Source organism: Salipiger sp. ABN3_019 (assembly GCF_056158605.1).
In genome coordinates this window covers 2,732,930-2,786,745 of the sequence record NZ_JBSWTP010000009.1, presented here as the reverse complement: position 1 = coordinate 2,786,745, position 53,816 = coordinate 2,732,930, and the positions used below count along the sequence as shown (strand labels likewise).

Sequence of the window (53,816 nt, the reverse complement as noted above, 5' to 3'; positions counted from 1 at the left end):
TGGTCGGTGATGTCGGTGATCTCGGCATCAAAACGCAATCGCTCGGCACCGCCAAAGATGTTGCGGTGCAGCCAATAGCTGGTCAGCGACAGACCTTCGAGCGAGCTGATCTCGGCACCAAAGCCAATCCGGCGCGGCTTGGAGTCGACCACGTCGAGCGTGTAATCAAGCGTGCCGTCGGGGTTCGGCGTGTCTTTCTCGCGCAGGGTGACCGTGGCGAAGGCACCGGTGCGGGTCAGCCGGTCGACCACGTCCTCAACTTCCTCGGGGTCGTAAATCTCGCCCGTCGGCATGCCTGCGATGCGGCGCTGCGCGGCGGTGCGCACCTTGCTGGTGCCATCGGTGTCGATCCGTCCGAAGCGCAGGCGCGGGCCGGTGGTCACGCCCATATCCACATCGACGCGGCGCGCGGCGTGGTTGGCGGTGACATCTTCGCGGGTCAGCTCGGCCTTGGGGTAGCCGACGTTGCGCCAGCCATCCACCGCCGCCTGCGCGGCGCTGGTGATCGTGGTGGCCTTGGCGCGCTCGCCGGGTTTGAAATCGCTGGGCAGATCGGTCTCGGGCGCCAGCGGCGTGACATCGGTGTGGCCAAACTGGAAACGCGGGCCGGGGCGCACCAGCACATCGACACGGTTCACGCTCTGCGGTGTGGACAGCAGCGGAATCTCCGACGCCTCGCGCCCGTCGATGCGGATCGATACTTCGGGGGCGTAATAGCCCGCGCCATAGAGCGTCTCGACAATGATCCCATAGTCCGACAGCGCCGCCGCCATCACGTCGGGCCCCTCGGTCTTGTCTTCGGATTTGGTGGTGACCAGCGCCGAATAATTGGTGATCTGAGTCTGAATGTCCTCGCTCAGACCGGGAAATGCAAAGCTGAGCGTCTCGAAGGCAGAGGCCGGCTGGGCGGCGGCGCTCAGGGCGAGGCTCAGGGCAATGGAATGATGCCGAAGGCGCAATGAACTGTCCTTTCGCGAAACTGTTCCCGCACCTTAACGCAGCGGAATTGACGCGGCTAGGCGCTGCGCGAAGAAGCACGGCCTGCCGGTTGATTTCGCGCGGTTTCGTGGGGATCGGGTCACGCCCGCGAAACTGTGAAGGCGTGCGTGGCATCGGGGGCTTGCTCTGCGGTGATGCGCTGTGCGGGCGTCTTGCCGGGCCGGGCGGCGGCCTTTATCCCGGAAGGCAGGAAGCGGCTGCGCAGGGTGCAGGCCGCAGAGGTGACGGTAAGGATTTGCGATGCGCATTTACGTGACGGGCTGTGCCGGCATTCTGGGCTATGAGATCCTGTGCCGCATGCATGCCGAGGGGCATGAGGTCACCGGTATTTCGCGCAGCGCGCTGCCCGAGGGCGCACCGGCGCTGCCGCATGTGCAGGTGAGCGACGCGCTGCATCCGGGCTGGCTGGCTCCGGGGGACGAGGGGGCGACGATCGTGCATTGCGCAGGACTGTCGGACGCACGGCGCAGGTTCGACAGTATCGGCGCGCTGAACCGAGAGGTGACGGAGCCGCAGACCGATTTCGTCGAGGCGCTGCTGGCGCGGGGCTGGCGCGGGCATCTGGTGTATCTGTCGACCGCCGCCGTCTATGGCGACACCGAAGAGCTTCCCATTGCCGAGACGCGCGAGCCGCAGCCCAAGGGGTATTACGCGCTGCACAAGCTGTCGGTAGAAAATGCGCTGCTGTTTCTTGCCGCGCAGCATGGCTTTCGCCTGACCCTGCTGCGCCTTGGCAACCCTTATGGCACGGCGATGCCCGGCCGCGAGCGGGGGGTGATGCGGCTCTTGCTGGATGCGCTGGCCACCGGCGCGGAGTTCACCGTCTACGGCAGCGGCGAGACCTCGCGCGATTATCTGCATATGGATGATTTCACCCGTGCGGTGTCGCAGGTGGTGACCCGCGATCTGCCTGAACAGATCACCCGCCTGAACCTTGGGGCCGGGGAGGGGACAACGCTCAACGGTCTGATCGCGCGCATGGAGGCGGCCACCGGGCGCAGCCTCAATCTCGTCAGCAAACCGTCGGACCTAGAGGTGAAGTCGAGCGTTCTCGACATCACGCGCGTGCGGCAGCTGCTCGGCTGGAGCCCGCAGGTCTCGCTCGACGACGGTCTGGCGCGCATGGTGTCGGACTACGGTCTGTGAGGCGAATGCGGCGGGACCTGCGCGAGTGAACGTCGCATGGCCCGGAACGCAAAAAACGCCGCCCCGAAGGACGGCGTTTTATAGTCTTGGAAGGCGGGATCAGCTGAAGATTCAGCTGAAGATCCGCGCGCCCTGTTCGTCGATCATCTGTTGCGCCTTGCGAAGCGAGGCGGCGACCGCCTCGTCGCGGTCGCGGATGACATCGGCGCGGATCAACTGATGCACCTTCACCTCGCCGTTCACCTCACCCTCGATCCGGGCGGCGATGCGGAACTGCCCGTCGGTCGGCTGCGGCTCGGGGAAGATCACGAAGCCCTTGTATTCCACCGCTTCGGTCTGAGGCTGCGCGGCAGCGCCGGTGTCGGAACCGCCGCCGCCAAAGAGACGTGACCAGAAGGACATGGCTCTCTCCTTGCGCTTACTGGTCGAGGAACGAGCGCAGCTTGCGCGACCGGCTCGGGTGCTTGAGCTTGCGCAGCGCCTTCGCCTCGATCTGACGGATCCGCTCGCGCGTCACCGAGAACTGCTGGCCGACCTCTTCGAGCGTGTGGTCGGTGTTCATGCCAATGCCGAAGCGCATCCGCAGAACCCGTTCCTCACGCGGGGTGAGCGAAGAGAGCACGCGGGTGGTGGTCTCTTTGAGGTTCTCTTGGATCGCGCTGTCGAGCGGCAGGATCGCGTTCTTGTCCTCGATGAAATCGCCGAGCTGCGAATCTTCCTCGTCGCCGATGGGCGTTTCGAGCGAGATCGGCTCCTTGGCGATCTTCATCACCTTGCGGACCTTCTCGAGCGGCATCTGCAGCTTTTCCGCCAGCTCTTCCGGGGTCGGCTCGCGGCCGATCTCGTGCAGCATCTGACGGCCGGTGCGGACCAGCTTGTTGATCGTCTCGATCATGTGCACCGGGATACGGATGGTGCGCGCCTGATCGGCGATCGAGCGGGTGATCGCCTGACGGATCCACCAGGTCGCATAGGTCGAGAACTTATAGCCGCGACGATACTCGAACTTGTCCACGGCCTTCATCAGGCCGATGTTGCCTTCCTGAATAAGGTCGAGGAACTGCAGCCCGCGGTTGGTGTATTTCTTGGCGATCGAGATCACGAGGCGAAGGTTGGCTTCGACCATTTCCTTCTTGGCCTGACGCGCCTCTTTCTCACCCTTCTGCACCTGCTGGACGATGCGGCGGAATTCGCTGATGTCGAGGCCCACATACTGGCCGACCTGCGCCATATCGGCGCGCAGCTCGTCGGCCTTGTCCGAGAAACGCTCGATGAACATCTGCCAGCCGCGACCGTCTTTCTCGGCCATGCGGTCCATCCAGTTCGGCTCAAGCTCGCGACCACGATACTCGGCGACGAACTCGCGGCGGTTGATGCGGGCCTGATCGGCCAGCTTCACCATCGCGCTGTCGATCGACATGATGCGCTTGTTGATGCCGTAGAGCTGGTCGATCAGCGCCTCGATGCGGTTGTTGTGCAGGTGCAGGCCGTTGACCATCACAACGATCTCGGAGCGCAGCTTCTGGTACTGCGCTTCGTCGGCTTCCGAGAAGGTGCCGTCCTCGTTCAGCGTGGCGCTGATCCGGGCGTCCTGCATTTCCGACAGGGCTTCGTAGTCGGCGGCGATGAGATCGAGGGTTTCGAGCACGCGCGGCTTCAGCGCGGTCTCCATCGCGGCCAGCGACATGTTGGCCTGATCGTCCTCGTCCTCGTCGTCATCCTTGCGGATCGGGTTGCCGTCGGCGTCGAGCTCGGGCTCGTTGCTCTTGGGCTTCTGCGCGGCCTCGCCACCGGCGCCGGCGTCCACCACCGGCTCGTTCAGCTCGCCGTCTTCGTCGAGCTGATTGCCGAAGGTCGCCTCGAGGTCGATCACATCGCGCAGCAAAATCTCTTCGCTGAGAAGTTCCTCGCGCCAGATGGTGATCGCCTGAAAGGTCAGGGGGCTTTCGCACAGGCCCGCGATCATCGTGTTGCGGCCAGCCTCGATCCGCTTGGCGATGGCAATCTCGCCCTCGCGCGACAGCAGTTCGACCGAGCCCATCTCGCGCAGGTACATGCGCACCGGGTCATCGGTACGGTCGAGCTTTTCCGAGCCGCCCGACGACAGCGCGACGTCACGACCTTTGGAGGCGTCGACCAGATCGGTCGAGCCTTTGTTCTTGTCCGCGTCTTCCTCGGCTTCCTCGTCCTCTTCGGTGACTTGGATGCCCATTTCGGAGAGCATCGACATCACGTCTTCGATCTGGTCGGAACTGACCTGATCCGGCGGCAGAACCTGGTTCAGCTGGTCATAGGTGATAAAGCCACGCTCGCGCGCCTCGGCGATCATCTTCTTGACCGCGGCCTGGCTCATGTCGAGGCTATGTGCGTCGTCCTGAGTTTCCGGCTTGGCGTCGTCGTTGTCTTTGGCTGCCATGAAGTGCTCCGTCAAAGGGAGGGGCCGGTTCTGGCCGGCACTCGCGCAAGTGAAGTGATTCGTTTCTGCAAATCATGGGGGGAATCAAATGATTCGGCCACCCGTGTACCCGTTTTTCCTCCAGTTTCCCTAAATGGTCATCTAGTTCTGACCCTTGGAAAAGCGAATTTGTTGCAGCAGCGCGTCGAAAGCGCTGCGTTCTTCTTTGTCCATCCGGGCCCCATTGGCCCCGGTTTCGAATTCCACATCGTCTTCAGAACGGTTCATAACCGCCTGATTGCGCGCCTGTGCCGCCTGTCCCAGCCTCCAGGTCAGGGCTTCATCCGCGAGGCTCTCCATATCCTCCAGCGCCTCTGCGAGTTCGGCCACGAGTCCCGCCTGCGCGGCGATCTTGGCGAATTCCTCGGCCACCGTGAGGCGGGCGAGTTCAACGTCACCGATCTGTCGCAAGCAGGGTACCACTGCCACATGGCGTGCCCCGAGGAGGGAATCAAGGGCCTCGGGTCCGATTCTCTGCGCCGCGTCTTCCTGAAGCATTTCCGGGTCGGTCGTTCCTGCGCTCAGGAACAGGTCGCGCAGCGCGGCGTGATCGGGATCGCTGCAGGGCAGGGTCTCGAGCGGGCCTTCGAACTCAGGCAGTAGCGCCGGGTAGCGCAGCAGCACGGCGAGAATGACGGTCTCGCGCAGCCGGGTCTCGGCAGCCTCGCCAGCCGAGACCAGCAGAGAGGATTTCGCCGCGGCGCTGGGGGCGATGGTGACCGCCTGACCCCATTTCTGGGTGCGCTGACCGCTGCGGAACGGGCTACGCTGGCCGGATTTCCCGCCCCAGTTGCCGCCTCCGTTTCCGCCATCGCCGCTGCGCTTGCTGCGGAAGAGCTGCCAGCGGAGTTCCTTGATCTCATTGCCGTAGTGATGGCGCAGGTCGGGGTGCTGGATGCGCTTGATCGCCGCGCGCAGCGTCGCGTCGAGCGCCGCTTTGCGCTCGGGGCTGTCAAAGACCTTGTCCTCGGTCTCGCGCCGCCAGAGCAGTTGCACCATGGGCTGCGCCTGATCGAGCACCGCCTTCACCGCCTGCGGCCCTTTGGCGCGCAGCAGGTCGTCCGGGTCCTGACCTTCGGGCATGATGGCGAACCGCAATCCCTTGCCGGGCATCAGCAGCGGCAGCGCGGTGTCGATCACCCGATAGGCGGCGCGCAGGCCGGCCTTGTCGCCGTCGAGCGCGATCACCGGCTCGTCGGCGATGCGCCAGAGCAGCGCGATCTGATGCTCGGTGACGGCGGTGCCGAGCGGCGCCACCGCCGCCTCGAACCCGGCCTCGCTGAGCGCGATCACATCCATATAGCCTTCGGCGACGATCAGCGGCTGGCCCTTGCCCGCCGCCTCGCGCGCGGGCGCGTGGTTGTAAAGGTTGCGGCCCTTGTCGAAGAGCTCGGTCTCGGGCGAGTTGAGATATTTGGCGTTGTCGCGCGGGTCCATGGCGCGCCCGCCGAAGGCAATGGCACGGCCGCGGCCATCGCGGATCGGGAACATGATGCGGTTGCGGAACACGTCATAGGGCGCGCGGCCCTTCTGCGAGGGCTTGGCCAGCCCCGCCGCCATGATCAGATCCTCGGCGACGCCCTGTCCGCGCAGATGGTCCCAAAGGTGCTGCCAGCCCTCGGGCGCGAACCCAAGCTCGAAACGGTCCTGAACCGGTTGCGTCAGCCCGCGCCGGTCGAGATAGGCGCGCGCCTCGGAGGCGGCGCCGGTGCGCAGCTGCATCCTGAAGAACCGCACCGCCTGTTCCATCACCTCGGCAAGCTGGCTGCGGCGGTCGGCCTTCTGCGCGGCCTGCGGGTCGCGCGCGGGCATCTGCATGCCTGCCTCACGGGCGAGGATCTCGACCGCTTCCATAAAGTCGACGTTCTCGCTTTCGCGCACGAAGGAGATCGCATCGCCCTTCGCGTGACAGCCGAAGCAGTAGTAGAACCCCTTGCGGTCATCGACGTGGAAAGAGGCAGACTTTTCCTGATGGAACGGGCAGGGCGCCCACATGTCGCCCTTGGCCTGATTGGACTTGCGGGTGTCCCACATGACTTTGCGACCGACGACCTGGCTCAGGCTCGTTCGGGTGCGCAATTCGTCAAGGAAGCCGGGTGGTAAACTCATGCTCGGAGTATCAATGCAGAGGGAGGCCGAGTCCATGCGGCTCGGCACGCGCGTTTGTGTTTGTGTCAGATAGCCGATGCCCGCGCCGACCGGAAGGGCGACGCGGGCGGGTGCGGGTCACGTCATGCGCGCCTCAGCGCGGCGTCATTGCGAGAGACACTGCTGTTCCCAGCTGCGGCCCACATCGAGGGTGAGCTGGTTTTCGGGCAGCGAGTAAATCCATTGCGCCAGCATCTCGCCCGAGTCGCGATCCAGCGCCCGGCGCAATTCGCGCTCGGTCCGCTTTTGCGGGATACCGTCCTTACGCGCCTGCACTGCTTCCATGACCATCTTGGCCGAGGTTTCGCAGCGTGCCGCCTTGTCACTTTGCGCGGAGGCCGGGGTGGCGGCGGCGAGCACCAGCCCGAAAAATACTACAAGATTCCGCATGGTCTGCATCTCCTGTGTCAGCCAAGGCGCTTATGTAATCCTTTGCGGGGAAAGTGTCACCCATGAGGCGGGCTGCGATCACGGCTTGGAGAGCGCAGTGGCCTTGCCGTTGCGCCAGCGCCGGGAAATCGCGTTGCGCTTGCTGGCTCAAAGTGAAATCATGACGTCACTTTTAGCGGGTATCAGCCATGGCGAAGACCAAGGAAATCAAGCCCAAGGACGAGAAGAAGAACACGTCCCTGCGGCTTAGCAGCAAGACACTCAAGGCGCTCAAGATGCGCGCCATCGAAGAGGATCGCAGTGTGCAGAAGATCGTCGAGACGCTGATCGAGGATTATCTGCGTAAAGCCGGAAAGAAATCCAAATGACTCAAGGCGAGGGTGCCTTTTACCTCCTCCCCGACATGGCCGCAGAGGGGGCATCGCTGGTCGATGCCGCCGATCTGGGCGGTCTTAACCCCCAGCTGAACTGGCAGGAGGCGAGCAGCGCCTTCCTGATCCGCGATACCTTCGATCAGGAATTGCGCCTGAGTGGCCGTGTGCTGATCGAAGTGGCGGAGCAGTTTGAACTGCTTGAGCCCGATGGGCGGGTGCTTGGCCAGTCTTCGGCGGGGGCGGGGCGCTTTGTCGCCGAGTTCTCCGAGGGTTCGGTGAAGCATGCCCTGTCCGACCTTTCGCCACTGCGCTGCCTGCTGCCGGTCGGCGCGGGCGAAATGCGCCGGGGCGAGCTGGCGCTGCTCGATGACGAAGAAAAGACGCAGGCGCGGGCGCTTTTGTGGGTGCTCGAAGCGACGGAGGGCGCGCGCGTGACGATTGCCCGCCTGCAGGGGCTGCGCGGCTACGACAAGGCGCTGACCCGGCTGCAGAAGCTGGTCGAAGGGTTGGGCGGCGCGGCGCTGGAGGATGGCGCGCTTTATGATCTGCTGTTCCCCGGCCAGTCGGCCTATGTGGCCAAGCCCGAGGTGCCGATGGACGGGCAGGAAGAGGCCTTTGACGCCGCCAGCGATATCATCGCCGCTTATCTTCCCGTGGCGCGCGCCAATGAGGCCGGGGTGATCGCCGATGACGACACCGAGTTCCTGCATGACTACCGCATCGCGCTGCGCAAAATCCGCTCGGTGCTGAGCCTGTTCAAGGGCGTTTATGCGGACGAGCAGACCGCCGAGCTGAAAGCGCGCTTTTCGGCGTTGATGGAACCGACCGGGCGGCTGCGCGATCTCGATGTCTATCTGCTCGAGAAGGATGCCTATTATACAATGCTGCCGGCGAACCTGCACGAAGGGCTCGACCGGATGTTCGCCTTGTTCGCCGAGGAACGCACCGCCGCGCAGGCGGGGCTGGCGAAACATCTGCGTAGCACCGGTTACCGCAAGGAGATCACCGCGCTTGGCAAGATGTTCGACAAGCGCAAGGCCTTGCAGCGCGGCGATCGCGCGGATCTTCCGGCCTATGATTTCGCCTGCAAGCTGATCTGGAAACGCTACCGCAAGATCTGCACCATCGCCGAGGCGATTGACGATGCAACGCCGGACCACGAGGTGCATGAGCTGCGCATCCACTGCAAGAAACTGCGCTATCTCATGGAGTTCTTCGGCCCGCTGTTTCCCGCAGGGCGGTTCAAAAAGCTGATCAAGCCGCTGAAGCGCCTGCAGGACAACCTTGGTCTTTTCAACGATTACTCGGTGCAGCAGGGCAGCCTTATCGACTTCCTGAGGCGGCTCGAAGACAGCGGCGAGAGCGGCAATCTGCAGGTGGCGCAAAGCGTTGGCGCGCTGATCCTCGTGCTGCACGAGCGGCAGCTGGCAGAGCGCGCCAAGGTCGTCGGCAGCTTCGCGACGTTCAACAGCGCCGAGACTCAAATGACGTTCCGCGAGCTGTTTCACGGAGGAAAGAAATGAAGATCATCGCCTGCTATTCCAACAAAGGCGGCGTCGGGAAAACCGCGACCTCGGTGAACCTTGCCTATGCGCTGGCGCAGGGCGGCCGCCGGGTGCTGCTGTGCGATCTCGACCCGCAGGGCGCGTCGAGCTTCTACTTTCGCGTGAAACCCTCAAAGAAGCTGACCGAGGCGAAGTTCTTTGAGGACGTGCAGCGCTTCACCAAGGCGATCCGGGGCAGCGATTTCGACAATCTCGACATCCTGCCCGCCAATATGACCTTCCGCGACTTCGACGTGTTCCTCGCCCGTATGCGCAATTCGCGCTCGCGGCTGAAGAAGGCGTTGAAGGCGGTGAAGGGCGATTACGACGTGATCCTGCTGGATTGCCCGCCGAACATCTCGACCCTTTCCGAAAATGTCTTTCGCGCGTCCGATGCGATCGTCGTGCCGGTCATTCCCACGACCCTGTCGCAGCGCACGTTCGAGCAGTTGCAGGAGTTCTTCCGCGACCATGACCTGAGCCCCAAAAAGCTGCACGGGTTCTTTTCGATGGTGCAGGGGGTGAAGTCGCTGCATGGCGAGACCATGGACGAGATGCGCGCCGAGCACGGCAAGCGTCTGATGAAGTCGAGCATTCCTTTCACCTCGGATGTCGAGCGCATGGGGGTGCATCGTGCGCCAGTGATGGCGACCGCGCCGTCGAGCGCCGCCAGCGCGGCCTATACGGCGCTGCATGACGAATTGAGCAAGAGGGTCCTGAAATGACCGACGCAACCGAAGCCGTGGAGATCGAGCGCAAGTTTCTTGTGGCGCAACTGCCGGTGCTGGAGGAACTGAAGGCAAAGCCGGTCCGGCAGGGCTATGTCACCCAGGCGGGCAACTCGGTGGAACTGCGCCTGCGCGAGAAGGGCGGGGCTTTCTTTCTGACGCTGAAGTCCGAAGGCGGGCTGGTGCGCATGGAGCGTGAGATCGAGATCGACGCCGCGCAGTTCGAGGCGCTCTGGCCCGCGACCGAGGGGCGACGGCTCGAAAAGACACGCTATGTGGGCGCGCTGCCCGATGGCACGGGGTTCGAGCTCGATGTCTTCACCGGGACGCTGGCGCCGCTGGTGCTGGTGGAGGTCGAGTTCGACAGCGCAGAGGCGGCACGGGCCTTCACTCCGCCCGACTGGTTCGGAGCGGATGTCACCGAAGACCGCCGCTACCGCAACCGCGCGCTGGCCGATGATGGCGTGCCGGGGCGTCCCGAGCGGCGCGGCTGAGGCGCTACAAATTCCTCATTGGGGGAACGTCACACACAGGCGGCGCGGGTCTTCGCGTCGCCTTTTTCGTTGTGCGCGCCCGCGTGCTGTGGCGCTCTTGCGCCAAACCGGCACGGCTCTGCGGTGGGCGGCTGGGGTCCGGTCCCGGCGGCTGCTACCCATGTCTATAAGGAAACGGCAGCACAGGCAGGGGCAGCAAGATGATCCTCGCGGATTCCATCGGCTTTGCGGCGACGCATACGATCAGCGAAATTCTCTCGGGCATTCCCAATGCGGAGGTGCGCCACGGCACCCGCAATTTTGCCAAGGGCGGTGCCGTGGGCGGGGAGGACACGCCGGTCGATCAGTTCGTCGCCGAGATGAAGCAGAGCGCCGCCGCGGGCAAGCGGGTCTATGCCGTACATTGCCTTTATAGTGCGCCGCAGGGGCGGGAGGTCTGTCTGGCCAATGGCGTCAAGCATCGCATCATCGTCCGCGAGCCCGTGCGCCACGTGCGCAGCTGCTTTGCCTGGTGGGTGAAGAAGACGCTTGGCGGCGATCAGGTGGGCTATCGCAAGATGGTTACCCTCGACGAGCATCTGCTCTCGAAACTGCCAATTCCACGGACCTTTCCCAATGCCGCCTATGCGGCCGCCCTGTCGCATGTGATGCAATTTAATATCGAGGCGCTCGAGGCGGGCTGCGAGATTCTGCAGATGGAACGGCTGGTTTCCGATGAGGACTACTTCCGCGAATCCTTCGATGTGCCCGATGACGTGACCCTCAGCCATTTCAGCGGCGCCGAGGTGCATCGCGCGTCACATAAGGACAAGCTGGAGGGGCTTGGCGTCGGTGAGGCGAATGAAGACGCTCTGCGTCAGGTGGTTCGTTGGACCGTGGCGGGCAAGACCACGAGCTTTGCGGAAATGACTGCGCGGCTGGGTTACAGCTAAGCGCTGATCCCGGCGCAGGGGGCAACTCTCTTGCGCCGCGATGCTGAACAATCGGGCGGACCGCGCGCGGTCAAGGGCTTGAGCGAAAGAGCACTCTTCCGGGCGCCTCTATGGAGCGCGCGGCATGTCTTTAACGCAAGGATAGCAAAGCGCGACCCGCCGTCGACGGCGCGGCACACGCGGCGCGCCCTAAAAATAAATTGTCTATTTTCAGGGAGGTAAGTGGTGCTGCTGGAGAGAATTGAACTCTCGACCTCTCCCTTACCAAGGGAGTGCTCTACCTCTGAGCTACAGCAGCGCCGGTGTGCCTTTCGAGGCGTCCGCGCTAGGTTGCGTCGGTGTGCCTCGTGGCGTGGCGCGGTGTCTAAGGGCAAACGCCGGGGGGTGCAAGCGCAATCTGGACGGTTTTTTGCCTCTCCGGTAAAGAAAGTTCATGAAGCCCAAAACGAGCCCCCAAAAATCCCCGGCACAGGACCGCGATGCCCGCCTCAAGGCGGCGCTGAAGGCAAATCTGGGCCGGCGCAAGGCACAGGCGAAGGCGCGCGACGCCTCGAAAGACGACAAAAAGCCCGAAGACGGGCCGAGCAGTGAAAAGGACAGCTAATGGATTCGATCGTCGTCACGGGCAATGGCCCGCTATCGGGACAGATTCCCATCGCCGGCGCGAAGAATGCCTGCCTCACCCTTATGCCCGCGACGCTTTTGTCGGATCAGCCGCTGACGCTGACCAATGCGCCGCGGCTGTCCGATATCCGCACGATGACGCTGCTGCTGCAGTCGCTGGGTGCAGAAGTGCAGGCGCTGAACGACGGGCAGGTGCTGGCCATGTCGAGCCACGCGCTGACCTCGACCCGCGCCGACTATGACATCGTGCGCAAGATGCGCGCGTCGATTCTCGTGCTCGGCCCGCTGCTGGCGCAATTCGGCCATGCCGAGGTGTCGCTGCCCGGCGGCTGCGCCATCGGCGCGCGTCCCGTGGACCTGCACCTCAAGGCGCTGGAAGCGATGGGCGCGGAGCTTGATCTGCGCGAGGGCTATGTGCACGCCAAGGCGCCTTCGGGTGGCCTCAAGGGCGGCATCGTGGAGTTTCCCTTTGCCTCGGTCGGGGCCACTGAAAACGCACTGATGGCCGCCACGCTCGCAAAGGGCACGACGGTGATCCGCAATGCGGCGCGCGAGCCCGAGATCGTCGATCTGGCGCAATGTCTGCGCAAGATGGGCGCGCAGATCGAGGGTGAGGGCAGCAGCACCATCGAGATTCAGGGCGTCGAGACGCTGGGCGGGGCGACGCACCGCGTGGTGACCGACCGGATCGAATTGGGCACCTATATGCTGGCCCCGGCGATCTGCGGCGGCGAGGTCGAATGCCTCGGCGGTACGATCGAACTGGTCAAAAGCTTCTGCGAAAAGCTCGACGAGGCGGGAATCGCGGTCGAGGAAACGCCGACCGGGCTCAAGGTCGCGCGCAAGAATGGTCGGGTGAAGGCGGTGGATGTGACCACCGAGCCGTTCCCCGGCTTCCCCACTGACCTGCAGGCACAGATGATGGCGCTGCTTTGCACCGCCGATGGCGAAAGCGTGCTGGAAGAAAAGATTTTCGAGAATAGGTTCATGCACGCGCCCGAGCTTCTGCGCATGGGCGCGAATATCGACGTGTCGGGCGGCACCGCCCGCGTGCGCGGTGTCGAGAAACTGAAGGGCGCCCCGGTGATGGCCACCGACCTGCGCGCCTCGGTGTCGCTGATTCTTGCCGGTCTTGCGGCAGAGGGCGACACGGTGGTCAGCCGGGTCTACCATCTCGACCGTGGCTATGAGCACGTGGTGCGCAAACTGCGCGGCGTGGGCGCCAAGATCGAACGGGTGAAGGGCGAGTGACCGAGGACGCAAAATTCGAAGACGCGGGCGGCCAGCCCCTCAACCTCGGGGCAATGGACCCCGAGGATCTGCAGGTGCTGTCGGCGCTGGCGCAGGATGCGGTGCTGACCGTCGCGGATGTCGCATGGGAGAAGCGCCACCACCGGCTGGCGCTTTTGGTGAATCGCCTGCGCCGCGAGGATGGCGTGCATCAGGACCCGCCCGAGCGGGTCCGTGCGCTGCTGGTGGTCGAGAACGTGCTGAAGGTGGCGGCACAGGGGGTAAGCCGCGACGATAAGGACACGGTGCTCTCGCTGCTGTCTGTCGGTTTCGAGCCCGGCGAGGATGGCGCGGGATATGTCGAACTGACCTTCGCCGGTGACGGTGCGCTCCGCTGCGAGGTTGAGGCGCTGGAACTGCGCCTCAAGGATGTGACCCGGCCCTACCGCGCCATTTCGGGGCAGATGCCGGATCACAAGGACTGATCAGCGGCTCACTGCTGCATTGATTCCAGGTGCTGCGCGAGGGCGAGAATGCGTCCTCGCGTCACGATCTCGCTGGCATAGGCGCCGATCTCGATCGACAGGGCCTCTTTGAAACGCTGCCCCCAGACCGGCATCGGATAGCCGTGGCCACGAATGCCGCTGCGCCCGTCGATGATCTGGATGACCTCAAGCATCGGGAATTCGCCGTCGTTGTTCGCAGAGATCTGCGTCAGGTCCGGCAGACCGACCGTCATCAGTTCCGCCAGCGGCCCGTCACCGACGCCGCTCTCGCCATGGCAGGCGGCGCAGGCGTTCATATATTCGGTCTCTCCGGCGCTTTGCGCCAAGGCGCTGCCACTCATGCACAGCCCAGCCATGCCAAGCGCCAATCCGAGCGCGGTAATTTTGTTCTTAAACATCTTTGCTCCTCCAAAATACATCGGCTCTCCCGTGCCGATTTCCCCATATTAGGCGATTCGCATGTGTCACTCGCTGATCCACGTCATCGAGGAGAGGGGCGAATCCCCTCTGCCAACACTTGAGCCGCGCCCGGCTTGTCTCTAAGCACGGGCGCGACAAGGAGATCGCCCATGCCCGTCTTTCTCGACACCACCGAGCCGGATTTCGAGCTGCAGTTCGCCCAGCTGCTCAGCGCCAAGCGCGAGGACAGCCCCGATGTGGACGATACCGTCGGCGGCATCATCGCCGATGTGCGGGCGCGCGGCGACGCGGCGGTGCTCGAACTGACCGCGAAATTCGACCGGCTGGAATTGGCTGCTTCGGGGCTGCGCTTCACCGCCGAAGAGATCGACAGCTATTGCGCGCAGGTGCCGCAGGCCGAACGCGACGCGCTCGAGACCGCCGCCGAACGCATCCGCGCCTATCACGTGCGGCAGATGCCCGAGGATCAGCAGTGGACCGATCCCGATGGCGCAACGCTTGGCTGGCGCTGGACGGCGGTCGCCGCAGCGGGGCTCTACGTGCCCGGCGGGCTGGCGAGCTATCCGTCGTCGGTGCTGATGAACGCCATTCCCGCCAAGGTGGCAGGGGTCGAGCGGCTCTGCATCACCGTGCCCACGCCCGACGGTGTGGTGAACCCGTTGGTGCTGCTGGCGGCAAAGATCGCCGGGGTCGACGAGATCTACCGCATGGGCGGCGCGCAGGCGATCGCCGCGCTGGCCTATGGCACCGAGAGCATTGCGCCGGTCGACAAGATCACCGGGCCGGGCAACGCCTTTGTCGCCGCCGCCAAGCGCCGGGTGTTTGGCAAGGTCGGCATCGACATGATCGCGGGCCCCTCGGAAATCCTCGTCATTGCCGACGCCGAAAATGATCCCGAGTTCATCGCCCTCGATCTGCTGAGTCAGGCCGAGCACGACGAAAGCGCGCAGTCGATCCTGATCACCCCGGATGCCGCCTTTGGCCGCGCCGTGACCGAAGAGGTGGAGCGGCAGCTTCAGGTGCTCGAACGGCGCGGCATCGCCGGGGCCAGCTGGCGCGATTTCGGCGCGGTGATCGTCTGCCGCGATCTTTCCGAGGCCGCCGCGCTGTCGAACCGCGTGGCGCCCGAGCACCTTGAACTTTGCGTCGCCGACCCCGAGGCGCTGTCGCAGCAGATCCGCCACGCTGGCGCGATCTTCCTTGGTCAATGGACACCAGAGGCCATCGGCGATTACGTCGGCGGCCCGAACCACGTGCTGCCCACCGCCCGCTCGGCGCGCTTCTCTTCGGGCCTGTCGGTGCTCGACTTCCTCAAGCGCACGACGCTGGCCAAGATGTCGCCCGAGGCGCTGCGCGCCATCGGTCCGGCTGCAGAGGTGCTCGCCAACTCCGAGAGCCTGCAGGCGCACGGCCTGTCGGTGACGGCGCGCCTGCGCAAACTCAACGGCTGAGCTTGATCGCAGGCGCATCACTGCGCCTGCGATCACCGCGCCTCCGGCGCAGGACATTGCTCCGCCGCCGGCGCAGGTCTTTGCTACGCCTCTGGCGTACGACTTTGCTACGCCTCCGGCGTAAGGCGCATTGCCCCATCCCCGCGCATTGGCTACAGATTCCGGAGCCGAAGCCGAGGACGCGCCCATGAGCCATATCGCCCGTATCGAGCTGGACGACGCCAACCTGCCGCCTCCGACCCCGGAGATCGAGCAGGAGCGCCGCGTTGCCATGTTCGATCTCATGGAGGAAAACAGCTTCACGCTGCCCCCGCGCGAGGGCCGCGAGGTGCCGCATGGCCCCTATGCGCTTGGGCTGTCGATCCGTGAGAAACGGCTGGTCTTCGACATCTCGACCGAGGGCGGCGATCCGGCGGCGGAGTTCCATCTCTCGCTGGCGCCCTTCCGGCAGGTGGTGAAGGATTACTTCCAGATCTGCAAAAGCTATTTCGACGCGGTGAAATCCGCCGCCCCGAGCCAGATCGAGACCATCGACATGGCCCGGCGCGGCATCCACAATGAAGGCGCGCGCATCCTGCAGGAGCGGCTCGAAGGCAAGGCCGAGGTCGACACCGACACGGCGCGCCGCCTCTTCACCCTTATCTGCGTGCTGCATTTCGGGGGCTGACCTGGTGCCGAAACTGCCGCAATCGGTTCTGTTTTGTTGCGACCACAACGCCGTGCGCTCGCCCATGGCCGAGGGGATCATGAAAAAGCTCTACGGGCAGGGCACCTATGTGCAGTCCGTCGGCGTGGTGAATGATCTCGAGATCGACGGTTTCGCCATCTCTGTCTGCCAGGAGATCGGCGTCGAACTGTCCAAGCACCGCTCGCGCAGCTTCGAAGAGCTCGAAGAGATGGGCGAGACGCTCTCGGGCTTCGATCTGATCGTCGCCATGTCGCCCGCCTCGCAGCGCGCCGCGCTGGAGCTCACCCGCTTCTTTCATCTGACGGTGGAATACTGGCCGATCATGGATCCCACGGGGCTCGGCGAGACCCGCGAGACCAAGCTCAACGCCTACCGCCAGACCCGCGACCAGATCTACGACAAGCTCAAGACCCGATGGGGAGAAAAATGACCGCCACCGAAACCATTCAGGCCTATTTCGACGCGTTCAACGGCGGCGACACCGAGGCGATGCTCGAGCTGCTGTCCGCGGATATCGCGCATCACGTGAACGAAGGGCAGATCCGCTCGGGCAAGACCAAATTCGCCGAGTTCAGCGCCCATATGTCCCACTGCTACCGCGAGCAGCTGACCGACATGGTGATCTTCGAGGCCGAGGGTGGCACCCGCGCCGCCGCCGAGTTCATCGTGAATGGCACCTATCTCAACACCGACGCGGGCCTGCCCGAGGCCAAGGGCCAGAGCTACCGCCTGCCCGCCGGGTCGTTCTTCTCGCTCGAAGGCGGCAAGATCACCCGCGTGGTCACCTATTACAACCTTGCCGACTGGATCCGGCAGGTTTCGTGACCGAGGTCCGGGTCCTTACTGGCGCGGCGCTCGACGCCGCGCTCGACGATGTCGCCCGGTTGCGCATCACCGTCTTCCGCGACTTTCCCTATCTCTACGATGGCGATCTCGACTACGAGCGGCGCTACCTCGAGAGCTACCGGCAGAGCGAAGGCGCGGTGCTGGTCGGTGCCTTCGAGGGCACGCAACTGGTCGGCGCCGCCACCGGCACGCCGATGGAGGATCACGCCAGCGATTTCGCCGCGCCCTTCGCCGCCACCGGGCTGGCGCTGAGCGATATCTTCTACTGCGCCGAGTTGGTGCTGCTGCGCAGCGCCCGCGGGCAGGGTATCGGCCATCGCTTCTTTGATCTGCGCGAGGCTCATGCCCGCAGCCTCGGCCGCAAATGGTCCACCTTCTGCGCCGTCGAACGCCCGCTCGATCACCCGCTGCGCCCGCCGCATTATGCGCCGCTCGACCCGTTCTGGAAAAAGCGCGGCTACGCGCCGGTTGAAGGCGTTGCCGCCCGGTTCACCTGGAAAGACCTGGATCAGCCCGAGGAAACCGACCACAGCCTGCAATTCTGGCTGCGTGCGCTCGATCCCTAGATCCTTCGTCTAGACCCAAATATCCCGGGGGAGTCGCGCTTTGCGCGACGGGGGCAGCGCCCGCTCCCGGCTCAACCTTTCCAAGCCGACAACAAAGCACGGAAGCCCCCAATGAAGATCGCCACCGCCGCCTACCCGATGGATTTCCTCGCCAGCTGGGATGCCTATGCCACCAAGATCGAGGCTTGGGTGGCCGAGGCGGCCGGGCAGGGCGCCGAGCTTCTGGTGTTTCCCGAATACGGCGCGATGGAGATCGCCACGCTCGCCGGGGCAGCGGCGGCAGCGGATCTCGAAGGATCGCTCCACGCCATCTCCGAGCGTATCCCGCAGGTCGATGCGCTGCATTCGGATCTCGCGGGCAAATACGGCGCGCATATCCTCGCGGCCTCGGCGCCGGTCTTTGATGGCACCCTCGGGCCGCGCCCGGTGAACCGCGCGCGGCTTTTCACCCCGGGCGGCGCCATGGGGTTTCAGGACAAACAGATCATGACCCGCTTCGAGCGCGAGGATTGGGACGTGGTGGGCGGCGCGCCGCTACAGCTTTTCGACACCGCTCTGGGCAAGATCGGCATCCTGATCTGCTACGATTCGGAATACCCGCTGCTGGGCCGCGCGCTGCGCGATGCCGATCTCTTGCTGGTGCCGTCGTGCACCGAGGCGCAGGCCGGCTATTCCCGCGTGCGCATCGGTGCCATGGCCCGCGCGCTGGAGCAGCAATGCATCGCGGTGATGGCCTCGACCGTGGGCGATTGCGACTGGTCCGAAGCGGTGGACACCAACACCGGCATGGGCGGGGTTTTCTGCCCGCCCGACACGGGCTTCCCTGCCACCGGCGTGATCGCCGAAGGGGTGCTGGGCAAGGCTGGCTGGACCTATGCCGAGGTGGACCTTGACGCCGTCGCTCGGGTCCGTAACGATGGCGTCGTGCTGAACCGCACCCATTGGGACGATCAGTCCGGGCGCGACGGCCCCGTTGCATTGCGGGCGCTGTGCTGACGGCTATTCCCGACAATCTGCAATTGCACCCTTGAAAAACGCCGCGATTGGGCGCATATCCATGCGCGTTCCGCGACCTAGAGGCGGAACGGCATTTTCAGGAGAAAGCATGGCCAAGGAAGATACGCTCGAATTTCCCGGTGTCGTGAAGGAACTCCTGCCCAACGCGACGTTTCGGGTCGAGCTTGAGAACGGCCATGAGATCATCGCGCATACGGCAGGCAAGATGCGCAAGAACCGCATCCGTGTTCTTGCAGGCGACAAGGTTCAGGTCGAGATGACCCCCTATGATCTGACCAAAGGCCGGATCAACTATCGCTTCAAGTAAGCGCCGCATGGTCCCGAAACTCATGGCGGTTCCCGCTGCACGGGGCCGGACCTGCGAGGTCTGCGCATGAAGCTCGTTCTCGGCTCCGGTTCGCCCCGGCGGCGCGATTTGCTCGCGCAGCTGGGTGTGACAGCAGACGATATCCGCCCGCCCGACATCGACGAAGATCCGATGCCGGGCGAGCTGCCCCGCCCTTACTGCGTGCGTCTCGCGCGCGAGAAGGCGCAGGCAATTCCCTCCACAGCTGACGAAATCGTTCTCTCGGCCGACACCACTGTCGCGCTGGGACGCCGGATTCTGGGCAAGCCCCGGGATGCGGGGGAGGCGGCGGAGTTCCTCACCAAGCTCTCGGGGAGGCGTCACCGTGTGATCACGGCAGTTGCCGTGCGTCGCGGCGATCAGCTGTGGGAGCGCGACGTGGTCACGCAGGTAAAGATGAAGGACCTCTCGAACGAGGAACTGAACGCCTATCTCGCGTCGAACGACTGGCAGGGCAAAGCCGGCGGCTACGGCATTCAGGGCATGGCTGGCGCGTTTATCCCGTGGATCAACGGCAGCTTCACCTCGGTGGTCGGCCTGCCGCTGGCGGAAACCGCGAACCTGCTGCTCGCCGCAGGATACCCGCTCTACAAGTTCGGAGAAGTCGCATGAAGGGACGCACCATTGCGCTCGACCATCTCGGCGAGGCCGAAGCGGCGGCGCTGATCGTCGATGGCAAGCTCGAAGACCTGCTGATCGACAGCGACCACGCGCGCCCCGGCACCATCTATCGCGGCATCGCGCAGCGTCCGATGAAGGGGCAGGGCGGGATGTTCCTCGACACGCCCGAAGGCTCTGCCTTCCTGCGGCAGGTGAAGGGCTTGTCCCCGGGCCAGCCGCTGGTGGTGCAGGTCACCGGCTTTGCCGAGCCGGGCAAGGCGATCCCGGTGACCACCCGCGTGCTCTTCAAATCGCGTTTCGCCATCGTCACGCCCGGTGCGCCGGGGCTCAACATCTCGCGCCGGATCAAGGATGAGGACATCCGCGAAAGCCTGCTCGAGATCGCCCATGAGGTGATGCCGGGAGCAAAACAGGCCGAGAACGGCCTGATCCTGCGCTCGTCCTGCGCGGAAGGTGACCCCGACGAGATCGCCGAAGATGTCGCCGCCATGGCGCAGCTCTGCGAGCAGGTGATGGCCGACGTCTCGGGCGAGGCCGAAGTGCTGGTCGAAGGCGACGGGCCGCATGCGCTGGCATGGCGTGAATGGGACGAAGGCGATGTCGACGCCGAGGCAGGCAGCTTCGAGCGCCACAACGTGCACGAGATGATCGAGGCGCTGTCGCGCCCGCTGGTGCCGCTGCCCGGTGGCGGTTCGATGAGCATCGAGCCGACCCGCGCGCTGGTGGCCGTGGACATCAACACCGGCGGGGACACCTCGCCCGCGGCGGGGCTCAAGGCCAATGTTGCGGCCCTGCGCGAGCTGCCCCGGCAGCTGCGTCTGCGCGGGCTTGGCGGGCAGATCATTGTCGATCTGGCGCCGATGCCGAAGAAGGAACGCCGTCAGGTGGAATTGGTGCTGCGTGCGGCGCTGAAACAGGATCCGACGGAAACCATTCTTGCGGGCTGGACCCAGCTTGGCCTCATGGAGTTGCAGCGCAAACGCGAGCGCGTGCCGCTGAGCGAGGTGCTGAAGCCGGGGATGCTGTCATGAGCTGCCCGATCTGCGCCAAGCCGACCGACCCGAAGTACCGCCCCTTCTGTTCGAAGCGCTGCGCCGATGTGGATCTGGCGAAGTGGATGTCGGGCAGCTACGCCGTGCCCTCGACCGATCCGCAGGATGTGGAAGAGGCCATCGAGGCCGCCGAGCGCGAGCTCAACAACCCGACGCGGCACTGACCTTCACGTGATTTCGGGGGCGCTGCCCCCGCCGCGCGTGGCGCGGCGCCCCCGGGATATTTTCGTCTAGACGAAGGCTCTACGGCCGGTCCTGTGCGCGCTCAAAGCTCGCGCAGATAGGCGAAGGACGCATAGCCCTTCATGCCGCCGTCGCGGTCCAGCGTGACCTCGCACCAGCGGGTGCCGCCGGTCTGCGTGCATTCATAGACCTTCACCACCGTGCCGTTCGGCAGCCCGGCCAGCACGTCGAAGCCGGTGCCCGGCCCGCCGCGCAATTTCAGCATGTCGCCCTCGTCGACCCCATAGACCTCATAGCGGGCGCCCCAGACATTGCTGCCCGAGGGGGCGCCGCATCCGGCCAGCGCCGCCAGCGCCAGCGCAAGAAGGATTGGTCTGCGCATCGTTTTCTCCTGTCGTCTGCCTCGGGCTCAGGTGTAATCCGCGCCGCGCGCAAAAGGAACGGTGGATGGGCACGGACGGGCGGTCTCTGCGCGAACGGGGCGGCGCGGACGCGGCGGCGGCGGATTGCCGGTTGCAGCCGCCGGTGGCTGCGCTAACGTCCGGCGCATGACTGACGATTTGGCCCTGACGGCGTCCTACCCTCTGCTTCGCACCGCCGGTATCGACGGGATGCTGGTGAGCTTCGGCGACAAGCTGAGCGAGCCCGCCAACCGCGCCGCGCTGGCCTTCCGGGCCGCGCTTGAGAGCGATCCGCCCGAGGGGGTCGAAGAGATTTCCTCGTCGCTGGTCTCGGCCTATCTGCGCTTCGATCCCTTGGCGCTGAGCCACGCCGCGTTGGAGCGCAAGCTGCGCGGGCTCATGGCGTCGCGCGACTGGCTGCAGGCCGATCTGCCGCATGGCCGCCGGTTGCACCGTATCCCCACCGTCTATGGCGGCACGCTCGCGCCGCAACTCGCCGAAGCCGCCGCCGAGGCGGGGATGAGCGCGGCCGACGCGGTGACCTCGCTGTCGACGGCGCGGGTGCGGGTGACGGCGCTTGGCTTTGCGCCGGGGCAGCCCTATCTGGGCGAGTTGCCCGAGACGTGGAACATTCCGCGCCAGCAGGGACTGACGCCGCGCGTGCCGAAGGGCGCGCTGGTGCTGGCGATCCGGCAATTCGTGATTTTCTCGGTCACCGCGCCGACCGGCTGGCGCCATGTGGGCCAGACCGCGGCGCCGCTGTTCCGTATGGGCGCCGAGCGGCCCTTCCTTCTGGCGCCCGGCGATGAGGTGGAATTCCCGCAGGTCTCCGAAGAGGTCTTTGCCCGGATGCAGAACGACCTCGAAGGCGGCGCAAGCTGGGAGGAGCTGCCATGAGCCGCGCATTGATCGTGCATCGCGCAGGGCCTGCGGTGACCGTGCAGGATGGCGGCCGTCCGGGCTGGATTGCCTTTGGGCTCTCGCGCGGCGGCGCGATGGACCGGCTGGCGCTGGCCGAGGGCGCGGCGCTGCTGGGGCAGGGCGAGACGGCGGCGCTCGAGATGGGCGGTGTCGGCGGGCGGTTCGAGGCGGGCTGCGATCTGCGCATCGCGCTGACCGGCGGTGCCATGCGGGCCAGCATCGACGGCGCGCCGGTGGTGTGGAACGCCGCGCATGCGCTGCCCAAGGGCGCGGTGCTCGAGATCGGACCGGTGCAATCGGGGGCCTATGGTTATCTTTCGCTGGGCGGCGGGCTGGAGCCCGAAGAGCTGCTGGGCGCGCGCTCGGCGCATCTGACCGCCGGGTTGGGCCGGGCCGTCGCGGCGGGCGACCGGCTGCCGGTCGGGGCCGACGCGGGCGGGCCGGTGGCGCGCAAGCTGGCGGTGGACGACCGTTTCTCGGGCGGAGCGCTGCGCGTGGTGGAAAGCCTGCAGACCCGCCTCTTCCCCGCAGAACAGCGCCGCCGGTTGGGCGAGACCACATTCACCCGCGACTCGCGCGCCAACCGCATGGGGGTGAAGCTTGTGCCGGATGGTGCGCCCTTCGGCGTCGACGGCGGGCTCTCGGTGGTCTCCGAGATCATCACGCCGGGCGATATCCAGATGACCGGCGATGGCGCGCCTTTCGTGCTCATGGCCGAATGCCAGACCACCGGGGGCTACCCGCGCCTCGCCACCGTCATTCCCGCCGATCTGCCGCGTGTGGCGCAGGCGCCAGCGGGGGCCGAATTGCGCTTCAGCTTCGTGTCGATGGACGAGGCGCTGGCCGCCGAGAGCGCCTATCGCGCGGCCCTCAGGGATCTGCCGCGCCGCATCGAGCCGCTGGTGCGCGACCCGGCGGATGTGGCCGATCTGCTCAGCCACAAGCTGGTCAGCGGGTTTTCCAACGGCGAATATCACGACCACTGAGCCGGGCAGGCTTTGACAGAAGGAGACAGAGGGATGACCAGCGTCGATCTCAACGCGGATATGGGCGAAAGCTTTGGCCCTTGGGTCATGGGGCAGGATGCGGCGCTGCTCGAGGTGATCACCTCGGCCAATGTCGCCTGCGGCTTTCACGCCAGCGACCCCGACGTGATGGCGGCGACGATGAAGCTGGCGGCGGAGCGCGGCACCGGCATCGGCGCGCATCCCGGGTTTCCCGATCTGCAGGGGTTTGGGCGGCGGCGGATGCAGCTTTCGCATGCCAGTCTGCGCAATTTCACCGCCTATCAGCTGGGTGCGGCGCAGGCGATGGCGGGGGCTGCGGGCGGCAAGGTGCGGCATCTGAAGTTGCACGGCGCGCTGGCCAATATGTGCGCCGAGGATAAGGCCATGGCGCTGGCCGCCTATGAGGGCGCGCTTTCGGTCGATCCCGAGATCATCATCATGGTTCTGGCCGCGACGCAGCAGCAGGCGGCGGTCGAGGAGTTGGGCTGTCGCTGGGCGGGTGAGATTTTCGCCGACCGCGCTTATAACGACGATGCCACGCTGGTCGATCGCGCGCTGCCGGGGGCGGTGATCCATGATGCCGAACTGGCCGCTGCGCGCATGGTGAAGATGGTGCAGGCCGGGGCGATCATCACCGAAAGCGGCAAGCACATTCCGGCGGCGGTCGATACCATCTGCCTGCATGGCGACGGCAAGACCGCGCTGCAGATCGCCCGCGCCGTGCGCGCGGCGCTGGAAGAGGCCGGCGTCGCGCTGGAGGTGTTCCCGGGGCGGACCGGCGGGGTCTGACCCGCTCTACACCCTTACGCACCGGACCCTAGCCGCTGATCCAATAGGCCGAGAAATAGCCACGCTCGCGCGGCAGCCCGAGGTCTTTGAACCGCGCCTTCGCCGCGCGGACGATGGATTTTTCCGCGGCGACCCAGACGAAGAGCCCATCCTCGATCTCGGTGATCCGCGCCAGCGCGGCGCCGAGGCCGCCCTCTGCGCCGCGAGGGATCCAGTAAAGTTCCATGCCTGAAGGGCAGGCCAGTTCGGGACGGTCGGCCTGCGATCCGGTCTCGATCATCACCCGGCCTTGGGTGCCCGCGGGCGCCCTTTCGAGGATGCGCCGGATGGCGGGCAGGGCGGTCTCATCCCCGGCGAGCAGAAGCCGCTCGCTTGTTGGAAAATCGCCGCCGCCCGGCCCCATGACGCCGACGGTGGTGCCGGGCTGCGCCTGCCGCGCCCAGTTGGTTGTGCGCCCGCCCTCATGTTCGAAGATGTCGAAGGCAAAGCGCCCGCGCGCGGCATCGAGCCAGACGAACGTATAGGCGGCGCGGTGCAGGGCGCAGGCCCCATCGGGCCAGATCGTCCGCCCCTGCGCGGTCAGTTCCGGCCAGCGCGGCTGCGTGTCCTCGGGGGGCAGCAGCAACGAGAAATGCATCCCGCCTTCAGAGAGTGCCTCGATGCCATCGCAGGCCATCTCGATACGCAGGAAGTTCGGCGTGATGCGCCGTGTGCCGATCACCGTGGCAAGGTGGAAGTTGGGCGGGGTCTTCGCCTCGCCGACGCCGCTCCAGGCCATGCGCGCGCCGGCGTCGGGCAGCAGTTGGTCGAGCATGTAGTTCACCGTCTCGCGCCACTGGTGCAACGGCACATCCCCATCGGCAGCGATCTCGACATCGAAACCGCGCCGATCCACCCGCAAGGCAACCTCGGCGCCGGTGGCGTTGACCTTCAGGCGGCGACCTTTGTGCTCGTAGGGGATGCCGTATTCATCAAGGCGGGCGCGCAGATCCGGCACGAACTGCGCGGGAAGCGGGCCGTCAAAGCGGCTCGATGAGGTGGCGCGGGAAGGGGTGGCCATGCGGCGATCTCCTTTCGGCTCAGAGCGGGATGATCATCGGCGTGCCGGTCACCGGGTCGGGATCGACGCGGGCGGCAAGGCCAAAGGCGGTCTGCAGGTTGGCGGGGGTCAGCACCTCCCAAGGCGTGCCGGTGGCCACGAGCCCCGCCCGCCCCAGCAGCACCAGCCGGTCCGAGAAACGTGCGGCAAGGTTGAGATCGTGCAGCACCGAGATCACCGTCAGCCCGGCCTCGCGGTTGCGCCGCCGCAGCAGCGCCAGAACGTCGATCTGATGCACGAGGTCGAGATAGGTGGTCGGCTCGTCGAGCAGCAGCAGCGGCGCGCTCTGCGCCAGAACCAGCGCGATCCATGCCCGTTGCCGCTGCCCGCCGGACAGCTCGCTCAGCGGGCGCTCGGCAAGGGCGGTCATCTGCACCGCCTCCAGCGCCTCGGCGCAGGCGCGGGCATCGGCGTCGCGCCATGGGGTGAAGAGGCCGCGCCATGGCGTCCGCCCGCGTTTCACCAGATCGGCAACGGTGATCCCCTCGGGGGCAATCGGCGCCTGCGGCAGGATTGCCAGTTCGCGGGCCAGCGCGCGGGTGTCACGGCGGTGGATGTCTTCGCCGTCGAGCAGGACGCGCCCGGCGCTTGGCTGCAGCAGTCGCGCCATGGCCCGCAGCAGGGTGGATTTGCCGCAGCCGTTCGGCCCGAGGATCGCGGTCATCTCGCCGCGGGGCAGATCGAGCGACAGCTCGCGGATCACCGGGCGCTCGGCATAGCCCAGCGACAGGGCATCGGCCCGCAGGCAGGCGGGGGCGGCAGGTGAGGTCATAGCTCGCCTTTCTCCATTTCGCGCGACAGGCGCCAGAGCAGATAGGGGGCGCCCAGAAGGCCGGTCATCACGCCGGTGGGCAGCTGGATGCCGGGCAGGGCGGCGCGGGCGGCAAGATCGGCCAGCACCAGCACAAGGGCACCAGTGGCCGCCGCGGCAAGAAGCCGGGCATGGAGCTGGCGCGCAGCGACGAGGCGTATGCCCAGCGGCCCGGCCATCAGCGCGACAAAGGGCACAGGCCCGGCGACCGCGACGCCCGCCGCAGCGAGCAGCACGCCTGTTCCCGCCAGCGCCAGCCGTGCGGCTCCGACCCTCAGGCCCAGTCCCGCCGCCAAGTCCTCGCCCAGCTGCAGCGCCGCCAGTAGGCGCATCTGCGCCAAGGCCAGCGCGCCCAGAACGCCGCCCACCACCCAGACTTGCAGCGCATGGCTCCAGTCGCGTGCGGCCAGCGAGCCGGTGAGCCAGCGCTGCGCCTCGGCGGCTTGGGTATGGGGTAGCAGGGTGAGCAGAAAGCTCGACAGCGCCGAGGCGACAAAGCCGACGCCGAGACCAACGAGGATCATCGTCAGCGGCGGCGTCGCATGGCCGCGGCGGTGCGATAGCGCCACCACCAAAAGCGCCGCCAAGAGCCCGCCGCCCGCCGCGATCAGGGGCAGCGGCAGGCTGAGGCCAAGCGCGATGGCGGCGATGATCGTCAGCCCGGCGCCCGAGGTGAAGCCCATGATGTCGGGCGCCGCCAGCGGATTGCGAAAGAGGCTCTGGAACAGCGCGCCCGACATACCCAGAACCGCCCCTGCGCCAAGCGCGGTCAGCACCCGCGGGCCGCGGATCGTGCCCAACACCAGCGCGCCCGGCCCCTCGCCGGTGCTCAGCCCCTGCCAGAGCAGCGCAGGGCTCAGGCGAACCTGCCCAAGCGCCAGCGCGGCCAGTGTGGCGGCAAGCAGCAGCAGGCCAAGGGTCAGCGCGCCCTTCATGCGCTGGCTCCGGGGCGCAGGCGGCGGGCGACCCACATGAAGACCGGGCCGCCGATCAGCGCTGTCATGATCCCGGCGCGCACTTCGGCGGGCGGCATCACCACCCGGCCCAGCGTGTCGGCCAGCAACAGCAGCGTCGCGCCGATCAGCGCCGAGGCGATCAGCGCGCGGCGCAGCGAATGGCCCGCGACGATCCGCGCCAGCGGCGGCACCATCAGCCCGAGGAAGGCGATCGGCCCGGCGACGGCCACAGCCGCCCCGGTGCAGAGCGTGACCACAGCCAGCGCCGCCGTCTGAACCCGGCGCGGCTTGGTGCCCAGCCCGCGCGACAGGGCAGAGCCCAGCGAGAGCGCCTCAATCTGCGGCGCCATGGCCAGCGCGAGCGCACCGCCAGCGGCGGCAAGCAGCGCCATTTCTGCCAGCGGGCGGCTCGCGGCTTGCGTCAGCGAGCCCGCGACCCAGAAACGGAAGAGATCGAGCGTGTCCTGCCGGATCAGCACGATGGCGGTGACCAGCGACAGCAGCAGGGCATTGAGCGCCGCGCCCGCCAGCGTCAGCCGCACCGGACCGACATCACCGCGCAGCCCGCCGCCGAGGATGAACACCAGCGCCGAGGCCAGCGCCGCGCCCGGAAGGCTCAGCAGCGCGACCGAGGCCTGATCGGAGCGGCCGAGAAGCGTCGCGCCAAGCAGCAGCGCAAAGGCGGCACCGGAGTTCACTCCCAAAAGACCGGGGTCGGCCAGCGGGTTGCGGGTCATCACCTGCATGATCGTCCCGGCGATCCCCAGCGCCGCCCCGGCGATCAGCCCGGCAGCCATGCGCGGCAGGCGGATCGCGGCCAATGTCACATGATCGGGGTTGGTGGGGTCAAAGCTGTGCAAGGCCTCGAGCGCTATGGCGAGGCTGACCGGGCGCGCGCCCACCGAAAGCGCCAGAGCCAGCGTCAGCAGCAGCAGCGCCAAGAGCCCGAACAGGCGTAGCATCAGAGCAGACCAGCCTTTGCGGCGCTCGGCACGGCGGTGCTGGGATCGCCGTCGAGTGCGGCGGTGAGCTCTGGCTCAAGCTGGGTCAGCGCGAAGGGCATCGACAGCACACTGCCAAAGGACAAAGCGCCTGCCATCACCTCGCCGCAAAAGACTTCGCGTCCCTCGGCGTTGGCGCGCAGCGTCCGCCGCATGGCGAGCGAGGCGAGGTCGGCGGCCTTCGCTTGGCTCGAGAGCCAGATCAGCAAATCCGCGTCCAGCGGCGACAGATCCTCGGGCGAGAGCGCGGTGTAAAAGCCGTCGGCAGAGCTGATCGCCTCGAGCGCCTGCGGCTGACGAAAACCCATCTCTTGCAAGAACTGCACCCGCGCATCGCCGCCGGTGAAGGCGCTCGTCTGACCGCCGTCATGTGCCGCGCAGGCGGCGGTCTGTCCTTGCCAGTCGGGGTGCCGGTCGCGGAAGGCGGCAAAACCGTCCGCGACGCTGGCGATCAGCGCCTCGGCTTTCGCCTCGGTGCCGGTCGCGCGGGCAATCATCCGCAACTCGGCGTCCCAAGGCATGCCATAGGTCGGATATTCCGGCGCCTGCATCAGCACCGGCGCGATCTGCGACAGCAGCGCGTATTCCGCCTCGGAGATGCCCGAGCCGATGGCGACGATGAGATCGGGCGCAAGGCTGGCGACGGTTTCGATGGACACTTCGCCAGTCATCAGCGCCGGCGTTGCCTCTCCGAGCAGCGGCTGCGCCCAGGGCCAGACGCCGTGGGGGTAATCGCCATACCAATAGCGGATCGCCTGCGGCACGATCCCAAGCGCCAGCAGGCTGTCCTGCGTCGTATAGCCCAGCGAGACGACACGCTGGGCCGGGGCCTTGAGCACGGTCTCTCCATAAGCGTGCTCGAAGCGGAGCGTGTCTTCACCCGCGCGCAGCTGCGGCGCGATTAGCAGGCTGCCCGTCCCGACAAGAGTGCTGCCCAAAGCGCCGCCCAGAAAGCCGCGACGGCTGAAATCGGTAAGGCGGGTTCGCATGGGGACTCCTTGGATCGTAGGCGCAACAGGGGTCTGACGCCCAGTGTTCGCGAGCGCACCGCGGCGCGCTGTATCCAAGCTAATTAGTCGGGATTTTCGCAAAGGAAAACCCCCTTCACCGTCAAGGTGAAGGGGGCTGCTTCGGTTCCGGGCGCGGAGCTTATTGCGCTGCGCAGTCGGCCACGCTTTGTGCCAGCGAGGTGATAAGCGCCGGGTAGAACTCTGCGCCGAGGTCGAGCGACTGGCCCAGCGGGTCAAGCTCGGCCACCGGCGTATCCGCACCTTCGGTTACGGCGGCGATGAGGCGCGGATCGAACTGCGGTTCGGCAAAGACGCAGGCGGCATCGGCCCCTTGCAGCGCGTCGCGCAGCGCATCCAGACGCGCGGGGCTGGGCGCCGTGGCGTCCGACAGAGAGATCGCGCCGAGGACCTTCAGTCCAAAGCTGTCCTCGAAATATTGAAACGCATCGTGGAAGACGACGAAGTTCTTATCCGTGGCGCCGGCGAGCAGGTCTTGGGCTTCGGCGCGCGCCTCGGCGATGCGGGCGGCGGCAGCCTCGGCATTGGCGGCATAGGTGTCGGCATGCTCGGGGTCGGCCTCGGACAGGGTCTGCGCGATCAGCGGCAGCCATGTGGTGGCGTTGTCCACCGACAGCCAGACGTGCGGGTCGTCGCCGTCATGATGGTGCGCGTGGCCCGCTTCGTGCTCGTGCTCGTCGTGGTCATCGTGGTCCGCGTGATCATCGTGGTCGTCATGCGCTTCATCATGACCATGCTCGTCGTGCTTGTGCTCGTGCTCGTGCTCGTGCTCATCATGGTCGTCGTCACCGTGCTCATCATGGCCCTCGTGCCCATGCTCATGCGCCTCCGCGCCCGGCTCGGCAAAGAGCACGTCGTTGCGGGCCTGCAGGTGCAGCGTGCCGGGAGCGTCGAACAGCGAGACGGCGGCACCCTCCGCAGCAATCGAGTCGATCTTGCGCCCGAGGTCGGGGCTCAGTTCGCCGCCAATCCAGAACACCAGATCGGCGTTCTGCAGGGCGCGCGCTTCGGAGGGTTTCAGCGCGTGGCTGTGCGGCGAGGCGCCCGGCGGGATCAGCAGCTCCGGCTCGCCCAGATCACCCATCACGCTGGCCACCAGCCCCTGCACGGGGGCGATGTCGGTGACCACCTTCGGCACTTCGGCAAAGGCAGGGCTGGCAAGCAGCAGGGCAGGGAGGAGGGAACGGTACATCGGGGCCTCATGCGTCTCGAATTCGGGGAGTGTAGATGTTATAGCATAACAGTAGGCGGGCTTGATACTTTGAACACTATAACATATCAACCCCCATCGGACGCGTGCTTGATCACGCGTTCGGCACGACTGGGATCAGGGGAAGCGACATGGCCGTACATTCCGACGCGCTTGGGTTCACCCAGCACGACCACGCACATTGCCGCGAGCATGCTTTGCAGGCCGCCGAGGAGACCTGCGCCCGCGAGGGGCTGTCGCTGACCAAACAGCGCCGCCGGGTGCTGGAAATTCTGCTGCGCAAGCACCGGGCCATGGGCGCCTATGAGCTGCTTGATGTCCTGCGGGGCGAAGGGCAGGGAGCGCAGCCGCCCACCGTGTATCGCGCGCTCGACTTTCTGGTGAGCAACGGCTTCGCGCATAAGATCGAGCGTCTGAATGCCTTCGTCGCCTGTGCCCATCCGGGGGAGCGCCACAAGCCCGCCTTTCTGCTCTGCCGCTCCTGCGGCGCGGTGGCCGAGATGCCCTCGCAGGCGATCGGCGAGGCGGTGCGCGAGGCCGCCGAAGGGCTGGATTTCGCGCTTGAGCGCATGGTGGTCGAGGCCGAGGGTCTTTGCCCGCTCTGCCGCAAGGCCGCAGCGTGAGCCTCATCGAAGCAAACGCACTGCAGGTCACGCTGGGAGAGCACCCGGTGCTGCAGGGCGTGGATTTCCATGTGGAGCCGGGCGAGATCGTCACCATCGTCGGGCCGAACGGCTCGGGCAAATCGACGCTGCTGCGCACGCTCATCGGCGCGGTGAAGCCGCAGTCGGGCAAGGTGACGCGCAAGCCGGGGCTGCGGCTGGGCTATGTGCCGCAGAAATTGCAGATCGATGCGACGCTGCCGCTGACCGTCGGGCGTTTCCTGTCGCTGCCGCATCGGGTGGACCGCGCCGCGCGGCGCGCCGCGCTGGACGAGGCCGGGGCAGGCACGCTCGAAGACCGGCCCATGGCGGGCCTCTCGGGCGGGCAGTTCCAGCGCGTGCTGCTGGCGCGGGCGATCCTGAGCCGCCCAGAGGTGCTGCTGCTCGACGAGCCGACGCAGGGGCTGGACCAGCCCGGATCGGCTGCCTTCTACCGGCAGATCGAGCAAATCCGCGCGCGGCTCGGCTGTGCGGTGGTGATGGTCAGCCACGAGTTGCACGTGGTGATGAGCGCGAGCGACCGGGTGGTCTGCCTCAACGGCCATGTCTGCTGTCAGGGCCACCCCGAGACCGTCGCGCAGGCGGCGGAGTATCGGGCGCTCTTTGGCACGGGCACCCATGGGGCGCTGGCGCTCTACCGGCACGAGCACAGCCATAGCCACGATCATGACCACGATCACGAACACGGGCACCACGATCACTCTCACCAATCCCACGCGGGGCACTGATGCTGGACGATTTTCTTGTGCGCGCGGCGCTGGCAGGGCTGGGTCTTGCGTTGGCGGCGGCGCCTCTCGGGTGTTTCGTCTCGTGGCGGCGGATGGCCAATTTCGGCGATGCCACCGCCCATGCGGCCATCCTCGGGGTCGCGCTGTCGCTGGCCCTGTCGTTGCCGGTTTTCGCGGGAACGCTGGCGGTGGCGCTGATCATGGCGATGCTGGTCGGCGCGCTGAGCGAGCGCGGTCTTGGCATCGACACGGTGCTGGGAGTGCTGGCCCATGGCGCGCTGGCGATCGGCCTTGTGGCGATCACCTTCGTGCCCGGCGCGCGGCTTGATCTGTCGGCCTATCTCTTCGGTGACATCCTCGCGGTGACGAGGTCCGATCTGCTGGTGATTTGGGGCGGCGCGGCGCTGGTGCTGGCGCTGCTGGTTTGGCGTTGGCAGGCGCTGCTCACCGCGACGCTGTCGCCCGATCTCGCCCATGCCAGCGGCATCGACCCGCGGCTCGAGAGCCGGGTGCTGACGGTGGCGCTGGCGCTGACCGTGGCGGTGGCGATCAAGGTGGTGGGCGTGCTGCTGATCGGGGCGATGCTGCTGATCCCCGCCGCCGCCGCGCGGCCCTTCGCCCGCACGCCCGAGGCGATGGCGCTGCTGGCCACGGGCATCGGCGCCGTGTCGGCACTGGCGGGGCTGCAGGGCGCGTTGCTTTTCGACACGCCGGCGGGGCCGAGCATGGTCTGCGCCGCGACGCTGATTTTCGCGGTGACCGCCAGCCTGCACGGGCTGAAGGCGCGCCGCTGAGCCTTAGCGCCAAAGGTGCGCCCGGCGCGTCAGCGCCAAATGTGAGCCTGCGAGGCCAGAAGGCCCTGCAGTTTCGACAGCAGCCGGTTCGGCAGGCCGGGATGGGGGATCGTGCCTTGTTCCAGCCGCTCGGCGATCACTTCGGGCGTGCAGGGCAGGCCGCTGACCGGATCGCGGTAGCGCGGATAGGCGATGAGCGTGGCGTGGACCAGCGCGGCAAGCTCCGGGCGTGGGCCTGAGAGCCGCCGCGCGGGCACCGGGCCAAGGTCGCGCGTCAGCCCCCAACCGGCATAAAAGGGCGCGCCGAGCGTTGTCACCTTCACGCCGCGCAGCAGCGCCTCGAACCCGGTGAGCGAGGTCATCGTCCAGACCTCCTGCACCTCGCGCAGCAGCGCGCCCATGTCGGCGCCCTCGACGGTCATGTCGGCCCATCGCTCGGGCGCCTCCACCGCGCCTTGGCGCAATCCGGCAGAGACATCGGGATGCGGCTTCCACAGCAGCACCGCCTTGGGGTTGGCGGCGCGGGCGCGGGCGAGCAGATCGGCGTTGCTGCGGCAGTCCGGGCTGCCGCGCAGGATCGAGGCGTCGTCCTCGACCTGCCCGACCACAAGGATGCGGTGCCCGTCGGGCAGGGCGGGCGGCGGCGTGCCGAGGTTGTATTTGGTCAGCCCGCCCGCAGTCAGCCGCTCGATCAGCTTCTCGCTGCGCAGGCGCTGATCGGGGCGCAGCTCGGGCGTGCCGGTGATCAGCGCCTCTAGCCGCGAGGGCCGGGTGGGATCGTAGTAGATACCCAGATCATCCAGCACCAGCGACAGCGGCGGCACCAGTTCGGCGCCAAGCCCGCGCGAGCGTAGAAAGCCGTCTTCCACCCGCACCTCCTTGCCGCTTGCCTTGCCCGCCCATGCCATATGGCGGCGGCCCTCCGCGCGGTGCTTTTCCGCCGTCGCGCCTTCGGCAAAGATCATCGCCTTCTGCCCGCCGAAGAACCCCTGCAGCGGGCGGCGTTTCCACAGGCGCATGCCCGAGGCGACCCAGCCCTGATGGTCCTCGCGCCATGCCCGTGTCTGCGCCTCGAAGGCCCCGAGCGCGTCTTCGAAAGGGCAGAGCTGCGCGCGGCAGGGATCGTACCACGTCGGGTAGAGGATCATGGCGGCGGCGAAAAGCTGGGCACGGGTCAGGCTGCGGCCCCGGCGCGGCAGCGGTGTTTCATCCTGCGTCAGCCCCCAGCCTGCGTAGAAGGGCGTGCCAAAGACCCGCGGCCTGTGCCCCGCGAGGATCGCCTCGAACCCCATTTGCGAGCTGAGCGTATAGACAGCCACCGCACCGTCGAGCAGCGCCCAGGGCGAGACCGCATCGGTGCAAAGGCTGATGCGGCCCTGCGCGTCCTCGGATCCGTAGTGGCCGCCGCGCAGGCCCTGCGCGGTTTCAGGGTGGGTCTTGATGAGGATGCGGGCACCGGGGTTTTCGTCCTGCGACCAGTAGAGCATCTCGAGAAATCGGTTGCGGTCGCCGCCGGAGGCGCGGACCGAGGCGTCGCCCTGCGTCTGGTCGATGATCAGCACATATCCGGGCTCGGGCACGGGCGCGCCGGGGTCAAAGCCGGAATATTTGCTCAGGTGATGTTCCTGCATCCGCGCCATGCCGCCCCGCGCGCGTTCAAGCAAGGCGTGATCGTCGAGCGGGTGGGTGGCCAGAAGCACCTCCAGATCCGAGGGCTGGGAGGCGTCGAAATGCACGCCGCTGCGGTCGATCAGCAGGCCGAGCGGCGGCTCGCCCTTACGACCGGGGTGCAGCGAGCGCAGGAAGGCGTCTTCGATGCGGATGATCTGCGCGCCGGTCTTCGCGGCCAAAGCCTCGCCGCGTGCGGCATAGGGGGACTGGCCCCAGACCCCGATGTGATCCTCGGGCCCCGGCGTGCCCAGCGACAGCCTCCAGCCCGCCTGCGCAAGCATGCCGCGCAGCCGCTCTTGGGTGAAGAAACCCGCGGTCCGCACATAGAGACGCCGGGGGATTTCTCCCCCGGCGCTGCCCTGTCCCTCGTTATATGTATTCAGGGCTTTTATCCGGATCAGCCGCCCGAAACCGCGTCCTGCACGGTCGAGACGGTGGCGATGGCGGTCAGCGTGCCGGTCAGCGCCGAGATCACCTTGCTCCACTGTGCGTAGGGCGCTTCGGTGACGTAGAGCGTGTCCTGATCGCGCACCACGAAGTCGCGCGCCATGAACATGCCGTTGGGTTTGGTCAGGTCGAGCACATAGACCATGCGCTGTGCGCCGATCAGATCGCTGCGGCCCAGAACCTGATTGGCGATGTCCGCGGGCTCGTTGCGGAAGACGAAGACGCCGGTGGGGTCCGAGGAGGTGGGCACGAGGCCGCCAACCTGCGCGATCGCCTCGACCGCCGAGAGCGTCTGCGTCTCGAAGGGGACGCGCGCCTGCGTGCCGGTGGCGCCGAGCGCGGTGAAGGCGCGGGTGTCTTCCTCGACGAGGATGCGGTCGCCGCCGCGCAGCGCGATGTCATAGCGCGGGTCTTTGTAGAGGTCCTGGAACCAGATCTTGCCCTGCTGGCCACCGCGCAGAACGGTGATCTGGGCGATCTCGGGCTGGATGGTGATGCCACCAGCGCGCGCCAGCATCGACGACAGCGTGCGGGTGGGGCGCTCGATGGCATAGACGCCCTGACCGCCGACAGAGCCGACGAGGCTCACGGTCGAGCCGTCACCGGCAAGGCGGCGCACTTCGACCTGCGGGTCGGGGGTCTGTTCTGAAAGCTTGTCGGTGATGATGCGGCGCACGGTTTCAGGCGAGTTGCCCGAGGCCTTGATGCGGCCCGCATAGGGCACGAAGATGAAGCCCGAACCGTCGACCTGCACTTCTTCGAGCGAGGTGGCATTGGTCTCGGCGGCGGCAAGCAGCCCGTCGTCGACGTTCTCCCAGATCGTCAGCCCCAGCGTATCTCCGGGCTGGATCGTGTCGGAGCCGACGACACCGGCGCTCTGGAACTGTTCGGAAAAGCCGAGGGCGGGGACGACGGCGGTGGCGCGGGTCACGCGATCATTGACGCTGACGACGAAGGCATCGCCCTCGCGCATCACCGAACCGGCGTAAATCTCATCTTTGTTGGGACCGACGCGGGGCAGGGCGCAGGATGCCAGAATTGACACTGCGGCCAGAAGGGCGGCGGATTTCGCCCATCGGGAGCGGGACTGTTTCACTGCTCGGTCTCCTCGACCTGTTCTTATCTGCCTGAGCTTTTTGGCGTAAGGTACGAGAATCCGGATTCAAAAACCAGTCCGGGGTTCGCGCGGCGTCAGCGGACCACGCGCAACTGTTGCCGAGGTGCCGCGGTGCCATTGCGCAGCGCATCATAGGGATCATGCGACGAGAGCATCATGTCGACCACCTGCCGCAGCAACTGGCGGCGCCCACGCGAGGCGTAGAACCCGCCCGGAAGCTGGCTCGTTTCAAGCAGATACCGGCGGTAATCCTTATAGGCGCGGCTGTCGGGGCGGGTCGGCAAAGCAAAGAACTCGGCCAGCGGCTGTTCCGACACGAACTCGGGTTTGGCATAGACCGCGCGGCCAAAAGTGCGCAGCGGAATTCCGCGCCAGAGCACCTGCTGACCGGCGGTGGAATTGACCGTGACCGCGCTGCGCGCGTCGTTCAGCAGCTGCGCCAGCTTGCCGCCGGGCACGAAATGCACTCGTCCTTCGATGCCAAGGCGGCGCGCCGAGGCGGCGATCATCCGGCGCAGCGGAACCTGCCCGTTCTCCAGCGGATGCGCCTTAAAGACGAGGTGGTGATGTCCGGGCGCGCCTTTGGCAAATCCTTCGAGCACCAGATCAACGAACTCTGACATGGACTCGAAGGGCGAATGCTGGCGGAAGCTCGAGTCATGCTCGAGCTGCAGCAGCGCGAGGTGATAGGGGAAGCCGCCGCGCCGGATGCGCAGGCTTTCGACAAAGCGTTCGACCCGGGTCAGCGGCATCAGAAGCAGGCGCTTGAGGTAGAGCTGAAACTCGCGCGCCACGGGCAGATCGCGGTGGGCGCGGAAATTGCGGTAGTCGCCGTTCCGGAACATCACGAACCAATGGTATAGCGCGCCATAGAAGATGTGCTGGCGCATGTCGCCCCAATGGCCGGGCGGCAGCGGCGCTTCCATGTCGGACCGCTCGAGCGCGCTGCGCATGTCCGCCACGTCCATGTCCATCAGCCGCGAATGGCCATTGGCGCCGCCGCGTTCGTAGGTCACCCAATAGGGGCGCATGTAGCCTTCCTCGAACACATGCACGCGCAGCCCGCGCCGGCGCGCCTCGGCGATGGCCTCGGCGTGGATCGCGCGGGTGTCGCCATAGAGCACGATATCCGTCACCCGCTTTTCGTCGAGCAGGCCGCGCAGATGCGCAGGCCAGCCCTCGGGTGCTTCGGTGAAGGGCAGATAGCTGGCACCGTCGAACCAGAAGGCGCGGTCGCCAGCGTTGAAGCCAACGCGCCAGATCTCGGCACCGGCGCGGCGCAGCATGGCGCCGAGGCGATGAAAGAATGGCCCGTGCGGTCCCTGCAGGAACAGGAAGACGCGCCCGGCCTGTACGGGGTGGGGCTCTGCGGTTGCCATGGTCATGGGCACTCGTTAAGGATCGGCCTACTCGTCATCGGGGATGCCAGCCAATTGGCCGGACAGCTCTCCGTATCGTGATTGTTTGACCAAAATAAGGCCCGTGGCCAGAGCCCTTGGGTCATAAGAGGATCTGCTGATGTTCACCGGTATCGTCACCGACATGGGGGAAATCCGCGCGCTGGAGCAGGCGGGCGATCTGACCGCGCGCATCGGCACCTCCTACGACACTGCGGGCATCGAGATCGGCGCGTCGATCGCTTGCGACGGCGTCTGCCTGACGGTGGTGACGCTGGGCGAGGATTGGTTCGACGTGCAGATCAGCGCCGAGACCCTGTCGAAGACCAACCTTGGCACATGGCAGCAGGGCAAGCGCGTCAATCTGGAACGCGCGCTGAAGGTCGGCGACGAGCTTGGCGGTCACATCGTGTCGGGCCACGTGGATGGGCTGGCCGAGGTGGTCTCGATTCAGGACGAGGGTGACAGCACCCGCGTGCAGCTGCGCGCGCCGGACGACCTGGCGAAATTTATCGCGCCCAAGGGCTCGGTCGCGCTCAACGGCACCTCGCTGACGGTCAACGAGGTGCAGGGCTCGGTCTTTGGCATCAACTTCATCCCCCACACCAAGGAAGTGACCACATGGGGCGGGGTGAAGCTTGGCGACAGCGTCAATCTCGAGATCGACACGATGGCGCGCTACGTCGCCCGCCTGCAGGAGATGAGCTGACCCTCCGTAGGTGGGCCGGCACAGAGCCACGCCTGCGTGGCCCTTTCGATGCCATCTGATCGGGCGGTCGCGCGAACGTGAGGCCTTGTCCTTACGTCTTTTTCCGCCCTCGTCTGGTCATCGCGCCATCGCGCTCCATATCCTTGGCAGCCCCCGGGCAGAACTGACCAAGGAAGATGACGCATGAATTTTCGCCACTGGATTGTCTGTATCGCCGCGCTTCTGGCGCTGACTGCGGCGCTCGGGCTGTTTCCAGAGGGCGACAGGCGTGATCCCAGCTTCGAGATAACCCGCGTTCTGCATGTGGACGCACCTGTCGAGAGCGGCGCGCACCTGTGATCTGCTTGACCTCGGCACCGCAGCGGTCCCTGATGCAGGCATGAGTCACGGTCATCACCACCACCATCATCACCATGTAGACCCCGAGGCTGGCGACGCGCGTATGGCGATCGCGGTCGGGGTGAACATGTTGCTGACCGTCGCCCAGGTCGTCGGGGGGATCCTCTCGGGCAGCCTCGCGATGATTGCTGACGCGCTGCATAATTTCTCGGACGCGATCTCGCTGGTCATCGCGGCGCTGGCGCGCAAGATCGCGCGGCGTCCGGCCAACGCCGAGATGCCCTTTGGCTACGCGCGGGCCGAGACGGTGGCGGCGCTGATCAACTACACCACGCTGATCGTCATCGGCATCTACCTGATGATCGAGGCGGTGCTGCGCTTCCTCTCGCCCGAGCCGGTGACCGGCTGGATGATCGTGGTGATCGCCGGGGTCGCGCTGGTGATCGACGTGACCACCGCGATGCTGACCTACGCGATGTCGAAGGACAGCCAGAACATCCGCGCGGCCTTTTTGCACAATGTGGCCGACGCCATGGGCTCTTTGGCGGTGATCCTCGCGGGCACGCTGATCCTGCTCTTCGGCTGGACCTGGGTCGATCCGCTGGTGACGCTGCTGATCGCGGGCTACATCCTGTGGATGGCGCTGGCCGAGATCGGATCGGTGATCCGCGTGCTGATGCTGGGCAGCCCGCCGGATATGGTGCCCTCGGCGGTGCTTGAGGCGGCGCAGGAGATCGACGGCGTGGCGGGGCTGCACAAGGCCCATCTTTGGCAGATCGACGAGCACACCACCGCGCTGCAGGCGCATCTGGTGGTCGACGAGGGCGCATGGGCGCGGGCGGATGGCATAAAACGTGCTGTGAAGGACGAGATGCAAACCCGCTTTGGACTGACACAGGTAACACTTGAACTCGAATGCAGCCGGCACAGTTGTGCGGCTCCGCAGGACTGGGGCGGGGCCTGAGGCGGCGAATTGGCGCTCCGGCCCTTGCAGCCCCCCAGACCCGATACTAAAACTCGCTTAACGCGCGCGCGATAGGCACCATTTGGAAAAGACACAGCAGGCAGGCGACGATGAAAGATCCTTTTGAGACATACATGAACACCCTCGTTCCCATGGTTGTCGAACAGACCAGCCGCGGCGAACGGGCCTACGACATTTTCTCGCGCCTGCTGAAGGAGCGGATCATCTTCCTTTCGGGGCCCGTGCATGACGGGATGTCCTCGCTGATCGTGGCGCAGCTGCTGCACCTCGAAGCGGAAAACCCGAGCAAGGAAATCTCGATGTACATCAACAGCCCGGGCGGCGTTGTGACCTCGGGCCTGTCGATCTACGACACGATGCAGTACATCAAGCCGAAGGTCTCGACGCTGGTGATCGGTCAGGCGGCCTCGATGGGCTCGCTGCTGCTGGCCGCCGGTGAGCCGGGCATGCGCTTCTCGCTGCCCAACAGCCGCGTCATGGTGCACCAGCCCTCGGGCGGCTACCAGGGCCAGGCGACGGACATCATGATCCACGCCGAAGAGACGCTGAAACTGAAGAAGCGCCTCAACGAGATTTACGTGAAGCATTGCGGCCGCACCCTCGAGGAAGTCGAGCGGGCGCTCGAGCGCGACAACTTCATGTCGCCCGAGGACGCAAAGGCCTGGGGCCTGATCGACGAGATCGTCGAAAAGCGCGGCGGCACTGACGAAGCGTAAGCTTTACCCTTTGCCGCGCGCGATCCCGCGCGCGGCAATTTTGACATTGTGGACCGGAAAGCCCTGTCTTAGACTTTCCGGACTAGGCAGAGACGATAGGCCTTGTTGGGGCAACGGCCCTGACGCTTGAAACCCAAAGGCCTGGAAAGGTGTGATATGGCGACGAACTCCGGCGGCGACAGCAAGAACACCCTGTATTGCAGCTTCTGCGGCAAGAGCCAGCACGAGGTACGCAAGCTGATCGCGGGACCGACCGTCTTCATCTGCGACGAATGTGTCGAGCTCTGCATGGACATCATTCGTGAGGAAACCAAGGGCGCTGGCCTGAAATCCTCCGAAGGTGTGCCCACGCCGCGCGAGATTTGCGACGTGCTCGATGACTACGTGATCGGCCAGATGAAGGCCAAGCGCGTGCTCTCGGTGGCAGTGCACAACCACTACAAACGGCTCAATCACTCGCAGAAAAGCGGTGATATCGAGCTGGCGAAATCCAACATCCTGCTGATCGGCCCGACCGGCTGCGGCAAGACGCTGCTGGCGCAGACGCTGGCGCGCATTCTTGACGTGCCCTTCACCATGGCCGACGCGACCACGCTGACCGAAGCGGGCTACGTGGGCGAGGATGTCGAGAACATCATCCTGAAGCTGCTTCAGGCAAGCGAGTATAACGTCGAACGCGCGCAGCGCGGCATCGTCTACATCGACGAGGTCGACAAGATCACCCGCAAGTCCGAAAACCCCTCGATCACCCGCGACGTGTCGGGCGAGGGCGTGCAGCAGGCGCTGCTGAAGCTGATGGAAGGCACCGTGGCCTCGGTTCCGCCGCAGGGCGGCCGCAAGCATCCGCAGCAGGAATTCCTGCAGGTGGATACCACGAACATCCTGTTCATCTGCGGTGGCGCCTTTGCCGGTCTCGACCGGATCATCGCGCAGCGCGGCAAGGGCTCTGCCATGGGCTTTGGCGCCGATGTGCGCGACCCCGAAGAGCGGGGCGTCGGCGAGGTGTTCAAGGACCTCGAGCCCGAGGATCTGCTGAAATTCGGCCTGATCCCGGAATTCGTTGGCCGTCTGCCGGTGATCGCAACGCTGGAAGACCTCGATGAGGACGCGCTGGTCACCATCCTGACCCAGCCCAAGAACGCTCTGGTCAAACAGTACCAGCGCCTGTTCGAGATGGAGGACAGCCAGCTGACCTTCACCGACGACGCGCTGCTGGCCATCGCCAAGAAGGCGATTGCCCGCAAAACGGGTGCGCGTGGCCTGCGTTCGATCCTTGAGGGTATCCTTCTGGACACGATGTTCGAGCTTCCGGGCATGGATGACGTGACCGAGGTGGTGGTGAACGAGGAATCGGTCAATGCTGATGCTAAGCCGCTCCTGATCTACGCAGATCCCAAGAAAGAACCTGCGTCGGCCGGGTAAGGCAGTGTGATGAGGTAACACCGGTATCAGTTCATGGCCTGGATCGTAGCCCAGCTTGTTCAGAACGCTTTGAGGATGCTTGCCGTCGTGGCAGGCATCTTCTTTTTGGGGGGATGGGCGTGGTTCGCCTATTTCGCGGGTCGAGAGGCCGAGGCACGTAGCCTGCCGATGGCGGGCGCGGGCCTGCACACGCAGGGCGGCGGCAAGGGCGCGGCAGGCGCGGGGCCTTCGTCCTCGGATGAAGACATCCTTGCGGGCAAGCTCTTTGGTGGCCTCCTGCCGGTCGAGGCGGTGCTGGCCAGCAAACCCTACGCCGATGCCATGGATGGCGGCTGCACCTATGCGATCATCCGGACCGGGGGCGGCATCGCCCAGACCCCGCCGACCTCGGGGGTCGGCAGTGCATGGTGGGAACGCTTCGGCGGCGACTGGCGGCAGACCCCGTCGATCGGCACCGGGCGCGAGCCTCTCGATGCGTGCAGCGGTGAGTGGGATGTCGCATTGGCCGAAGAATTGCGGCAGGCTCTGGACGCGCCGGGCAATTGGTATATGCGCGATGGCGTGGGGACGGATCTCCACATCTATTCCGCAACCGACCGGATCGCCGCGCGCATCCGGTATGGAGACTGACAGATCATGACAATCAGGCGTATTTCGTCCGGCGGCGAGTTCGAGGCGAAGATCGGGTACTGCCGCGCGGTGGTCGCCGGCGGTTTCGTGCATGTGGCCGGAACGGTGGGGCAGGGCGACACGGTGGTCGATCAGTGCCGCGCGGCGCTGGCCACCATCGAAAAGGCGCTGGCTGAGGCCGGAGCGAGCTTTGCCGACGCGGTGCGGGTGACCTACTACCTGCCCGACGCATCCGAGTTCGAGCCCTGCTGGCCGCTGCTGCGCGAGGCCTTCGGTGCCAACCCTCCGGCGGCGACGATGATCGAGACTGCGCTGATCGATGCGAAATATCGGATCGAGATCGAATTGACCGCATTGGCACCGGCCTGAGCCGTTGCCCCGCGCCGTCGCGGCTGGACCTCGGCGGCGCTTTTGGTCATACACGTGTCAGGACTAAGCGAGGAGTTGTCCATGGGAATTCTCAACACGCTGCTGCGGGCCGTAACCTGGTGGAACGGGGCAACGCTGAACACGCAGCTCTATACCTCTCGCAAGGGCCAGCGCGTCGGCGAGGATGAGCAGGGCAACGTGTTCTACCAGACCAAGGACGGCAAGCGCCGCTGGGTGATGTACAACGGCGAGGCCGAGGCCACGCGCGTGAGCCCCGACTGGCACGGCTGGCTGCATCATACCTTCCCGCATCCGCCGACGGAAAAGCCGCTGGCGCACAAGAGCTGGGAAAAGCCCCATATCGAGAACCTGACCGGCACCGCGCTGGCCTATGCCCCCAAGGGCTCGATCCGCCGCCCGGAACCGGCCCCGCGCCGGGACTACGAGGCGTGGAGCCCGGAATAGCCCCATGACGCACACTGCCACCGAGGTCTTGGTCGGCGGCGTGGTGCTTGCCGGCGCCATCGCCTTTGGCGCCTATGCGGTCAGCGCTACGGGCTTTGCCTTTGGCGGCACCGATGGCTACCCGCTCAGCGCCTCTTTCCGCTCGCTCGAGGGGGTGTCGGTGGGCAGCGACGTGCGGCTTGCCGGGGTCAAAGTGGGCTTAGTGACCGGCATCTCGCTCAATCCCGAAACCTACCGCGCCGACATGACGCTTGCGATGAATGGCGGCGTACAGGTGCCCGACGACAGCGCGATCGTGATCTCTTCCGAGGGGCTGCTTGGCGGAAATTTCGTCGAAATCAGCCCCGGCGGCTCGCCCTTCTACTACGGTGCGGGTGATGAAATCCTCGACACGCAAGGCTCGGTCAGCCTGATGTCGCTGCTGTTCAAATATGTGGCCGGAGGCAGTGAATGACGCGTGTATTTGCAATGATCATGGCGCTGGGGCTTGCGGCCGCGGGCGCTGCAACTGCGCAGCAGGAAGCCACCGAGACGGGCACCGGCGCCACGCTGCGCGGGCTCGACAAACTCACCGGCAAGGTCACCGACATCCAACTGGCCAGCGGCGACAGCACGCAGTTCGGCCGCATCGAGATTGCGCTTGGCGAATGCCGTTACCCCGAAGGCGATCGGGCGGGCGACGCTTTTGCCTTCCTCACGATCCGTGAAGCGGGCAAGACCGATCCGGCTTTCCGCGGCTGGATGATCGCCTCGTCGCCTGCGCTTAATCCGATGGATCACCAGCGTTACGACGTCTGGGTGCTGCGCTGCACCACCTCCTGACCTGACGCGGCCAGTGGTGTTCCGGCTAGATCGGGCGCTACCTCCAAGGCCATGGCAAGCTGCGCCCGGTACTGGTGCCGCGGGATTTCCACCGCGCCCAGAGAGGCGAGATGCGTGGTCAGGAACTGCGTGTCGAAAAGCGTGAAGCCCGCACGGCGCAGCAGGTCAATGAGCCACGCCAGCGCGATCTTGGAGCCATCCCGGCGCCGCGAGAACATCAACTCGCCGCAGAAGGCGCCGCCGATCTCGAGCCCGTAGACCCCGCCGACAAGTTCCCCCTCCATCCAGACCTCGATCGAATGCGCGATGCCGCGGCGGTGCAGCTCGGTGAACAACGCGCGGATTTCTGAGTTGATCCACGTCTCGCGCCGGTCGGCGCAGGCGTCGATCACCCCCTCGAAATCGCGGTCGAAGGTGACCTCGTAGTCATCCTTGCGCAAACGCCGCGCAAGGCTGCGCGAGATGCGGAAGCCTTTCATCGGGATCACGCCCCGCTGGCGCGGATCGACCCAGAAAATCTCGGGGTCGTCGCGATGCTCGGCCATGGGAAAGATGCCTGCGCGATAGGCCTGCAGCAGGATCTCGGGCGTCAGAGTCATGCGGCCCCTCCCCAAAGCTGGGAAGGGGCCGCAAAATGGTGTGCGTCCGCTCTGCTCACGTGCGGGTCAGGCGTCGGCCAGCTTGCTGGCCAGCCACTTCTCGAGCCAGTGGATCGAGTAGTTGCCGGTGAGGATATCCTCTTCCTGCAGCAGCGCCGAGAACAGCGGCAGCGTGGTGTCCACGCCATCGACGATCAGCTCGCCAAGTGCGCGGTCAAGGCGCGACAGCGCCTCTTTGCGGTCGCGGCCATGCACGATCAGCTTGCCGATGAGGCTGTCGTAGTAGGGCGGGATCGAGTAGCCCTGATAGAGCGCGCTGTCCATGCGCACGCCCAGACCGCCCGGCGCGTGATACTGGGTAATCTTGCCGGGGCAGGGCGCGAAGGTGGGCAGACGCTCGGCGTTGATCCGCACCTCGATGGCGTGGCCGTTGATCTCGAGCTCTTCTTGCGTGAACGACAGGTCCATGCCGGAGGCGACGCGGATTTGCTCGCGCACGAGGTCGACACCAAAGATCGCCTCGGTCACCGGGTGCTCCACCTGCAGGCGGGTGTTCATCTCGATGAAGTAGAACTCACCGTCCTCGTAGAGGAACTCGATGGTGCCCGCGCCGGTGTAGTTGATCTTGGCCACGGCATCCGCGCAGACCTTGCCGATGCGCGCGCGCTCTTCGGGGGTGATGCAGGGGCCGGGCGCCTCTTCAAAGACCTTCTGGTGGCGGCGCTGCAGCGAACAGTCACGCTCGCCGAGGTGAACCGCCTTGCCCTTGCCGTCGCCAAAGACCTGAATCTCGATGTGGCGCGGCTTCTGCAGGTACTTCTCGATGTAGACCTCATCGTTGCCGAAGGCGGCTTTGCCCTCTGCACGCGCGGTCTGGAAGGCGCGTTCCATCTCGGCCTCGCTCAGCGCGACCTTCATGCCGCGCCCGCCGCCGCCGGCGGTGGCCTTGATGATCACCGGATAGCCGATGTCGCGGCCCACCTGCTTGGCGGTCTCGAGATCGGGCACGCCACCGTCCGAGCCGGGCACGCAGGGCACGCCGAGCGCCTTCATCGTGTCCTTGGCGGTGATCTTGTCGCCCATCACCCGGATGTGCTCGGCGGTGGGGCCGATGAAGGTAAGGTCATGATCCTCGACCATCTGCACGAAGCGGGCGTTTTCCGACAGGAAGCCGTAGCCGGGGTGGATCGCCTGCGCGCCGGTCACTTCGCAGGCCGAGATGATCGCGGGTGGCGACAGGTAGCTGTCGGTCGAGGAGGCAGGGCCGATGCAGATGGTTTCATCGGCCATGCGCACGTGCATGGCGTCGGAATCCGCGGTCGAGTGCACAGCCACCGAGGCGATGCCCATCTCGCGGCAGGCGCGGATCACGCGGAGCGCGATCTCGCCACGGTTGGCGATGAGAATTTTATCGAACATGGCAGCCTCTTACTCGAGGATGACCAGCGGGGCGCCGTATTCGACCGGGGCGCCGTCCTCGACGAGGATGCGCTTAACGGTGCCCGCGCGCGGAGCGGGGATGTGGTTCATGGTCTTCATCGCTTCGACGATGATCAGCGTGTCGCCCTCTTTGACCTGTGTTCCGACCGAGATGAAGGCCGGCGCGCCGGGCTCGGGCTGCATGTAGACGGTGCCGACCATCGGCGAGGTGACGGCGCCGGGATGCGCGGCCGGATCCTCGGGCGCGGCCTCGGCAGCGGCGGGGGCGGCTGCGGCGGCCGGTGCGGCTGCGGGAGCTGCGGCGGGAACGGCGACCGAGGCGGCCACCGGCGCCTGCGGCAGGGCGCGGCTGACGCGGACGTTCAGGCTGTCCTCTTCGCCATATTCACGCTTGACCTGCAGTTCGGTCAGATCGTTTTCGCGCAGAAGCTCTGCCAGGGCCTTGATGAAGGCCACGTCCGCTTCATGGTTATCTTTGCTCATGCGGTCCTCGCCGGTGTTATGCTGGGCCCGGTCTCTGCGGGGCCTGATGATTTCGCGCTTATAGGCCATGCTTTGACGCATGAAAAGCGAGGCGAGGCGGGAAAACCGGCCATGACGGCCGGCAAATGACGGGTTCGCGATCTTCGCTGCGGTGCGTGGGCTGAGGCGATGCTCAACCTCTGGCGTCGCGACTAAGCCATGCTCTCGGTTGGCGTGTGGGGCGCAGTGCCGTGCGAATCAGCGCCGTATCCGGTTGTCGGGCCAGCGGTGCCGTTTGTTCCGTCGGACCCCGACGGGCTGGGGCGGGCCGGCGCGGTTAGCTCGGCGGTGTTGTCGGGTACAGCGGGCTGGCGCTCGGGCAGGGGCGGGGCGTTGGCTGCGGTGCTCTCGCGCGTGGCAGGTGCGGTAAACGTGGGCGGCTCGGAGGTCGCCGATGCGCCGCGCCCGGGTTCGCCTGAACGGATCGAAGGCTCTTGCGCGCCTGCACCCTCGCGAGGGTTTGAGCCCGCCGCGAACTTCGGCTGCGGCAGGTCGGGTCGCACCTCGGTTTCTGCGTCCGTCTCTCTCTGAGTGGCGCCCGTGGACGCCTCCGCGTCGCGCGCGGGTTCCGCAGGCTCTCGGCTTACGGTCCCCTCTGCGAGCGCCTTGCCGCGCAATTCCTTCAGCAGCGCCTCGGCCTGTTCCTCGAGCAGGGCCGTAATGCGCAGTTGCATGATCGAGGGCGGCGCGACATGGCTCGAGGGATCAGGCATCCCTGTCAGGCTGCGCCAGAAGCTGGTGGGCGGCTGGCCGTCGGCGCCATATTCCCCGCCCTGATCCGTGTCGGTGGTCGATTGCTCTTTGACCGGTTGCACCTTGGTCTCCTCGGCCGTTCTGACCGGGGCGCCGGGCAAGCCGAGGGGATGCCCGGTGGCCAGAGGTGCCACCACTTGGGGAACACCGGTGAACTGCATCGAAATGCTCCGTCTGCTGTCGGTCCCCACAGCCCTAGATTAGCACAGCGCAGGGCGCACGGCAGCAGGATCCGGCGGATTTTAGGGAGTTTTCGGCAAAGCGGTTAACTGCGGATTTGATGCAGAATGCAAAGGGTCCCCGGAGGGACCCTTCACAAGACATAAGGGCCGCTCTACGGCTCACCCTTTGTTGGCGCGGTTTTCGATGAGGTCATCGACGACCGAGGGATCGGCGAGGGTGGAGGTGTCGCCAAGCGCGCCATAGTCGTTCTCGGCGATCTTGCGCAGGATGCGGCGCATGATCTTGCCCGAGCGGGTCTTTGGCAGGCCGGGGGCCCATTGGATGAGGTCGGGGCTGGCGATCGGGCCGATCTCGGTGCGCACCCAGCTGCGCAGCTCTTTCTTGAGCTCCTCGCTGGGCTCGATGCCGTTCATCAGGGTGATGTAGCAATAGATGCCCTGACCCTTCACCGCATGCGGGTAGCCCACCACGGCGGCCTCGGCGACCTTGGCATGGGCGACAAGCGCGCTTTCCACCTCGGCGGTGCCCATGCGATGGCCCGAGACGTTGATCACATCGTCGACCCGGCCGGTGATCCAATAGTCGCCATCCTCATCGGCGCGGCAGCCGTCGCCCGAGAAGTAATAGCCTTTGTACTGCTGGAAATAGGTCTGCTCAAAACGCTCGTGGTCGCCCCAGACGGTGCGCATCTGGCCCGGCCAGCTGTCCTTGATCGCCAGCACGCCCTCGGTCGGGCGCTCGGAGATCTCGACGCCCGAGGTTGGCTCGAGCACCACCGGCTGCACGCCGAAGAAAGGCTTCATCGCCGCGCCCGGCTTGGTGGCATGGGCACCGGGCAGCGGGGTCATCAGGTGGCCGCCGGTTTCGGTCTGCCACCAAGTGTCGACGATCGGGCAGCGGCCCTGACCGACCTTATCGTTGTACCAGTTCCAGGCCTCGGGGTTGATCGGCTCGCCCACGGTGCCCAGCAGCTTGAGCGAGGATAGATCGCATTTGGTTACGAAATCGTCACCCTGGCCCATGAGCGCGCGGATCGCGGTGGGGGCGGTGTAGAACTGATTTACCTTGTGTTTTTCACAAACCTGCCAGAACCGGCTGGCGTCGGGGTAGGTCGGCACGCCCTCGAACATCAGCGTCGTGGCGCCATTGGCCAAGGGCCCGTAAACAATGTAGGAATGCCCGGTGACCCAGCCCACGTCGGCGGTGCACCAATAGACGTCGCCCGGGTGGTAATCGAACACGATCTCATGGGTGAGGGCGGCGTAAACCAAATATCCACCACTTGTGTGCACAACCCCCTTGGGCTTGCCGGTCGAGCCCGAGGTGTAAAGGATGAAAAGGGGATCTTCGGCATTCATCGGCCGCGGCGGACAGTCGGGGCCGGCGGTTTCCATCAGCGCTTTCACGTCCACATCGCGCCCGTCGATCCAGCTGGTCTGGTCGCCGGTGTGTTTGACGACGAGGCAGCGCACCTTGTCCGAGCAGTGCAGGAGGGCTGCGTCGGTGTTGGACTTCAGCGCGGTGCGGCGGCCGCCGCGCGGCGCGGTGTCCGAGGTGATGACGATCTTGGCGCCGCAATCGTTGATGCGGTTGGCCAGCGCGTCGGGCGAGAAGCCGGCGAAGACGATGGAATGGATGGCGCCGATGCGCGCGCAGGCCAGCATGGCATAGGCGGCCTCGGGGATCATCGGCAGGTAGATGACGACGCGGTCGCCGCGCATGACGCCCTGCGAGAGCAGGACGTTCGCCATGCGGTTCACCTTGTCGTAGAGCTCGGCATAGGTGATGTGCTGGGCCGGGTCCGAAGGCTCGTCGGGCTCGAAGATGATGGCGGTCTGGTTGGCGCGCTCGGGCAGGTGGCGGTCGATGCAGTTGTGGGCGACGTTCAGCACGCCGTCCTCGAACCACTTGATGTCGACCTTGCCGAAGTCAAAGCAGGTGTTCTTGATCTTCGTCGGCCGCGCCATCCACTCCAGACGCTGCGCCGCTGCGGCCCAGAACCCATCCGGGTCCGAAACCGATTGCGCGTACATCTCGTCGTATTGCTCGGCGCCGATCAGAGCGTTCTCGGCGAACTCCTCGGACGGGGCGTGAAGGACAGGGTCCGTCATGATGTCTCCTCCTGTTTTGCGGAGCAGGATGCGCCTTGCGGCAGCGAAAGCAAGGGCACTTTGCGTGAAAGCGGATCACGGAGGCGCGCGTGCGGGCGGAGAGGCGGGAGCGATCGAAGGCGCGATGGCGGGCCGTCTTAAGCAACCTGAGCAGCCCGCATAAGGCGCCCTGATTGGAAATGCGCGCGGGCCGGTCCCCATCGACCCGCGCGCGGGGCCTTCCGCGGAAGGCCCGGGGCGGATGGCGTTCAGATCGCCAGATATTCCGCCCGCAACTCTTCGTTCTCGAGCACTTCGGCGGCGGTGCCGTCAAAGACGATCGAGCCCGTGTCGAGGATGATCGCCCGGTCCGCCAGTTGCAGCGCACGCACTGCGTTCTGTTCGACGAGGATCGTCGTCATCCCCTGCTCTTTGATGTGGCGCAGGGTCTTTTCGATCTCGTCGACGATCACCGGGGCTAGCCCTTCGTAGGGCTCGTCGAGCAGCAGCACCTTGATGTCCCGCGCCAGCGCCCGGGCGATGGCCAGCATCTGCTGCTCGCCGCCCGAGAGGGTCACGCCCTCCTGCTTGCGGCGCTCGCCAAGGCGCGGGAAGAGATCGTAAAGCCGCTCGATCGACCAGCCGATGGGCGGGGCGATCTGCGCCAATTGCAGGTTCTCCTCGACCGTCAGCCCGGGGATGATCCGCCGGTCCTCGGGCACGAGGCCAAGCCCGGCGGTCGCCGCCTCGTAAGAGGACATCGTGTGCAGCGGCTTGTGATCGAGCCAGATCTCACCGCGCTGGACCTGCGGCGAGTTCAGCCGGGCAATGGAGCGCAGCGTCGTCGTCTTGCCTGCGCCGTTGCGGCCAAGCAGGGCGACGATCTCGCCCTCATGCACGTTAAAGTTGATGCCCTGCACGATGTAGCTTTCGCCGTAGTAGGAATGCATGTCCCACACCGACAGGAAGGCCGGGGCCGTTTCGGCCATATTGGCGTTCTTGGAAAAATCCGGTCTGACGTTCATCTGGTTCTCTCCTTACGCCGCTTCGCCGAGGTAGGCTTCGCGCACCTTGGGGTGGCCCTTGATGTTTTCGGGGGAATCCTCGACCAGCGGCGTGCCCTGAGCGAGCACGGTGATCCGGTCGGCGAGACTGAAGACCACATGCATGTCGTGCTCGATGATCGCCATGGTGATGTCGCGCTTTTCCTTGATCTCTTTCAGCAGGTCGATCGTGTTGTTGGTGTCGGCGCGCGCCATGCCCGCAGTGGGTTCGTCGAGCAGCAAGAGGCGCGGCTCCTGCACCAGGCACATGGCCATTTCGAGCCGCCGCTTGTCGCCGCGCGACATGGAGGCCGAATGCATGTGCCGCTTGTCGAGCATCTTCACATCCTCGAGCATGGCCTCGGCGCGGCTGCGCAGTTCGGCCTCGCTGTCGACCGAGCGGAAGGCGTGCAGCCGGTAGGCGCCATCGCGGCGGGCGAAGAGCGGGATCATCATGTTCTCCATCACCGTCAGATCGCCGAAGATCTCGGGCGTCTGGAACACGCGGGAGATGCCCATCTGGTTGATCTCGAAGGGCTTGCGGCCGAGCACCGACTGCCCGTCGAACAGCACCGATCCTGTGTCGGGGATCAGCTTGCCGACGAGGCAGTTGAGCAGGGTCGATTTGCCCGCGCCGTTGGGGCCGATAATGGCGTGCACGGAGTTCTCGGCGACGCTGAGGGTCACCTCCGACAGCGCCTTGAGCCCGCCGAAGCGCTTGTTGACGTCTTTGACTTCAAGAATGCCCATCTGCGCCTCCTTACTCTGCGGGTTCTTGGCTGGCTTTACGGGCCGCGCCATTGTCTTCGGGTTTGTCGCGCTTCAGCGCCTTCGCGATCCGTTGACCGCCTTCCACCAGCCCGCCGGGCAGGAAGATGACCACCAGCATGAACAGCAGGCCCAGCGTCAGGTGCCAGCCTTTGCCGACGAAGGGATGGACAAGCGTGACGATGAAATTCTCCAGCCCGTCGGGCAGGAAGGCGAACCATCCGTGCAGCACGCTGCCGTTGATCTTTGAGAAGATGTTCTCGAAATACTTGATGAAGCCCGCGCCCAGCACCGGGCCGATCAGGGTTCCCGCACCGCCGAGGATGGTCATCAGCACCACCTCGCCGGAAGCGGTCCACTGCATGCGCTCGGGGCCGGCCAGCGGGTCCATCGAGGCCATGAGGCCACCCGCGAGCCCCGCATACATGCCCGAGATCACGAAGACCGCGAGCGTGTAGGGGCGGGCGTTGAGGCCGGTGTAGTAAAGCCGCTGCTGGTTCGACTTGATCGCGCGCAGCATCATGCCAAAGGGCGAGCGGAAGATGCGGATCGCCACATAGAAGGCGAGGATCATGATGGCGGCGCAGAGGTAGTAGCCGACCGAGAAGTTGAAGCTCCACCCGGCGATGTCGAGCGTGGTGAAGTTGCGCATCTCCAGCCCGAAGAGGTTGGTCACCGGGATGCCGCCATCGGCGGTGGCCGAACTGCCCAGAATGCGCGGATCGTCGAGGGTGATCTGCAGACCGGTCTCGCCATTGGTGATCGGGGTGAGCACCGAATAGGCGAGGTTGTAGCTCATCTGCGCGAAGGCCAGCGTCAGGATCGAGAAGTAGATGCCCGACCGGCGCAGGCTGACGTAGCCGATCACCACCGCGAACAGCCCCGCCACGATCATCGACAGCAGGATCGCCGGGATGACGTTCATGCTCAGCAGTTTGAACATCCACACCGCGGCGTAAGAGCCCATGCCGAGGAAGGCGGCGTGACCAAAGCTGAGATAGCCGGTGAGGCCGAACAGCAGGTTAAAGCCGATGGCGAAGATGCCGAAGATCACGAAGCGCTGCATCAGGTCGGGATAGCCCGCGTTGAACTGCGCCAGCGAGCTGCCGGTGGGGAAGGGGTTGAGGATGAACGGCGCGCAGAGCGCCAGAATGATGACGACCACGAAGACGGTGGTATCTTTTTTGCCAAGTCCGAACATGGTCTTAGTCCTCCATCACGCCCTTGCGGCCCATAAGGCCCCGAGGACGGGTCAGCAGAATGATGATGGCGACGAGATAGATGATGATCTGGTCGATGCCGGGCAGGATCGACTTGATCTCGTTCATCGACGCAAAGCTCTCGAGCACGCCCAGAACGAAGCCCGCCAGCACCGCACCGGGCAGCGAGCCCATGCCGCCGACGACCACCACGACGAAGCTCAGCACCAGAAAATCCATCCCCATGTGGTAGTTGGGCGAATTGATCGGCGCGTACATCACCCCCGCAAGCCCCGCCACGGCGGCGGCAAGGCCGAACATGATGGTGAAGCGACGGTCGATGTTGATGCCCAGCAGGCCCACGGTCTCGCGGTCGGCCATGCCGGCGCGCACCACCATGCCGAAGGTGGTGAACTGCAGGAAGGCGAAGACGGCACCGACGATCAGCGCGGCGAAGCCGAAGTAGACGAGGCGCCAGTAGGGGTAGATGATCACATTGGGATCAAACCCCAGCAGCACGCCGAAATCGAAGGACCCGCGGAAAACGTCAGGGGCGGGCGTCGGGATCGGGTTGGCGCCATAGAAATACTTGATGATCTCTTGCAGCACGATGGCGAGGCCGAAGGTCACAAGGATCTGGTCGGCGTGGGGACGGCGGTAGAAATGCTTGATCAGCCCGCGCTCCATGATCACACCGATGGCGATCATCACCGGGATCGAGAAGAGGATGGCGAGCGGCACCGACCAGTCGATGATCGCGGCGCCCGCGGCCTCTCCGAACCAGTCGTTCACATAGGGCACGTCGACCTTAAGCGGGTTGCCGAGGAAGTCCTTGCGGCTTTCGTCGACCACCTGATGCGACAGGGTCAGGATGCGGTTGAGGGTGACGGCGCAGAAGGCGCCGATCATGAAGAGCGCGCCATGGGCGAAGTTGACCACCCCGAGCGTGCCGAAGATGAGCGTGAGCCCCAGCGCGATCAGCGCATAGGCCGAGCCCTTGTCGAGCCCGTTCAGGATTTGAAGAATGATTGCGTCCATGTCCCGGCCTTCAGGTCAAAGGAAGTGCGGGCGCTCCCGGCGCGGGGCCGGGAACGCGGGGATGGGGGCCGCGCAACGCGACGCGGCCCGCTGTCTGGCTGGGCTCAGGCGCCCGGGTTGCAGGACCCGAGGCTGCCGCCGGCAAACATCGGGTGATCGGGGGCATACTCCACCTGCGCACGCGGGGTGACCTCGACCACTTCCAGCAGGTCGAACTCCGACTCCGGGTTCTCCTTGCCGCGCACCACCAGAACGTCCTTGAAGCACTGGTGATCGTCGGCGCGGTAGAGCGTCGGGCCATTGCCCAGACCGTCGAACTCGAAGCCCTCGAGCGCCGCCGCAACCTCGCACGGGTTGAACGAGCCCGCGCGCTGCACGGCATCGGCATAGAGCAGCGTCTGCACATAGCAGGTGTGCGCGGCCTGGCTCGGCGGGAAGCCGTATTTGGTGCCAAAGCTCTGCACGAAGGCTTTCGAGCCCTCGTCCTGCAGCGACCAGTGCCAGTTGGTGGAGCCGAAGATGCCCTTCACGTTCTCGCCCGCACCGCGCGCCATCAGACGCGAGTAGAGCGGCACGACGATCTCGAAGTTCTTGTCGTTAACCAGCTTGTCGCGCAGACCGAACTGCACGGCGTTGGTCAGCGAGTTGACCATGTTTCCGCCGTAGTGGTTCAGGATCAGCACGTCGGCGCCCGAGTTCAACACCGGCGCGATGTAGGACGAGAAGTCGGTCTGGGCGAGCGGAGTCTTGACCGTGTTGACGGTCTCCCAGCCAAGCGCCTCGGTGGCCGCCTTGATCGACTCTTCCTGCGTCCAGCCCCATGTGTAGTCGGCGGTCAGGTGATAGGCCTTGCGGTCGGTGCCATATTGTTTGGCCAGCACCGGCGCCAGCGCCGCGCCCGACATATAGGCGTTGAAGAAGTGGC

At 65.9% G+C, this 53,816-nt stretch carries 61 protein-coding genes and 1 tRNA gene (2 of these 62 running past the window's edge); 35 read left to right on the top strand and 27 right to left on the bottom strand.

All coding sequences use genetic code 11. The features are described from left to right. Positions 1-959, bottom strand: partial view of an autotransporter assembly complex protein TamA gene (locus tag ACXAD2_RS21675; RefSeq protein WP_475174612.1) — the 5' portion only. 838 nt of this gene lie to the left of the window's left edge; 959 of the gene's 1,797 nt are visible here — the first part of the coding sequence; its start codon is at positions 957-959; its stop codon lies beyond the left edge, outside the window. A 280-nt stretch (positions 960-1,239) separates the two neighbouring features. Here ACXAD2_RS21675 and ACXAD2_RS21670 point away from each other — a divergent pair, with 280 nt between their 5' ends. Beyond that, positions 1,240-2,145, top strand: a complete 906-nt coding sequence (locus ACXAD2_RS21670) for an NAD-dependent epimerase/dehydratase family protein (RefSeq protein ID WP_475174609.1) — start codon at positions 1,240-1,242, stop codon at positions 2,143-2,145. Between the two features lie 111 nt (positions 2,146-2,256). On the opposite strand, the gene ACXAD2_RS21665 is transcribed toward ACXAD2_RS21670, so the two are convergent. From ACXAD2_RS21665 to ACXAD2_RS21650, 4 genes are all read right to left on the bottom strand, one after another. Next, on the bottom strand, positions 2,257-2,547 hold the full coding sequence (locus ACXAD2_RS21665; RefSeq protein ID WP_475174607.1) for an HlyU family transcriptional regulator: 291 nt from the start codon (positions 2,545-2,547) through the stop codon (positions 2,257-2,259). A 16-nt stretch (positions 2,548-2,563) separates the two neighbouring features. Continuing rightward, positions 2,564-4,561 (bottom strand): RNA polymerase sigma factor RpoD, encoded by a 1,998-nt coding sequence (gene rpoD / locus ACXAD2_RS21660; protein ID WP_475174605.1) that lies wholly within the window; start codon positions 4,559-4,561, stop codon positions 2,564-2,566. 141 nt (positions 4,562-4,702) lie between these two features. Beyond that, positions 4,703-6,709 carry a DNA primase gene (gene dnaG / locus ACXAD2_RS21655; protein WP_475174602.1) on the bottom strand — a complete coding sequence of 669 codons (2,007 nt, stop codon included), beginning with the start codon at positions 6,707-6,709 and terminating at the stop codon, positions 4,703-4,705. A 144-nt stretch (positions 6,710-6,853) separates the two neighbouring features. After that, positions 6,854-7,138, bottom strand: a complete 285-nt coding sequence (locus tag ACXAD2_RS21650) for a hypothetical protein (protein WP_066106624.1) — start codon at positions 7,136-7,138, stop codon at positions 6,854-6,856. 188 nt (positions 7,139-7,326) lie between these two features. On the opposite strand from ACXAD2_RS21650, the gene ACXAD2_RS21645 reads away from it, so the two are divergent. From ACXAD2_RS21645 to ACXAD2_RS21625, 5 genes are all read left to right on the top strand, one after another. Continuing rightward, complete coding sequence (locus tag ACXAD2_RS21645) at positions 7,327-7,506, top strand: hypothetical protein (protein WP_475174599.1); 180 nt, start codon at positions 7,327-7,329, stop codon at positions 7,504-7,506. Further along, positions 7,503-9,035 (top strand): CHAD domain-containing protein, encoded by a 1,533-nt coding sequence (locus tag ACXAD2_RS21640; protein WP_475174596.1) that lies wholly within the window; start codon positions 7,503-7,505, stop codon positions 9,033-9,035. The genes ACXAD2_RS21645 and ACXAD2_RS21640 overlap by 4 nt, the downstream gene beginning before the upstream one ends. Further along, positions 9,032-9,781: a ParA family protein gene (locus tag ACXAD2_RS21635; RefSeq protein ID WP_066101546.1), complete on the top strand. Its 750-nt coding sequence runs from the start codon at positions 9,032-9,034 to the stop codon at positions 9,779-9,781. The genes ACXAD2_RS21640 and ACXAD2_RS21635 overlap by 4 nt, the downstream gene beginning before the upstream one ends. Beyond that, the gene (locus tag ACXAD2_RS21630; RefSeq protein ID WP_475174586.1) at positions 9,778-10,278 is read left to right on the top strand and encodes a CYTH domain-containing protein; all 501 of its coding nucleotides are present in this window, start codon (positions 9,778-9,780) and stop codon (positions 10,276-10,278) included. The genes ACXAD2_RS21635 and ACXAD2_RS21630 overlap by 4 nt, the downstream gene beginning before the upstream one ends. A gap of 200 nt (positions 10,279-10,478) precedes the next feature. After that, the gene (locus ACXAD2_RS21625; RefSeq protein ID WP_475174582.1) at positions 10,479-11,210 is read left to right on the top strand and encodes a hypothetical protein; all 732 of its coding nucleotides are present in this window, start codon (positions 10,479-10,481) and stop codon (positions 11,208-11,210) included. 223 nt (positions 11,211-11,433) lie between these two features. Here ACXAD2_RS21625 and ACXAD2_RS21620 read toward each other — a convergent pair. Next, a tRNA-Thr gene (locus ACXAD2_RS21620) sits at positions 11,434-11,508 on the bottom strand. Positions 11,509-11,643: 135 nt separating this feature from the next. Here ACXAD2_RS21620 and ACXAD2_RS21615 point away from each other — a divergent pair. Genes ACXAD2_RS21615 through ACXAD2_RS21605 form a run of 3 tightly spaced genes read left to right on the top strand, consistent with a single transcriptional unit; the run spans position 11,644 to position 13,549 of the window. Beyond that, positions 11,644-11,814 (top strand): hypothetical protein, encoded by a 171-nt coding sequence (locus ACXAD2_RS21615; RefSeq protein ID WP_193789508.1) that lies wholly within the window; start codon positions 11,644-11,646, stop codon positions 11,812-11,814. After that, positions 11,814-13,085: a UDP-N-acetylglucosamine 1-carboxyvinyltransferase gene (gene murA / locus ACXAD2_RS21610; RefSeq protein ID WP_475174579.1), complete on the top strand. Its 1,272-nt coding sequence runs from the start codon at positions 11,814-11,816 to the stop codon at positions 13,083-13,085. The genes ACXAD2_RS21615 and murA overlap by 1 nt, the downstream gene beginning before the upstream one ends. Then, complete coding sequence (locus ACXAD2_RS21605; protein ID WP_475174576.1) at positions 13,082-13,549, top strand: DUF2948 family protein; 468 nt, start codon at positions 13,082-13,084, stop codon at positions 13,547-13,549. Before murA ends, ACXAD2_RS21605 begins: the two co-directional genes overlap by 4 nt. Positions 13,550-13,557: 8 nt before the next feature. On the opposite strand, the gene ACXAD2_RS21600 is transcribed toward ACXAD2_RS21605, so the two are convergent. After that, positions 13,558-13,968, bottom strand: a complete 411-nt coding sequence (locus ACXAD2_RS21600) for a c-type cytochrome (RefSeq protein WP_475174571.1) — start codon at positions 13,966-13,968, stop codon at positions 13,558-13,560. 171 nt (positions 13,969-14,139) lie between these two features. Between ACXAD2_RS21600 and hisD the strand changes: the two genes are divergently transcribed. From hisD to ACXAD2_RS21550, 10 genes are all read left to right on the top strand, one after another. Then, the gene (gene hisD, locus ACXAD2_RS21595) at positions 14,140-15,441 is read left to right on the top strand and encodes a histidinol dehydrogenase (protein ID WP_475174567.1); all 1,302 of its coding nucleotides are present in this window, start codon (positions 14,140-14,142) and stop codon (positions 15,439-15,441) included. 187 nt (positions 15,442-15,628) lie between these two features. Continuing rightward, positions 15,629-16,108, top strand: coding sequence for a UPF0262 family protein (locus tag ACXAD2_RS21590; protein WP_475174565.1), 480 nt, complete (start codon positions 15,629-15,631; stop codon positions 16,106-16,108). 4 nt (positions 16,109-16,112) lie between these two features. Continuing rightward, the gene (locus tag ACXAD2_RS21585) at positions 16,113-16,559 is read left to right on the top strand and encodes an arsenate-mycothiol transferase ArsC (protein WP_066101522.1); all 447 of its coding nucleotides are present in this window, start codon (positions 16,113-16,115) and stop codon (positions 16,557-16,559) included. Beyond that, on the top strand, positions 16,556-16,954 hold the full coding sequence (locus tag ACXAD2_RS21580) for a ketosteroid isomerase-related protein (protein ID WP_475174560.1): 399 nt from the start codon (positions 16,556-16,558) through the stop codon (positions 16,952-16,954). The genes ACXAD2_RS21585 and ACXAD2_RS21580 overlap by 4 nt, the downstream gene beginning before the upstream one ends. After that, a complete protein-coding gene (locus ACXAD2_RS21575) occupies positions 16,951-17,541 on the top strand; it encodes a GNAT family N-acetyltransferase (RefSeq protein WP_475174558.1) in 591 nt (196 codons plus the stop codon). Before ACXAD2_RS21580 ends, ACXAD2_RS21575 begins: the two co-directional genes overlap by 4 nt. 111 nt (positions 17,542-17,652) lie before the next feature. Then, positions 17,653-18,537, top strand: a complete 885-nt coding sequence (locus ACXAD2_RS21570) for a carbon-nitrogen hydrolase family protein (protein WP_475174554.1) — start codon at positions 17,653-17,655, stop codon at positions 18,535-18,537. Between the two features lie 109 nt (positions 18,538-18,646). Beyond that, positions 18,647-18,865, top strand: coding sequence for a translation initiation factor IF-1 (infA, locus tag ACXAD2_RS21565; RefSeq protein ID WP_005978431.1), 219 nt, complete (start codon positions 18,647-18,649; stop codon positions 18,863-18,865). A gap of 66 nt (positions 18,866-18,931) precedes the next feature. Continuing rightward, entirely contained in the window at positions 18,932-19,516 is a 585-nt protein-coding gene (locus ACXAD2_RS21560; RefSeq protein WP_066101512.1) for a Maf family protein, read from the top strand. After that, positions 19,513-20,556 (top strand): ribonuclease E/G, encoded by a 1,044-nt coding sequence (locus ACXAD2_RS21555; protein WP_475174546.1) that lies wholly within the window; start codon positions 19,513-19,515, stop codon positions 20,554-20,556. The genes ACXAD2_RS21560 and ACXAD2_RS21555 overlap by 4 nt, the downstream gene beginning before the upstream one ends. Further along, on the top strand, positions 20,553-20,741 hold the full coding sequence (locus ACXAD2_RS21550) for a DNA gyrase inhibitor YacG (RefSeq protein ID WP_475174544.1): 189 nt from the start codon (positions 20,553-20,555) through the stop codon (positions 20,739-20,741). The genes ACXAD2_RS21555 and ACXAD2_RS21550 overlap by 4 nt, the downstream gene beginning before the upstream one ends. Positions 20,742-20,842: 101 nt before the next feature. Here ACXAD2_RS21550 and ACXAD2_RS21545 read toward each other — a convergent pair whose 3' ends face one another. Further along, positions 20,843-21,142, bottom strand: a complete 300-nt coding sequence (locus tag ACXAD2_RS21545; RefSeq protein ID WP_475174539.1) for an SH3 domain-containing protein — start codon at positions 21,140-21,142, stop codon at positions 20,843-20,845. A 166-nt stretch (positions 21,143-21,308) separates the two neighbouring features. Between ACXAD2_RS21545 and ACXAD2_RS21540 the strand changes: the two genes are divergently transcribed. From ACXAD2_RS21540 to ACXAD2_RS21530, 3 genes are read left to right on the top strand one after another with little or no spacing between them, the layout of a single operon-like run. Next, positions 21,309-22,058, top strand: coding sequence for a 5-oxoprolinase subunit B family protein (locus tag ACXAD2_RS21540; RefSeq protein ID WP_475174535.1), 750 nt, complete (start codon positions 21,309-21,311; stop codon positions 22,056-22,058). Next, on the top strand, positions 22,055-23,068 hold the full coding sequence (locus tag ACXAD2_RS21535; protein ID WP_475174532.1) for a 5-oxoprolinase subunit C family protein: 1,014 nt from the start codon (positions 22,055-22,057) through the stop codon (positions 23,066-23,068). The genes ACXAD2_RS21540 and ACXAD2_RS21535 overlap by 4 nt, the downstream gene beginning before the upstream one ends. A gap of 33 nt (positions 23,069-23,101) precedes the next feature. Then, a complete protein-coding gene (locus ACXAD2_RS21530) occupies positions 23,102-23,878 on the top strand; it encodes a LamB/YcsF family protein (RefSeq protein WP_475174529.1) in 777 nt (258 codons plus the stop codon). 28 nt (positions 23,879-23,906) lie between these two features. Here ACXAD2_RS21530 and ACXAD2_RS21525 read toward each other — a convergent pair whose 3' ends face one another. From ACXAD2_RS21525 to ACXAD2_RS21500, 6 genes are all read right to left on the bottom strand, one after another. After that, complete coding sequence (locus ACXAD2_RS21525) at positions 23,907-24,938, bottom strand: siderophore-interacting protein (RefSeq protein ID WP_475174522.1); 1,032 nt, start codon at positions 24,936-24,938, stop codon at positions 23,907-23,909. 19 nt (positions 24,939-24,957) lie between these two features. Then, positions 24,958-25,749 carry an ABC transporter ATP-binding protein gene (locus tag ACXAD2_RS21520; protein WP_475174517.1) on the bottom strand — a complete coding sequence of 264 codons (792 nt, stop codon included), beginning with the start codon at positions 25,747-25,749 and terminating at the stop codon, positions 24,958-24,960. Beyond that, complete coding sequence (locus tag ACXAD2_RS21515) at positions 25,746-26,723, bottom strand: iron chelate uptake ABC transporter family permease subunit (RefSeq protein ID WP_475174514.1); 978 nt, start codon at positions 26,721-26,723, stop codon at positions 25,746-25,748. The genes ACXAD2_RS21520 and ACXAD2_RS21515 overlap by 4 nt, the downstream gene beginning before the upstream one ends. Further along, entirely contained in the window at positions 26,720-27,706 is a 987-nt protein-coding gene (locus tag ACXAD2_RS21510) for a FecCD family ABC transporter permease (protein WP_475174510.1), read from the bottom strand. Before ACXAD2_RS21510 ends, ACXAD2_RS21515 begins: the two co-directional genes overlap by 4 nt. Next, complete coding sequence (locus tag ACXAD2_RS21505) at positions 27,706-28,734, bottom strand: iron-siderophore ABC transporter substrate-binding protein (RefSeq protein ID WP_475174506.1); 1,029 nt, start codon at positions 28,732-28,734, stop codon at positions 27,706-27,708. Before ACXAD2_RS21505 ends, ACXAD2_RS21510 begins: the two co-directional genes overlap by 1 nt. Before the next feature lie 160 nt (positions 28,735-28,894). Next, a complete protein-coding gene (locus tag ACXAD2_RS21500) occupies positions 28,895-29,965 on the bottom strand; it encodes a zinc ABC transporter substrate-binding protein (protein WP_475174502.1) in 1,071 nt (356 codons plus the stop codon). A 149-nt stretch (positions 29,966-30,114) separates the two neighbouring features. On the opposite strand from ACXAD2_RS21500, the gene ACXAD2_RS21495 reads away from it, so the two are divergent. From ACXAD2_RS21495 to ACXAD2_RS21485, 3 genes are read left to right on the top strand one after another with little or no spacing between them, the layout of a single operon-like run. Beyond that, positions 30,115-30,606 (top strand): transcriptional repressor, encoded by a 492-nt coding sequence (locus tag ACXAD2_RS21495; RefSeq protein WP_475174496.1) that lies wholly within the window; start codon positions 30,115-30,117, stop codon positions 30,604-30,606. Next, positions 30,603-31,373, top strand: coding sequence for a metal ABC transporter ATP-binding protein (locus tag ACXAD2_RS21490; protein ID WP_475174494.1), 771 nt, complete (start codon positions 30,603-30,605; stop codon positions 31,371-31,373). Before ACXAD2_RS21495 ends, ACXAD2_RS21490 begins: the two co-directional genes overlap by 4 nt. After that, a complete protein-coding gene (locus ACXAD2_RS21485) occupies positions 31,373-32,167 on the top strand; it encodes a metal ABC transporter permease (RefSeq protein WP_164182601.1) in 795 nt (264 codons plus the stop codon). Before ACXAD2_RS21490 ends, ACXAD2_RS21485 begins: the two co-directional genes overlap by 1 nt. A gap of 29 nt (positions 32,168-32,196) precedes the next feature. Here the strand turns inward: ACXAD2_RS21485 and ACXAD2_RS21480 are convergent, their stop codons facing one another. The 3 genes from ACXAD2_RS21480 to ACXAD2_RS21470 form a co-directional block, all read right to left on the bottom strand. Next, positions 32,197-34,161, bottom strand: a complete 1,965-nt coding sequence (locus ACXAD2_RS21480; RefSeq protein WP_475174487.1) for a capsular polysaccharide biosynthesis protein — start codon at positions 34,159-34,161, stop codon at positions 32,197-32,199. Between the two features lie 74 nt (positions 34,162-34,235). Further along, entirely contained in the window at positions 34,236-35,381 is a 1,146-nt protein-coding gene (locus ACXAD2_RS21475) for a polysaccharide biosynthesis/export family protein (protein ID WP_066101469.1), read from the bottom strand. A gap of 95 nt (positions 35,382-35,476) precedes the next feature. Beyond that, positions 35,477-36,787, bottom strand: coding sequence for a capsule biosynthesis protein (locus ACXAD2_RS21470; protein WP_475174484.1), 1,311 nt, complete (start codon positions 36,785-36,787; stop codon positions 35,477-35,479). 133 nt (positions 36,788-36,920) lie between these two features. Here ACXAD2_RS21470 and ACXAD2_RS21465 point away from each other — a divergent pair, with 133 nt between their 5' ends. The 10 genes from ACXAD2_RS21465 (at position 36,921) to ACXAD2_RS21420 (ending at position 43,256) form a co-directional block, all read left to right on the top strand. Further along, positions 36,921-37,508 carry a riboflavin synthase gene (locus tag ACXAD2_RS21465; RefSeq protein ID WP_475174481.1) on the top strand — a complete coding sequence of 196 codons (588 nt, stop codon included), beginning with the start codon at positions 36,921-36,923 and terminating at the stop codon, positions 37,506-37,508. 183 nt (positions 37,509-37,691) lie between these two features. Then, complete coding sequence (locus ACXAD2_RS21460) at positions 37,692-37,847, top strand: hypothetical protein (RefSeq protein ID WP_475174478.1); 156 nt, start codon at positions 37,692-37,694, stop codon at positions 37,845-37,847. A 40-nt stretch (positions 37,848-37,887) separates the two neighbouring features. Further along, the gene (locus tag ACXAD2_RS21455; RefSeq protein ID WP_475174475.1) at positions 37,888-38,811 is read left to right on the top strand and encodes a cation diffusion facilitator family transporter; all 924 of its coding nucleotides are present in this window, start codon (positions 37,888-37,890) and stop codon (positions 38,809-38,811) included. A 110-nt stretch (positions 38,812-38,921) separates the two neighbouring features. Beyond that, positions 38,922-39,548: an ATP-dependent Clp protease proteolytic subunit gene (locus tag ACXAD2_RS21450; RefSeq protein WP_066101458.1), complete on the top strand. Its 627-nt coding sequence runs from the start codon at positions 38,922-38,924 to the stop codon at positions 39,546-39,548. 156 nt (positions 39,549-39,704) lie between these two features. Continuing rightward, the gene (clpX, locus tag ACXAD2_RS21445; protein ID WP_066101455.1) at positions 39,705-40,970 is read left to right on the top strand and encodes an ATP-dependent Clp protease ATP-binding subunit ClpX; all 1,266 of its coding nucleotides are present in this window, start codon (positions 39,705-39,707) and stop codon (positions 40,968-40,970) included. Between the two features lie 87 nt (positions 40,971-41,057). Further along, complete coding sequence (locus tag ACXAD2_RS21440; protein WP_475174468.1) at positions 41,058-41,600, top strand: hypothetical protein; 543 nt, start codon at positions 41,058-41,060, stop codon at positions 41,598-41,600. 6 nt (positions 41,601-41,606) lie between these two features. Beyond that, positions 41,607-41,969 carry a RidA family protein gene (locus ACXAD2_RS21435; protein ID WP_066101449.1) on the top strand — a complete coding sequence of 121 codons (363 nt, stop codon included), beginning with the start codon at positions 41,607-41,609 and terminating at the stop codon, positions 41,967-41,969. An 81-nt stretch (positions 41,970-42,050) separates the two neighbouring features. Continuing rightward, a complete protein-coding gene (locus tag ACXAD2_RS21430) occupies positions 42,051-42,434 on the top strand; it encodes an NADH:ubiquinone oxidoreductase subunit NDUFA12 (RefSeq protein ID WP_066101446.1) in 384 nt (127 codons plus the stop codon). Positions 42,435-42,438: 4 nt separating this feature from the next. Then, the gene (gene mlaD / locus ACXAD2_RS21425; protein WP_475174464.1) at positions 42,439-42,888 is read left to right on the top strand and encodes an outer membrane lipid asymmetry maintenance protein MlaD; all 450 of its coding nucleotides are present in this window, start codon (positions 42,439-42,441) and stop codon (positions 42,886-42,888) included. Beyond that, positions 42,885-43,256: a DUF2155 domain-containing protein gene (locus tag ACXAD2_RS21420; RefSeq protein WP_475174459.1), complete on the top strand. Its 372-nt coding sequence runs from the start codon at positions 42,885-42,887 to the stop codon at positions 43,254-43,256. The genes mlaD and ACXAD2_RS21420 overlap by 4 nt, the downstream gene beginning before the upstream one ends. Here ACXAD2_RS21420 and aat read toward each other — a convergent pair. The 10 genes from aat to ACXAD2_RS21370 all read right to left on the bottom strand — a co-directional run. Then, positions 43,220-43,855: a leucyl/phenylalanyl-tRNA--protein transferase gene (aat, locus tag ACXAD2_RS21415; RefSeq protein WP_475174452.1), complete on the bottom strand. Its 636-nt coding sequence runs from the start codon at positions 43,853-43,855 to the stop codon at positions 43,220-43,222. The two genes, ACXAD2_RS21420 and aat, sit on opposite strands and share 37 nt — an antisense overlap. Positions 43,856-43,921: 66 nt before the next feature. Continuing rightward, positions 43,922-45,274, bottom strand: a complete 1,353-nt coding sequence (accC, locus tag ACXAD2_RS21410; protein ID WP_475174447.1) for an acetyl-CoA carboxylase biotin carboxylase subunit — start codon at positions 45,272-45,274, stop codon at positions 43,922-43,924. Between the two features lie 9 nt (positions 45,275-45,283). Further along, a complete protein-coding gene (gene accB, locus ACXAD2_RS21405; protein ID WP_224907066.1) occupies positions 45,284-45,778 on the bottom strand; it encodes an acetyl-CoA carboxylase biotin carboxyl carrier protein in 495 nt (164 codons plus the stop codon). Between the two features lie 191 nt (positions 45,779-45,969). Next, a complete protein-coding gene (locus ACXAD2_RS21400) occupies positions 45,970-46,731 on the bottom strand; it encodes a hypothetical protein (RefSeq protein WP_475174444.1) in 762 nt (253 codons plus the stop codon). A gap of 180 nt (positions 46,732-46,911) precedes the next feature. Next, a complete protein-coding gene (gene acs / locus ACXAD2_RS21395) occupies positions 46,912-48,864 on the bottom strand; it encodes an acetate--CoA ligase (RefSeq protein ID WP_475174442.1) in 1,953 nt (650 codons plus the stop codon). A 248-nt stretch (positions 48,865-49,112) separates the two neighbouring features. Beyond that, positions 49,113-49,868 carry an ABC transporter ATP-binding protein gene (locus ACXAD2_RS21390; protein WP_475174437.1) on the bottom strand — a complete coding sequence of 252 codons (756 nt, stop codon included), beginning with the start codon at positions 49,866-49,868 and terminating at the stop codon, positions 49,113-49,115. A gap of 12 nt (positions 49,869-49,880) precedes the next feature. After that, positions 49,881-50,636: an ABC transporter ATP-binding protein gene (locus ACXAD2_RS21385; protein ID WP_475174430.1), complete on the bottom strand. Its 756-nt coding sequence runs from the start codon at positions 50,634-50,636 to the stop codon at positions 49,881-49,883. 10 nt (positions 50,637-50,646) lie between these two features. After that, complete coding sequence (locus ACXAD2_RS21380; protein ID WP_475174427.1) at positions 50,647-51,855, bottom strand: branched-chain amino acid ABC transporter permease; 1,209 nt, start codon at positions 51,853-51,855, stop codon at positions 50,647-50,649. 4 nt (positions 51,856-51,859) lie between these two features. Next, positions 51,860-52,891 (bottom strand): branched-chain amino acid ABC transporter permease, encoded by a 1,032-nt coding sequence (locus ACXAD2_RS21375; protein WP_164178892.1) that lies wholly within the window; start codon positions 52,889-52,891, stop codon positions 51,860-51,862. A 104-nt stretch (positions 52,892-52,995) separates the two neighbouring features. Then, positions 52,996-53,816, bottom strand: partial view of a substrate-binding protein gene (locus ACXAD2_RS21370; protein WP_066101411.1) — the 3' portion only. It continues 526 nt past the right edge of the window; the window shows 821 of its 1,347 coding nt (coding positions 527-1,347); its start codon lies beyond the right edge, outside the window — the gene reads right to left on this strand; its stop codon occupies positions 52,996-52,998.

Bases quoted from the DNA above. Each gene is read 5' to 3' on its own strand.
- hisD (WP_475174567.1), top strand. From the start codon at position 14,140: ATGCCCGTCTTTCTCGACACCACCGAGCCGGATTTCGAGCTGCAGTTC.
- accC (WP_475174447.1), bottom strand. From the start codon at position 45,274: ATGTTCGATAAAATTCTCATCGCCAACCGTGGCGAGATCGCGCTCCGC.
- ACXAD2_RS21400 (WP_475174444.1), bottom strand. From the start codon at position 46,731: ATGCAGTTCACCGGTGTTCCCCAAGTGGTGGCACCTCTGGCCACCGGG.
- ACXAD2_RS21645 (WP_475174599.1), top strand. From the start codon at position 7,327: ATGGCGAAGACCAAGGAAATCAAGCCCAAGGACGAGAAGAAGAACACG.
- accB (WP_224907066.1), bottom strand. From the start codon at position 45,778: ATGAGCAAAGATAACCATGAAGCGGACGTGGCCTTCATCAAGGCCCTG.
- ACXAD2_RS21625 (WP_475174582.1), top strand. From the start codon at position 10,479: ATGATCCTCGCGGATTCCATCGGCTTTGCGGCGACGCATACGATCAGC.
- ACXAD2_RS21670 (WP_475174609.1), top strand. From the start codon at position 1,240: ATGCGCATTTACGTGACGGGCTGTGCCGGCATTCTGGGCTATGAGATC.
- ACXAD2_RS21560 (WP_066101512.1), top strand. From the start codon at position 18,932: ATGAAGCTCGTTCTCGGCTCCGGTTCGCCCCGGCGGCGCGATTTGCTC.
- ACXAD2_RS21385 (WP_475174430.1), bottom strand. From the start codon at position 50,636: ATGGGCATTCTTGAAGTCAAAGACGTCAACAAGCGCTTCGGCGGGCTC.
- ACXAD2_RS21510 (WP_475174510.1), bottom strand. From the start codon at position 27,706: ATGCTACGCCTGTTCGGGCTCTTGGCGCTGCTGCTGCTGACGCTGGCT.
- ACXAD2_RS21430 (WP_066101446.1), top strand. From the start codon at position 42,051: ATGGGAATTCTCAACACGCTGCTGCGGGCCGTAACCTGGTGGAACGGG.
- ACXAD2_RS21505 (WP_475174506.1), bottom strand. From the start codon at position 28,734: ATGCGAACCCGCCTTACCGATTTCAGCCGTCGCGGCTTTCTGGGCGGC.
- ACXAD2_RS21460 (WP_475174478.1), top strand. From the start codon at position 37,692: ATGAATTTTCGCCACTGGATTGTCTGTATCGCCGCGCTTCTGGCGCTG.
- ACXAD2_RS21455 (WP_475174475.1), top strand. From the start codon at position 37,888: ATGAGTCACGGTCATCACCACCACCATCATCACCATGTAGACCCCGAG.
- ACXAD2_RS21450 (WP_066101458.1), top strand. From the start codon at position 38,922: ATGAAAGATCCTTTTGAGACATACATGAACACCCTCGTTCCCATGGTT.
- ACXAD2_RS21535 (WP_475174532.1), top strand. From the start codon at position 22,055: ATGAGCCGCGCATTGATCGTGCATCGCGCAGGGCCTGCGGTGACCGTG.
- mlaD (WP_475174464.1), top strand. From the start codon at position 42,439: ATGACGCACACTGCCACCGAGGTCTTGGTCGGCGGCGTGGTGCTTGCC.
- ACXAD2_RS21465 (WP_475174481.1), top strand. From the start codon at position 36,921: ATGTTCACCGGTATCGTCACCGACATGGGGGAAATCCGCGCGCTGGAG.
- ACXAD2_RS21515 (WP_475174514.1), bottom strand. From the start codon at position 26,723: ATGAAGGGCGCGCTGACCCTTGGCCTGCTGCTGCTTGCCGCCACACTG.
- ACXAD2_RS21380 (WP_475174427.1), bottom strand. From the start codon at position 51,855: ATGTTCGGACTTGGCAAAAAAGATACCACCGTCTTCGTGGTCGTCATC.
- ACXAD2_RS21495 (WP_475174496.1), top strand. From the start codon at position 30,115: ATGGCCGTACATTCCGACGCGCTTGGGTTCACCCAGCACGACCACGCA.
- ACXAD2_RS21630 (WP_475174586.1), top strand. From the start codon at position 9,778: ATGACCGACGCAACCGAAGCCGTGGAGATCGAGCGCAAGTTTCTTGTG.
- ACXAD2_RS21665 (WP_475174607.1), bottom strand. From the start codon at position 2,547: ATGTCCTTCTGGTCACGTCTCTTTGGCGGCGGCGGTTCCGACACCGGC.
- ACXAD2_RS21420 (WP_475174459.1), top strand. From the start codon at position 42,885: ATGACGCGTGTATTTGCAATGATCATGGCGCTGGGGCTTGCGGCCGCG.
- ACXAD2_RS21650 (WP_066106624.1), bottom strand. From the start codon at position 7,138: ATGCGGAATCTTGTAGTATTTTTCGGGCTGGTGCTCGCCGCCGCCACC.
- ACXAD2_RS21640 (WP_475174596.1), top strand. From the start codon at position 7,503: ATGACTCAAGGCGAGGGTGCCTTTTACCTCCTCCCCGACATGGCCGCA.
- ACXAD2_RS21530 (WP_475174529.1), top strand. From the start codon at position 23,102: ATGACCAGCGTCGATCTCAACGCGGATATGGGCGAAAGCTTTGGCCCT.
- infA (WP_005978431.1), top strand. From the start codon at position 18,647: ATGGCCAAGGAAGATACGCTCGAATTTCCCGGTGTCGTGAAGGAACTC.
- ACXAD2_RS21615 (WP_193789508.1), top strand. From the start codon at position 11,644: ATGAAGCCCAAAACGAGCCCCCAAAAATCCCCGGCACAGGACCGCGAT.
- acs (WP_475174442.1), bottom strand. From the start codon at position 48,864: ATGACGGACCCTGTCCTTCACGCCCCGTCCGAGGAGTTCGCCGAGAAC.
- ACXAD2_RS21525 (WP_475174522.1), bottom strand. From the start codon at position 24,938: ATGGCCACCCCTTCCCGCGCCACCTCATCGAGCCGCTTTGACGGCCCG.
- clpX (WP_066101455.1), top strand. From the start codon at position 39,705: ATGGCGACGAACTCCGGCGGCGACAGCAAGAACACCCTGTATTGCAGC.
- ACXAD2_RS21635 (WP_066101546.1), top strand. From the start codon at position 9,032: ATGAAGATCATCGCCTGCTATTCCAACAAAGGCGGCGTCGGGAAAACC.
- ACXAD2_RS21500 (WP_475174502.1), bottom strand. From the start codon at position 29,965: ATGTACCGTTCCCTCCTCCCTGCCCTGCTGCTTGCCAGCCCTGCCTTT.
- ACXAD2_RS21600 (WP_475174571.1), bottom strand. From the start codon at position 13,968: ATGTTTAAGAACAAAATTACCGCGCTCGGATTGGCGCTTGGCATGGCT.
- ACXAD2_RS21435 (WP_066101449.1), top strand. From the start codon at position 41,607: ATGACAATCAGGCGTATTTCGTCCGGCGGCGAGTTCGAGGCGAAGATC.
- ACXAD2_RS21580 (WP_475174560.1), top strand. From the start codon at position 16,556: ATGACCGCCACCGAAACCATTCAGGCCTATTTCGACGCGTTCAACGGC.
- dnaG (WP_475174602.1), bottom strand. From the start codon at position 6,709: ATGAGTTTACCACCCGGCTTCCTTGACGAATTGCGCACCCGAACGAGC.
- ACXAD2_RS21570 (WP_475174554.1), top strand. From the start codon at position 17,653: ATGAAGATCGCCACCGCCGCCTACCCGATGGATTTCCTCGCCAGCTGG.
- aat (WP_475174452.1), bottom strand. From the start codon at position 43,855: ATGACTCTGACGCCCGAGATCCTGCTGCAGGCCTATCGCGCAGGCATC.
- ACXAD2_RS21545 (WP_475174539.1), bottom strand. From the start codon at position 21,142: ATGCGCAGACCAATCCTTCTTGCGCTGGCGCTGGCGGCGCTGGCCGGA.
- ACXAD2_RS21555 (WP_475174546.1), top strand. From the start codon at position 19,513: ATGAAGGGACGCACCATTGCGCTCGACCATCTCGGCGAGGCCGAAGCG.
- rpoD (WP_475174605.1), bottom strand. From the start codon at position 4,561: ATGGCAGCCAAAGACAACGACGACGCCAAGCCGGAAACTCAGGACGAC.
- ACXAD2_RS21550 (WP_475174544.1), top strand. From the start codon at position 20,553: ATGAGCTGCCCGATCTGCGCCAAGCCGACCGACCCGAAGTACCGCCCC.
- ACXAD2_RS21590 (WP_475174565.1), top strand. From the start codon at position 15,629: ATGAGCCATATCGCCCGTATCGAGCTGGACGACGCCAACCTGCCGCCT.
- ACXAD2_RS21540 (WP_475174535.1), top strand. From the start codon at position 21,309: ATGACTGACGATTTGGCCCTGACGGCGTCCTACCCTCTGCTTCGCACC.
- ACXAD2_RS21390 (WP_475174437.1), bottom strand. From the start codon at position 49,868: ATGAACGTCAGACCGGATTTTTCCAAGAACGCCAATATGGCCGAAACG.
- ACXAD2_RS21375 (WP_164178892.1), bottom strand. From the start codon at position 52,891: ATGGACGCAATCATTCTTCAAATCCTGAACGGGCTCGACAAGGGCTCG.
- ACXAD2_RS21520 (WP_475174517.1), bottom strand. From the start codon at position 25,749: ATGACCTCACCTGCCGCCCCCGCCTGCCTGCGGGCCGATGCCCTGTCG.
- murA (WP_475174579.1), top strand. From the start codon at position 11,814: ATGGATTCGATCGTCGTCACGGGCAATGGCCCGCTATCGGGACAGATT.
- ACXAD2_RS21470 (WP_475174484.1), bottom strand. From the start codon at position 36,787: ATGACCATGGCAACCGCAGAGCCCCACCCCGTACAGGCCGGGCGCGTC.
- ACXAD2_RS21485 (WP_164182601.1), top strand. From the start codon at position 31,373: ATGCTGGACGATTTTCTTGTGCGCGCGGCGCTGGCAGGGCTGGGTCTT.